The following is a 57,128-nucleotide window of genomic DNA, read 5'->3' on the forward strand; positions in this document are numbered from 1 at the left end:
ATCACGCGCGGGTCGCGCTCACCGTCGGGGTTCTTGGTGACCAGGGTGTACATGCCGTCCTGCGCGGTGAGGGCATCGCGCATGCGGGCGTCCCCCGGCAGCAGGCCGACGCCGCAGATCGCCCAGTCGCGGTCGCGCCCGGCATTCATCAGACGGTCCAGGAACATGGCCTGGTGGGCGCGGTGGAAGCCTCCGACGCCGAAGTGGACGATGCCGATGGCGCGCTGGTCGAGCGGGTACTGAGGTACCGCCACCTCGCCTCGCGCAGAGATGTCGGGGAGGGCGGAAGCGTTCAGGGCGGTCATGGCTCATCCTTCGTCGGCGAGTTCTGCTGAGGCCGACGATACACACCTCCTCGCCAGATGAGCAGGGGTTCGCGCTCACGTGATCAGGGCTGGCAGGCGCGAGCGGGCAACGATCCGGCGCGGGAACACAGGATGCGCCCTGCCTCCTCGACACCCCGCCCCCTCACTCCAGCAGCGCGGCGACCTGGTCGGCGAGCTCCGGAGCGAGCACGATGTCGTCGACCAGTCCGGAGCGGGCGGCGGCGATGACCGCCTCGGGTCGTCCGACGGCCGGGGCCGCGGCGATCACCCGTGCCCGTCGCAGCTGGTCCGCCCGCACTCCGATCACACGATCCTCGAGCGCCGAATGCCAGACCGCGCCCGTGCCGCCCAGCATGATGCCGCAGATCTCGGCGACGATCCCGGCCTCCTGGGCACGACGCTGCTCGTCGGCCCCCAGGCGGGCCCACAGGGTCGAGGCGCCGGCGGACCAGGCCCCGAGGGAGACCACGGCGACATCGAGGGCGTCGGCCGCGTCGAGCGTCGTGCGCACCTCCTCCATCGACCGCAGCGAGGCGGCGACCTGCGGCGAGTCGACCACGAGCGGGGTGGGCAGCGCCCAGACCCGGCCGCCGGACCGAGCGCCGAGGGTATGGACCAGGGCCGAGGACTCGGCCGTCGAGTAGCCGGCGGCGCTCAGGGGGCCGACGAGCTGGACGATGTCGACCGCAGGAAGGACCTCGAGGGTGTCCGGCAGGTGCATGAGGGTGCGGGACCAGGCGACGCCGAGCCGCCCGCCCTCACGCAGCCGCGTCGTCAGCAGGTGGGCGGCCTGGCGGGCGATGGCCGCGCGCATCGATTCGCCCGGCCGCGCGGCGGCGACCGTGACCGAGGAGATGCCGAGCTGCTGCGCGAGGGTGGCGTAGTCGCGGCCGGCGGCGCTGGGGTCGACGATCTGGATGCGCACGATGCCCTCGTCGCGCGCCTCGTCGAGCAGGCGGGCGACCTGGAAGCGGGACAGGGCGTGACGGCGACCGATCTCGACCTTGGAGAGCCCGTCGAGGAAGTACTCGCTCGCAAGGGTCGCCTTGAGCGAGCCGTCGCCGGAACCAGCGACCCCTCCCGAGGGCGCCCCATCCGATCGGCCCGCACCACCCGTCGACCCCGCGCCACCCGACGGAATCGCACCGCCCGACGGCCCCGCGCCGCCCGACGGATCCTCGCCGACGGCGCCCTCAGATGCGCTCGCACCCCCCTCGTCCGACCCTGGTTGACCCGAGAGCGCGCTCGCCGAGCTCGCGCGCCCGCGCGCGCCGTCCGCGTCGAGCGAGGTCGATCCGACCTGCCCATCGGGCCGGTCCTCGCGGCCGGGCATCGTGCCGTTGCGCGCCATGGTCGTCCCTCCCCATCTCGTGCGCATCGCGAACATCTGCGACTCGCCTATTGCTCAACTGAGAGTATATGACTACGCTCACTCACAGGTGAGCACAAGCACTCATCACATGAGCGGGCTGCGATGTCGCCGCCCACCTCCCCCAGCGGGACCACCGTCAGCACCTGCGGCGGACCCGCCGGCATCCCGTCACCAGCGGCCACGACACCGGACCACCCCGAGATCCGTCGGACCCCCGCCGATCCCCACTGCGGCGCCGCGGTCCATCTCCGGATCACGAGAGGGTCCCCGGACGTCGGGCTTCGAGCCGTTCAGAGGAGAACAGCGCATGGGACACCCCAGACCACATCCGAGGCGGGCCTCGGGACCGGCCGACCCGGGCGCGGCCGCGCCGAATCCGTCGACCTCGAGCGCAGCCGCTCCCCCACCGTCCTCCTCGGTCCCGGCGACCCCCGACACGACTGCGCCCCCACCGGCGCGCCCACCCCGTTCCCTGCTGCGACCCCGTCGCCGCAGCGTGCTGGGCGCCGGACTGACCGCCGGGCTCGGGGCCACCGCCCTGGCCGGCTGCGGCTCCGGGGGAAGTGCCCGCGAATCGATCGTCGTCGCGATCGTGTCGAACCCGCAGATGCAGGACGCGATCAGCCTGATCGACGACTTCTCGCAGAATCACCCCGACATCGACGTGCAGTTCGTGTCGTTGCCGGAGAACGAGGCGCGCGCGAAAATCACCGCGTCGGTCGCCACCGGTGGCGGCGAGTTCGACGTCGTGATGATCTCCAACTACGAGACCCCGCTGTGGGCGCCCAACGGCTGGCTCACCGACCTCGAGCCCTACATCGCGAAGACCGACGGCTACGAGCCGGAGGACTTCGTGCCGACGATCAAGGACGCCCTGACCGTGGACGGCTCGATGTACTCGGTCCCCTTCTACGGCGAGAGCGCGTTCCTGGTCTACCGCCAGGACCTGTTCGACGAGGCCGGACTCGAGATGCCGAAGCGCCCCAGCTGGGAGGACCTGCGCTCCTTCGCCTCCACCCTGCACGACCCCGACAGCGGGATGAGCGGCATCGCCCTGCGCGGGCTGGCCGGCTGGGGCGAGAACATCGCGCCGATGAGCACCGTCCTGAACACCTACGGCGGCTGCTGGTTCGACATGGAATGGGCGCCGCAGCTGACGTCCCCCGAGGTGCGGGAGGCGATCTCGATGTACGTCGACACGCTGCGCTCCTATGGGCAGCCCGGCGCCGCGACCTCCGGCTTCGGCGAATGCCTGACCCACTTCAGCCAGGGCAACGCCGCCATGTGGTTCGACGCGTCCTCGATGGTCTCCGGGGTCGAGAACCCCGACTCCTCCACCGTGGTCGGCAAGACCGGCTACGCGCTGGGGCCGACGCAGCTGACCGAGTACGCCGGCTGGCTGTACTCCTGGGCCCTGGCCATTCCGCAGACCAGCGAGAAGAAGGACGCGGCCTGGGAGTTCATCGCCTGGATGACCCATCCGGACTACTTCCAGCTGGTGGGCGAGGAGATCGGCTGGGAGGCGCTGCCGCCCGGCTCGCGGCTGTCGACCTACGAGATCCCCGAGTACGCCGAACTCTCCAAGAACTACGCCGAGCCGACGTTGGACTCGATGGAGAACTCCACCCAGGAGAACTCGATGACCGTCGAGGTCCCCTACGACGGTCTGCAGAACGTGGTGATCCCCGAGTTCCAGGACCTCGGCACCCGCGTCGGCCAGCAGTTCTCCGCCGCGATCGCCGGACAGAAGAGCGTCGACGAGGCGCTGGAGCAGTCGCAGGGCTTCGCCGAATCGGTCGCCCGCACCTACGGATGGGAGGGCTGAGCGATGAGCATGTCCGCTCGAGGAACCGCGAGGAACGAGGGGGAGGGGACGGACCGATGAGCACAGCCACTGACACGCCCGTCGGCCGCGGACCGGATGCGCCGCGCACCCCGTCGGCCGACGCATCCCGCCGACGCGCCCCGCACGACGGGGAGTACTCGAAGGCCGAGGCCTGGCGGCGCCGGCTGCCCCTGATGCCCGCGTTCCTCTTCGTGGTCATCTGCACCCAGATCCCCTTCCTGCTGACGATCTGGTACTCGCTGCGCTCCTGGAACCTGCTGCGCCCCGAGGGCGAGAAGTTCGTGGGCCTGCGCAACTACCTCGACATCTTCGTCGACTCCACGTTCCGCACCGCGGCCCTGAACTCGATCCTCATCACCCTGGGCTGCGTGCTGGTCTCGCTGGTGTTCGGGCTCGTGCTGGCACTGCTGCTGGACCGGAAGTTCTTCGGCCGCGGATTCATCCGCACGCTGCTGATCACGCCGTTCCTCATCATGCCGGTGGCCGGGGCGATGCTCTGGTCGATCTCGATGTTCAACCCCTCCTACGGCCTGGTGAACTGGCTGATCTCGATCGTGGGCATCTCCCCGGTGGACTGGACCAGCCAGCTGCCGATGCTCTCGATCATCATCGCGCTGGTGTGGCAGTGGACGCCGTTCATGATGCTGCTGCTGTTGGCGGGGCTGCAGTCCCAGACCGGGGACGTGCTCGAGGCCGCCTCGATGGACGGGGCCGGGCCCTGGACCACCTTCGTGTACATCACCCTGCCCCACCTGCGGTTCTACCTCGAGCTGTCGGTGCTGCTGGGCGCGATCTACGTCGTCAACACCTTCGACCAGATCTACCTGATGACCGCAGGGGGCCCGGGCACCGCCAGTGCCAACCTGCCGTTCTACATCTATCAGCGCGCGTTCCTCGGCTTCGACATCGGGCAGTCCTCGGCGATGGGCGTGATCACCGTGATCGCCACGATCATCGTCGCCATGTTCGCGCTGCGGCTGATCTTCACGAGCATCAACAGCAAGGAGCAGTCATGAGCGCCCTTCGTCGACGACCCGTGAGGAACGACCAGAAGGAGATGGAGTCATGAGCACCCTGTGTCGACGAGCTGTGCGGAACCAGCGGAAGGAGACGGAGTCATGAGCATCCTTTGTCGACGAGCTGTGAGGAACGAACGGAAGGAGACGGAGTCATGAGCACAGTGACCGCCGACGCCCCGCGGACCTCCCCCACGGCGCCGCCCGCGATCCGGCGGCGTCGCCCCAAGGGACGCACCAGCGGACACGTGCTGACCGTCGTCGCCTGGGCCGCCGGCCTGCTGTTCTTCGCCCCGGTGGCGTGGATGGTGCTGACCAGCTTCAAGCAGGAGTCCCAGGCGGCCTCGAACCCGCCGACGTTCTTCTTCACCCCGACGCTGGAGCAGTACGCCTCGGTGATCGGTACCGCGGGCGCCGGGTCCTACCTGCTGAACTCGGTGATCGCCACCGCCTGCTCGACGCTGCTGGTGCTGGTGCTCGCCGTGCCCGCCGCCTACGCGGTGAGCATCCGACCGGTGAAGAGGACCCAGGACTTCCTGTTCTTCTTCATCTCCACCAAGATGCTGCCGATCGTCGCGGTGATCATGCCGATCTACGTGATCGCCGGGCAGATCCAGCTGCTCGACAACATCCTCACGCTGATCATCCTGTACACGGCGATGAACCTGCCCATCGCGGTGTGGATGATGCGCTCGTTCTTCCTCGAGGTGCCCGGCGAGGTGCTCGAGGCCGCGTCGATCGACGGTGCCTCGCTGCTGCGCACCATGCGCACTGTGCTGCTGCCGATGGTGGCCCCGGGTGTCGCGGCGACCGCGCTGATCTGCGTGATCTTCGCGTGGAACGAGTTCTTCTTCGCCCTGAACCTCACGGCCGCGAACGCAGCGACGGTGCCGATCTTCCTGATGTCGACCATGACCTCGGAGGGGCTGTTCCTGGCGCGGCTGTCCGCCGCCTCGGTGCTGGCCTCGCTGCCCGTGGTCCTCGCCGGCTGGATCGCGCAGAAGCAGCTGGTGCGCGGCCTGTCCATGGGTGCGGTGAAGTAGGCCGACGGGCCGGGGCGGGCGGCCGGGCTGGCCGGGGCGGGCGGCCAGGCTGGCTGGCTGGGCGGCCGGAGCGGGCGGCCGGGCTGGCTGGCTGGGCGGCCGGGCTGGCCGGGGCGGGAGGCCGGCCGGCCGGGCGGCTGCCCCACCCCGCCTCTGCCGCCGAGCTCTACGTTGTCGTTGCCAAGATCGCTGGTGGCAACAGCTACGCAGAGCTCGGCTCCAGGTAGGGACAGCAACGCAGAGCTCGGCGGTGGGTAGCGCCCGCAACGCAGAACTCGGCACGAGGAAGGGGCATCCGCCAGGGGCGCTCCGATCAGCCCGAGGCTCACCCGCTCAACCCCCGGGGCACCTCCCCCACTAGGCCCCGGGCACCTCACCCACTCAACACCCGGGGCACCTCGCACCTCAGTCCCGGGCACCTCACCTGCTCAGTCCCCGGGCACCTCGCGCTCGATCTCGGCCAGCCAGGCCCGGGAGGTGACGTCCGAGGGCATCCGCCAGTCCCCGCGCGGGGACAGGGAGCCGCCGGCCAGCACCTTCGGCGCGTTCGGCACGGCGGAGCGCTTGAACTGGTTGGAGAAGAACCGCCGGGTGAACACGGTCAGCCAGTCGCGGATCTCGGCGCGGGTGTAGGCGCGCTTGTCCCCGTCGGCGTATCCCGCGGGCCACTGACCCGCTTCGAGATCACCCCAGGCCTGGTGGGCGAGGTAGGCGATCTTCGCCGGACCGTACCCGCGGCGCAGCACGTGGTAGAGCGTGAAGTCGTGCAGCGCGTACGGGCCGATGGAGTCCTCGGTCGACTGCGCCTTCTCCCCCGGCCTGGTGGGGATCAGCTCCGGGGAGATCTCGGTGTCCAGCACTGCCTGCAGCAGCTGGCCGGTCGCCGCGTCGAACAGCCCCTCGGCGATCACCCAGCGGATCAGGTGCTGGATGAGCGTCTTGGGCACACCGGCGTTGACGCCGTAGTGGGACATCTGGTCGCCCACCCCGTAGGTGCACCAGCCCAGCGCCAGCTCGGAGAGGTCGCCGGTGCCGACCACGATGCCGCCGTGGTGGTTCGCCAGGCGGAACAGGTAGTCGTAGCGCATGCCGGCCTGCACGTTCTCGAAGGTCACGTCGTAGACCTCCTCGCCGCGGCCGACGGGGTGGCCCATGTCGGCGAGCATCTGGGTGGAGGCAGGACGGATGTCGATCGTTGCGAAGCTCGCGCCGATCGCCTCCGAGAGCAGCTCGGCGTTCGAGCGGGTGTGCTCGGTGGTCGCGAAGCCGGGCATCGTGTAGGCGAGGATCTCGGAGCGGTCGCGACCCAGCAGGTCCATCGCCCGCGCGCACACGATCAGCGCGTGCGTCGAGTCCAGACCGCCGGAGACCCCGATGACGGGTCGCGCACCGCCGGGCTCGTCGCCGCCGATCGCCGAGAGCCGACGCACCAGCCCCGCGACCTGGATGGAGAACGCCTCGTAGCTGTCCTGCGCGAGGCGCGACGGGTCGTCGGGCACGAAGGGGAAGCGGTGCAGGGGCCGACGCAGCGGGCCGGTCGCGGGGCGGGGCGCTCCGCCCTCGGCGCCGTGGGCCGTCCCCGTGCCGTCGGCCGACGAACTCCCGCGGCCGACCGGTGCGCGTCCGTCGGCCCCGCTGCCATCGGGAGCAAGCCCGTCAGGCGCGAACAGCGAGGTCTCGACCCCGGCCTCGAAGCCCTCGAGCGCCGTGGCGTGGGTGCGGCGGTTGTCGTCCATGGTGCTCTGGCGGCGGCGCTCGGCGATGATGCGGTCCAGGTCGACGTCGACGACGGTGGCGCGCGGGCCCTGCGGGAAGCGCTCGGACTCCCCCAGCAGATCACCGCATTCGTACACGAAGGTCTGCCCGTCCCAGGCCAGGTCGGTGGTCGATTCGCCCTCGCCGGCGGCCGCGTAGACATAGGCGCTCTGGCAGCGGGCGGAGGCGGAGCGGGCCATGAGCTTGCGGTCCTCCGCGCGGCCGACGGTGATCGGGGAGCCCGACAGGTTCGCGACCACGGTCGCCCCGGCGAGCACGGCCTGGGCCGACGGCGGCACCGGCACCCACATGTCCTCGCAGATCTCGACGAACAGACGCAGCCCCGGCACGTCGGGCACCGTGATGATGCCGTGCGGGGTCAGCCGGTGGTCCTGCCCGGCGATGCACACCAGAACGCCGTCGGCGTCGTCGCCCGGGGCATACCAGCGGCGCTCGTAGAACTCGCGGTAGGTGGGCAGGTTCTGCTTGGGGGCGATGCCCAGCACCTCGCCGCGGTGGATGATCACGGCGCAGTTGAACAGCCGGGCGCGATCGCGGGAGCGCAGCGGGGCGCCGACCACGATGATCGGCAACAGGTCGCGGCTGGCCTCGATCAGGGTGGCCAGCGCGGCCTCGGCGGCATCCAGCAGCGGCTCCTGCAGCACCAGGTCGTCCAGCGAATAGCCGGTCAGCGACAGCTCGGGGAACACGGCCAGGCCCACCTGCTGCTCCTCCAGCGCCTGCAGCTGCTCGAGGTGGCGCTGGACGTTGGTGGCCGGATCGGCGAGCGCGACCGGCAATGTCACCGCCGCCACCCGCACGAAGCCGTGGTCATAGATCGAGGCGTGGGGGTCGGCTGGCGACGTCGCGGCGTTCATGCTCCCGAGCGTAATCGAGGCGGCGGCCACCGAGCCGCCGCTGGGCCGCCGAGCCGCCGTCGGGCCTGCGAGGCCGGCTGTCGCGCCCGGCTCTCCGCGGGCACCCCGCCCCTCCGCCGTCACCGCCGGGCAGACGGCCCGGCGCCTCCCCCGTCTGCTATACCGTGACCCGGTGGAACAGAGCAGGACGCGATGTGCGAGGGGGAGGGCATGAACGCCCGTCGGCCCCTGCTGGGATGGCTGCTGATCGCCCCCAGCCTGATCGGGGTCAGCGCCTTCCTGATCCTGCCGGTGCTGCTGGCCTTCATCGTCTCCCTGTTCCACTGGGACCTGCTGGGCACTCGCGACTTCATCGGGCTGGACAATTACGCTTCTCTGCTGGCCGACGGGGCGCTCGCGAACTCCTTGCTGGTCACGGCCCTGTTCACCCTGATCTCGGTGCCCGTCTCCCTCGCGCTGGGCCTGGCCCTGGCCTCCCAGCTGGTCCGGGCGGTGCCCGGTTCGGCGGTGGTGCGGGTGATCGTGGTGGTCCCCTGGGTGTGCGCTCCGCTCGCGCTCGGCGTGGTGTGGAAGTGGATCTTCCAGCCGTCGGTCGGCGCGCTGAACCAGATCCTCGGGGTGCGGATCGAATGGCTGACCGACCCGAGCCTGGCCCTGCCCGCGGTGGCCTTCGTGGCGATCTGGCAGAACGTCGGCTACATCTCGCTGTTCTTCCAGGCCGGCCTGTCGCGCATCCCCGGCTCGATCTACGAGGCGGCGCGGCTGGATGGCGCCGGACCCTGGCGCTCGATGTGGCACATGACGATCCCGCTGCTGCGCCCGACGACGTTCTTCCTGGCCGTCACCCAGGTGGTGGCGAGCTTCCAGGTGTTCGACATGGTCTACGCCCTCACCGGCGGCGGCCCCCAGCACCGCACCGAGGTCATCGCCTCCCTGATCTACCAGGAGGCCTTCACCTCCTCGAGCCTGGGACGCGCGAGCGCCGTCGCCGTGATCCTGTTCGTGCTGCTGGTGATCATCACCCTGATCCAGCAGCGCTACTTCGCCCGCCGCATCACCTACGACATGAGCTGAGAGGAGGCCGACGATGCACCCCACCGGAGACACCGCGCCGCCCCCACCCTCGGGCGATGCCGACGCCGCCATCGCGGCCACCTCGACCGATCCGACCTCCTCGCGCCGCGGCCCCGCACCCCGCGACCCGCGCGACGACCCCGCACCCCGCGGTCGCCGCTCCGGCCCCGCGCCCCGCGGCCGCCGCAGCGGGCCCGGCTCGATGCACCTGCGCGGCCTGCTCGGCTACACGGCCACCTACGCGGTGCTCGCGGTCGCGGCCGTGCTCACCCTGGGCCCGTTCCTGTTCTCGGTGATGACCGCCTTCACCTCGACGCGGCAGTTTGCCCAGGAGGGCCCGCTGTCGATCCCCGCGCCGCCGGTGCTCGAGAGTTTCATGGCCCTCTTCGCTCCGTCCGCTGGGGCGGACGGGTTCGTGACCCCCGTGGTGGTGACCGTGCAGATGGTCGCCGTGGTCCTGGTGGGGCAGATGGTGTTCTCGGTGCTGGCCGCCTATGCGTTCGCCCAGCTGCGCTTCCCCGGTCGTGACCTGCTGTTCTGGGTGTACGTGGCGACGCTGATGGTGCCGCAGGTGGTCGTGGTGGTGCCGCTGTACCTGATGATGAGCGAAGCAGGCCTGCGCAACACCTTCTGGGCGCTGGTGCTGCCCTTCGTGCTGGGCTCGCCGTACGCGATCTTCCTGCTGCGGGAGAACTTCCGCGGCGTGCCCAGCGAGCTGATGGATGCGATGCGGATCGACGGGGCGGGCACGCTGCGCCTGCTGTGGCACCTGGTGGTGCCGCTGAACCGCCCGATCATCGTGACCCTGGTGCTGATCACGGTGGTCACGCACTGGAACAACTTCATGTGGCCGATGGTGATCACCTCCGGGCCCGAGTGGCGCACGATCACGGTGGCCACCTCCGCGCTGCAGTCGCAGTACGACAACAACTGGACGCTGGTGATGGCCGGGACCACCCTGGCGATGCTGCCGCTGGTGATCCTGATGATCGTCTTCCAGAAGCAGATCACCCGCTCGGTCGGCGACGCGACGCTGCGCTGAGCCGGGCCACGGACCCGGGCGCCGCAGCGCACCAGCGCCGAGACCAGCGCCGACGCACGACAGCACCGCCAGGGCCACCCCGACCCCAGGTCTCGATTCGACGTCCTCGGCGTCGGTGATCACGCGGGCGCGGCACAATGGCCTCACCACCTGTACCGCTCTCGCGGACCTCGGAAGGACCCCCATGCTCAAGCGCCGCACCCTGCTCTCCTCCTTCGCCGCCGCCGGTCTGCTGACCACCGCGGCCGCGTGCTCCCCCTCCAGCGACGACGGCGGGGGCTCCGGCGAGGACGGCAAGGCCACGTTGACCTTCCGGCTCTGGGACGAGAACGCCGTGGCGGCCTACGAGGAGTCCTTCAAGGCCTTCACCGCAGACAGCGGCTGGCAGGTCGAGATCGACGTGGTCCCGTGGGGCGACTACTGGACCCGCCTGCCGCTCGATGTGGCCAGCGGCGATGCGGCCGACGTGTACTGGATGAACTCCGCCAACTATGTCCTGTACAAGGACTCCGAGGACCTGCTGGACATCCACGAGGTGATCCCCGACGGCGCCTCCCAGTGGGAGCAGAGCGTCGTGGACCTCTACACCCGCGACGGCGGCCTGTGGGGCGTGCCCCAGATCTGGGACTCGATCGCCCTGTTCTACAACAAGGCGCTGGTCGAGGAGGCGGGTGTGGACCCGTCGGCCCTCGCCTTCGATCCCACCGCCGAGACCGACGAGCTGCGCGACGCCGCGACGGCCCTGACGATGGACGGCGAGGGGCGGCATCCGGGCGAGGAGGACTTCGACGTCGACGCCCGCGAGCAGTTCGGCTTCAACTCACAGGCGGACCGCCAGGCGATCATCGGCCCGATGCTGGCGTCGAACGGCGCGACCTGGCAGGAGGACGACAAGTACACCTTCGCCTCCCCCGAGGGCATCGAGGCGTTCCAGTACATGGCCGACCTGATCAACGTCGAGCACGTGGCCCCCAGCGCGGCCGACACCAACGAGAACGGCGACTTCACCCGCGACCTGTTCACCCAGGGCAAGCTCGGACTCTTCCAGTCCGGGCCCTACAGCCTGACCGCCGTCTCCGAGGGCGTGGCCGACTCCTTCGAGTGGGCGCTGGCGGCGCCCGTCGCCGGCCCCGAGGGGGCGAAGTCGCTGGTGCACGGCGTGGTCGCGGTCGGCAATGCGAAGGCCGACGAGGACAAGCAGGAGGGCATCGCCGCGCTGCTGACCTGGCTGGGCAGCGTGGACGGGCAGCTGCCGCTGGCCGAGAAGGGCGTCTCCTTCCCCGCCCACGTCGATGCCCAGCAGGCCTTCCTCGACTTCTGGGAAGACAAGGGCATCGACGTCAGCGTGTTCGTCGATGCCGCCAAGGACGCCGCGGAGGCCGACACCGGGGCCCGCGCCAACGCTGGGCTGGAGGCCGTGATGCCGATCTTCCAGGAGGTGTTCATCGGCCGCCTGACGGCGGAGGAAGGTATTCCCCAGGCGCAGGAGGAAGGCAACGCCGCGATGGCGGGGTGACGCCGGCCGGACGAGGGGCGCGGTCCGATGAGGCAGGGGATCAGACACGACTGTCCCCTGCCTCAAGCGTCGGAGCCCGTCCCCAGACTCTCGGTGACTTCCGACCGAGAGTCTGGAGACGGGCTCCGAGAAAGGCGTAACCCCGGCGACATGGCCTTGGCCAGGGATCGTTCCGGGGTCTTCGCCTCTCAGGCTGCAGCGTCGAGGGGACACGTCAACGCAAGGCAGTGGCGCCGCGAACCGGTGGACGTACGAGGCCATCCATGGCAAGGTCATCGCCGAACTCACCGTGGGGTTCTGGCGTTATCTCGTCGAGTCCCGTTACCTGACCTCGCTCTGGGTGCCTTCCGCCCATAGGTCCTTCCCGGGAGGAAATGTCCTCACCGGGACCCTCGCGGAACGACCACGAGCTTCTTGAGGCGACTCTTCACCACTCCCCCACGATTCGTCTCCGCAACGTGCGCACAGGTTCCCTCGAGGTGCTGGTCAGGGCATGGCACGCTGGACGCATGACGGAGAGCACATCCCCGGTCGAGGGTGCGGCCCGGGATCCACAGGGGAAATCGAGCACAGGCGGCTACGCCTATGACTCGCCGCAGCATGCGTCGTACGGCTCGGGGGAGCCGACGGCGGGAGAGGACGTCGCCGGCCCCACCGTCGGACCGCCGCCCGGCGGCCCCACGAGCGGCCCCGCGAATGGCCCCGGCATCCTGTGCGAGCACGTCTACCGCTCCTTCGGTGCCGTGCACGCGGTACGGGACCTGTCCTTCACCGCCCCGCGCGGGAAGGTCACCGCACTGGTGGGTCCCAACGGCTCCGGCAAGTCCACGCTCATGCTCATGCTCGCCTCGCTGCTCGCCCCCGACCGCGGCCGGGTGCTGCTGCACGGCATGGACCCCTCGCAGGACTCGGCGGGGGTGCGCGCGACGGTGGGCTGGATGCCCGACCAGTTCGGCGCCTGGGACTCGCTGCGGGTGGCCGAGGTGCTCGAGGTGATGGGCCGGGCCTACTTCCTGCCCGGTGCCCAGATCCGCTCCCGGGTCGACGAGCTGCTGATGCTGATGGACCTGGTGCCGCTGGCCCAGCAGAGCGCGCACGTGCTCTCGCGCGGGCAGAAGCAGCGTCTGGGCCTGGCCCGGGCGCTCGTGCACGGTCCCGAGATCCTGATCCTCGACGAGCCCGCCTCCGGCCTGGATCCCGCCTCGCGGCGCCGACTGCTGAAGGTGGTGCGGCAGGTCGCCGAGCACGGCGCGACGGTGCTGGTCTCCAGCCACATCCTCACCGAGCTCGAGGAGATGGCCGACCACGTCGTGTTCCTCGACGCCGGGCACGTGGTCGACTCCTCCAGCGTGCGCGATCTCGCCGCGCGACCCCGGCCCTGGCGGATCGAGTCGCTGGAGGTCTCCTCCCTCTCCCGCGCCCTGGGCGACCTCGGGGTGCGCCATCACGGGGTCCTCGATCCCTCGCACACCGCCTCCGGGCACGCCGAAGCGGTGGTGGATCTGCCCGACGAGGCGACTGCCGCCCGCCTGCTGCGGGATCTGACCGGCAAGGACGCGGCCGTGGTCGCCTTCGGGCCCGCCACCGGCCGCCTGGAGGCCGCCTATCTGGCCTCCGAGGCCGCCGGCCGGGAAGGAGCGCTGTGATGGCTCTGATGAACGGCACCCTCTCCCTGCGTCCGCGCGGGCTGTGGCTGGTGACCTCCCTCGAGCTGCGCCAGCGCGTCCGCTCCGTGCGCTGGTACGTCGCCCTCGGGATCTGGACGCTGGTGCTGCTGGGGATCGGGGTGATGGCCCTGGCCCCCGTGCTGTACACCTCGGGATGGGGCGCGGTCGCGCCCGTCGCCCGCGTCATGTTCAGCCTGCACATGCTGCTGGTCCTGTTCGCGATGCTGCTGGTCACGCCCGCACTGTCGGCCGGGTCGATCAACGGCGACCGCAGCGCCGGTACCCTGGCCACGTTGCAGGCCAGCCTGCTCAGCCCGCTCGAGATCGTCCTCGGCAAGCTGTTGGCGGGACTGGCCACCGGTCTCGCGTTCCTGGTGCTGGCGATGCCCTCGGCCCTGCCGCTGGCGGTGCTGGGCGACGTCGGCATCCTCTACTTCGCCCGGGTGGTGGCGATGATCTGCTTCCTGACGGTCTGCGTGGCCGCGATCGGGCTGGGGCTCTCAGCGATCACGCAGCGTCAGCTGGGCTCGGTGGTGCTGGCGTACGTGCTGGTGTTCGGAGTCACCGTGGTGGGGCCGATCCTGTGGGGCACCTCCCTGACGGTCCTTCAGCAGGAGCGCGAGGTCACCACTTACAGCATCGACTACAGCAATTACGACACCAATACGCACGGTGTCTGCATCACCGAGACCGACACCGTGAACGTGCTGCGGATGGACCTCGCCCAACCCGTGCTGTGGCCGAACCCCGTGATCATGCTGGCCGAGACCGCGCCCACGCAGGAGCTCGAGACCCTCTGGCAGGACACGGACGCCTCGGGGTTCGACGTCCTCACACTGCTGAAGATCGGGATGCGTGAGGTCTCGAGCCCGCCCCATCCCTCGGACCACGTCTCCTGCCCGCCCGACGCCCAGGACTACCCGGAGGATCTCGGCACGCCGATGCAGATCCCGATGTGGCCGATGGGCGTGGCGATCTGGGCGATCGCGGCACTCGGGTCGCTGCTGCTGGCCGTGTTCCGGCTCGCCGTGCCGATCAAGCGCCTGGGCAAGGGCACGCGGATCGCCTGACACCACGGCCGACGGACGGGGTGGCCGACGGGCGATCCGTCCCCACGGCCGACGGGCGCGCAGCGTCTCCGCTGCCCCCGCCGGCCACCTCAGCGCTTGCGCAGGCCCGTGACCGAGTCGGGGATCTCGTGGCGTCCCGGCGGCTCCTCGCGCGGGTACCCGCCCTCGGGCCCGTCCCCGCCGGTCAGCGCCGACCCCTCGCCGCCGAAATCGGGGAGCCTGCCCTGGGCGAGGTCAGCCGCGCGCACCGCGGTATCCCGCGCCCCGGGCTCGTCGTCGTCGACCCAGAGCCGCTCCCCCGCGGCGTCGAGGTCGAAGATCGCCAGCGTGTGGTCACCGCCCTCGACCTGCAGACGCTGACGCAGCGCGGCCCGCACGGCAGGATCCTTCGCCCGCTGCGCGCGGGTGCCGAGGTCGGGCGCGACCAGCGCGTACGGGGTCTCGCGGCGCATGAAGTTCCCGGCCGAGCCGTAGAGGACGTCCCGCAGCCCGCTCTTCATCGCCGCGGAGGCACCTGCCCCCAGCAACGGCGTCAGCACCACGGCGCCGGCGACGATCCCCACCCAGGCCACGGGGGTGGCCGCCCCCAGCAGCGCCAGCAGCACGGCGGTGACGGCGAGGCCGAGCAGGGCCAGGACGGCGCTGAACCAGCCGGTCAGCGAGACCACCCGGGCCTCCCAGGGGTTCACCCGGGCGCGATGCGCCCAGGAGGTGTAGGTGCGCTCGTCGATGACGAGTCCGCGCTGGTTCTGCGCGGCCAGGACCGCCAGGCCGGGTGCGAGGGAGACGCCGAGTGCGACCAGGCCGGCCACCGGGGCGCCGATCGCGACGAGCTGCCAGTGCAGCGGGGAGCTGACCTGCGTGAGGTCACTCTGGGTGATGCCGCTGAAGGTGGTCACGAGATCGGCGATGCCGAAGACGAGCCATCCGAGCCCGGCGGCAGCCGGCGCCACCCAGGTCAGGCTCGCCCGAGCGATGAGGCCCAGGGCGAGCAGCGCCCCACGGGGCGTCAGGGCCGCGGACGAGGCAGGGGTGCCGAGGTTCGGCGGCAGGTGCCGACGGTCCTGGGCGCGGGCTCGCCGCGCGGCGGCGCTGCGCACCTCGAGGTCCCGGTCCAGGCGGCCGGTGGTGTCGAGGGTCGTGGCCGATTCGACGCCGAGCACCCGCGGGGCGCTGACCGTGCGGCGCACCAGCACCCAGCCCAGCAGGATCGCCCCGAGGCCGAGGGACAGCGCCATCAGCGGGCCGGCGCCCAGTCCGCTCCAGGGCTGCGGCACCCCGAGGGCGACGCTCAGCGGCAGCGCCGTCACCACCAGCACCGGGGGGAGCATCAGGATCGCCGTGAGGCGCGTGGAGACCGCGGCCTGGAACCCGGCTTCGCTGAGGAACCGGCGGGGGTCCATGCCGGCGATCGCGCTGGGCGCGAGCGGGACCAGGGCGAGGCTCAGCGCGGTCGCGGCCACCGGGAGCAGCCCGAACGCGGTCCACAGTCCGCTGCTGCTGAACCCGAGAGAGGAGATGGCGGAGCGCAGGAACATCGGATCCCCGAGCGCGGCCAGCCCCGAGAGGAACCAGAAGGTCGGCGAGGCGCCGGTGACATACAGGATCAGCAGCACGTACCACAGGCCCAGGAGCACCAGTCCCGGGGCCCAGAAGATCCGCAGCAGGCGGCCGGTCAGGGCACGCTTGGACTCGGCGATGATCTCGGGGGGAGGGACCAGGTGGGTCTCCTCCCGGGGAAGCTCGCGCGGCGGCGGCAGGTCCGTCAGCGGCGGCAGCGGGCGCGAGGGCGGGGAGGTCATCGGGGTTCCGGGGTCGGCTCTCAGATGGTGCGACGGCCCAGGAAGGCCCGGCCGAGCGTCATCTCGTCGGCGTAGTCGAGGTCGCCGCCGACGGGCAGGCCGGAGGCGAGGCGGGTCACGGTCAGCTCGAGCGGGCCCAGCAGACGCGAGAGGTAGGCGGCGGTGGCCTCCCCCTCGATGTTCGGATCCAGCGCCAGGATCACCTCGGTGGTCTCGCCGGAGCCGAGGCGGCTCATCAGCTGGGTGATGCGCAGATCGTTGGGGCCGACGCCGCCGATCGGGTCGATCGCCCCGCCGAGCACGTGATAGCGGCCCTTGAACTCGCGGATCTTCTCGATCGCGACGATGTCCTTGGACTCCTCGACCACGCAGATGACCTCGTCGCTGCGGCGGGTGTCGGTGCAGATGCGGCACTTCTCGTCGGCCGAGACATTGCCGCAGACCTCGCAGAAGCGCACCGTGTCCTTGACGGTGACCAGCACGTCGGCGAGCCGGCGCACAGAGGATTCGTCGGCGTCCAGCAGATGGAATGCGATCCGCTGCGCCGACTTGGGGCCGATGCCCGGCAGCTTGCCGAGCTCGTCGATGAGGTCCTGGACGATGCCTTCGTACACGGGGACAACTGTAGTTCCCGCGTCCGACGGGGGACGCCGGATCCGACGTGCCTCCGCGCACGTCACCGGTTCGGACTCTCCCGCTCCGCCGCTGCGGCGCCCCCTGCGACGGCGTCCGTCTCAGCCCTGAATAATATGTCCATCGTCGTGACGAACCCGGCTACCCTGAAGGAAGCACAGCCCGACCTCGACGAGGAGACCCATGGTCCAGCTGCCTGACACCCTGCTCGACGCCGTGCACGAGCGGGTGCTCAGCGGCATCGGCGACGCCCCTCAGCGCGAGGAGGTCGCCCGCCGCGTGGTCTCCTACCTGCGCAACACCGCGGAGACCACCGTCAGCGCCGAGGCGGACGGGTCCACCTTCGTGATCACCGGGGACATCCCCGCCATGTGGCTGCGGGACTCCGCCGCCCAGCTGACACCGCTGCTGCGCCTGGTGATCGCCGAGGTGGGGACCGAGGAGGACCGCGCGGTCCTGGTGGACCTGCTGGCCGGCCTGCTGCGTCGGCACTGGCAGTACCTCGTCATCGATCCGTACGCCAACGCGTTCAACCGCACCCCGGATGCCTCCCATTGGGACAGCGACGACACGGATCTCGATGATCCCTGGGCGTGGGAGCGCAAGTTCGAGCTGGATTCGCTCTCCTACGGCCCGGACCTGGCCTGGCGGCTCTGGCAAGCGACCGGGGACACCTCCTGGGCCGACGGGCAGTTCCTTCCCGCGGCCCGCGCGATCCTCGCCACGGTGGCCACCGAGCAGCATCACGAGGAGCGCTCGGGCTACTTCTTCCGCCGCACGGACTGCCCCGCCCAGGACACCCTGGTCCGGGACGGAAAGGGCTCGCTGACCGCGCCGAACGGCCTGGTCTGGTCCGGGTTCCGCCCCAGCGACGACGCCTGCGAGCTGGGGTACAACATCCCCGGCAATCATTTCCTGGCGCTGGCGCTGGACCGTCTGGGCGACCTGCTCGAGCACGTGGCGGGGGCGGGGGACGACGCCGACGACGCCCCGCAGCTCGCCGCCGAGGCGCGCCGGCTCGCCGCCGAGATCCGCGCGGCGCTGGAGCAGCACGGGCTGGTCGACGGGCCGGGCGGCGAACGGATCTGGGCGTACGAGGTGGACGGGCTGGGCGGGCACGTCTTCCTCGACGACGCCAACGTGCCGAGCCTGCTGGGCCTGCCGTACCTGGAGTGCGTCGCCGCCGATGATCCGACCTATCTCGCCACCCGCGCCGCGGTGCTGTCGCCCCAGAACCCGTACTACTACGCGGGCTCGCAGCTGGCGGGGGTCGGCTCGCCACACACGCCGACGGACCACGTGTGGCCGATCGCGAAGAACGTCGAGGGGCTCACCAGCGATGACGCGGCGGAGAAGCGGGCCATCCTCGAGCAGCTGATCCGCACCGACGGCGGCACCGGGATGATGCACGAGGGCGTCCACGTCGACGACCCGTCGGTCTTCACCCGCGCCTGGTTCTCCTGGTCCAACTCGATGTTCTGCGAGCTGGCCCTGGACCTGGCCGGGGTGCATCGCGAGGCCGCCGCGCGGGTCTGAGGGTCCGCCGCAGTGGTCCGCGGCGCGGGCGGGCGTCCGCCGCGGTGGTCCCCGGCGCGGGCGGGCGTCCGCCGTGCGGGCCGGAGCGGGCCCCGACGGAGCGTCGAGTCCCCGCGGTGGCCTGGTCTGCCTCGGGCGCGGCGATCAGCCCGGCAGCAGGGCGCGCAGCTCCTCGGCGCCGGGATTGCGCAGCACCCGCTCCCCCACCAGCACGGTCGGGGTGAGCTCATTGCCGTCGTTGAGCTCGCGCACCGCGGCATTCGCCGCTTCATCCCGGTGCACATCGACCCAGGTGATCGCCGGATGGTCCCGCAGCTCCTCGAGCAGCGCGAGGGAAAATTCGCAATCGGTCTTCCACAGCACGACGGCGTGGTCGTCGGCGATCAGGGACCGGGCGACGTCCCATGTCGTGTGCGGGGTGTCCTGGGCGTCCGAAGCAGTCATGGCTCCATGCTACGCAGGCAGGGTCGCGGCGTGTTTCCCGACCATCCGGTTCCCGGCGTGGCTCCCGGTGAGTCGCTCCCCACCGTCGGGCCGACGTAGCCGCTCCGCGACCTGCGCCGCTCCACGGAGACGGACGCGGTCGTGATCGACGCTCCCAGCACCCAGCCGCTACGGTGCAGGGAGGAGCCCGGAGCGCGCTGCCCGTCGGCCCATCACGACTCGCGCAGTCGTCGGCATCGGGCGCGCAGGCCCGCCCGCCCCAGCAGGACCCCAGACACCGCCCAAGAGGGCCCGCCACAGCCTGAGAGGACATTCCATGAGCAGCATCGAGATCACTGTGATCGACCGCGAGGGCAACCGCGCCGAGGGCGTGCCGTGGGAGGACGACGAATCGCTGATGGAGTGCCTCGTCGCGAACAGCTACCCGATCCTGGCCACCTGCGGCGGCAACGCGTCCTGCTCCACCTGCCACTCCTTCCTCGACCGGGCCACCTTCGAGAAGGCGGGCGAGATCCAGGAGGACGAGGAGGACGTGCTGGACACGATCGAGGACGAGCGGGAGCCCACCTCCCGGCTGACGTGCCAGGTGGAATGGGACGAGGATCTGGCCGGCGCCGAGGTCACCATCGGGCCGATGTAGGCTCACGGCCCGAGAGCCTGCTGGTCGGCCACTCGCCGGACGGGTACCGTCGGGCCGGGCCGTCCGCCATGCACGGCCCTTTCGCGACCCCGAACAGGAACCAGCACGATGTCGTCGATGCCCCCTCCCTATGACACCGCGGAACCGGCCACCGCCTGCACCGTGACCGAGGCCCCCGAGGTCCCCACCGCGGTGGTGACCCGGCGCGACTTCCCGATGTACGACATGTCGACCCTGATGGACGGGACCTTCTCGCACCTCGTCTCCGCGCTGGAGGAGGTGGGCATCCGCCCGATCGGTCCGGCATTCGCCCTCCATCACCGTGCGCCGGTCTCGACCGCGGACGTCGAGGTGGGCTTCCCCGTGGACACCCCGCTGACCGAGCCGATCACCCTGCCCAGCGGGTACGACGTGACCGCGTCGGTCCTGCCGGCCGGCCGGGTGGCCTGGATCAGCCACGTCGGCGGCTACGGCGGGCTGGCGGAGAGCTGGGGTGCGTTCACCGAGGACGTCGGGGAGTCCGAGGAGCAGATGACCTACCCGTTCTGGGAGTTCTACGTGACCCCGCCGTCCCCGGACACGAATCCCGCGTCGCTGCGCACCGACCTGTTCAGCCTGCTCGAGCCGCGGGGGGACTGACCCCTCGGGGGCGCCGAACGCCTCAGGGGCGCCGGACCCCCGGGAACCCGGTCCACTGCAGCTCCCGCGGCAGGTGGGACATGTCGTTGACCAGGACGATCGCCGGGTCACGGCCCTCGCGATGCTCGATCATGGTCAGCGCGGCATTGGCGCTGTTCAATCCGAGCCAGCGCGCCGGGGGCGCCGCGAGGGCGTCCCGGATCAGCCAGGCGATCTGGAACGCGTGGGTGATCAGCACCTCATGGGTGTCGCGGGCGCCGACCTCCGCGCCGCGCCGGGCAAGGGATCGCGCGCCGAAGCGTTCGCTCAGGCGGCCGGCGAGGTCGTGCCCCGTGGCAGCCTCCTCGGCGTCGCAGCCGTCGAAGAGCGGGGCCCAGGAGGCGGAGAGCTCTTCGGCGGGCGGGACGTAGGGGACGTGGTCGATGAGCTCCTCGGCCTCGTCCACGAGCACCGTCGCGGGCAGCTCCTGGGAGATCACCCGGGCGCTGTCGACCGCGCGCTTCAGGGGCGAGTGCCACACGACGTCGATGGGCAGCTGGGCGAGGCGGCGCCCCAGCAGGGAGGCCTGCGACCGACCGGTGTCGGTGAGCTGCCCGAACGCGTCGGCGTCACCGTGCCGCGCGAGATAGAGATACCTGGTCATCGTGCGGATCCTCCCGGATCGAGGTCGAGGGTTCCGGTGGCGCCGTCGATCGTGATCGACTGCCCGTCGCGGAGCATCGACGTCGCGCCGGTGACCCCGAGGACGGCGGGGATGCGCTGCTCCCGCGCGATGATGGCGGCGTGCGACAGCGCCCCGCCGACCTCGGTCACGATACCGGCGGCCAGGCGCAGCAGCGGGGTCCAGGCCGGATCGGTCCAGGGGCAGATGAGCACGTCCCCGGCGCGCACCCGGGAGAAGTCCTCCGGACCCCGGACGATGCGCGCCGGGCCCGTGATGCACCCTGCGCTGCCCGGGGTGCCCTGCAGGCCGTGCTCACCGTGCAGTTCCGACCCGCCCCGCAGTCCCCGCTCGCCGGACGGCCCGCGCTCGCCCGAGGGTCCGTGCTCGCCGGACGATCCGTGCTCGCCCGACGGTCCGTGCTCGTCGGACGGTCCGTGCTCATCCGGCAGCCCGCGCATCCCGGATGACGCAGGGCCTGCCGCCGCCGGAGGCAGCTCCGCGGTGATCGGACGGGCCTGGAGGATCTGGTATCCGTCGCCCGACAGAGCCCATTCGATGTCCTGGGGGCCGCCGAGAAGGGCGGCGACCTCCTGACCCAGCCGCGCGAGCTCGACCGCGCCCTCCGGCTCCAGAGAGGGCGCCGTCCGCTGGGCGGCGGGGACCTCGCGCGCGATGGTGTGCTCCCCGACGCGGTCGATGCGGCGTCGCTTGTCGGCGATCCGGGCGGTCACCGTCTCCGCGGAGGCGACCTCGTAGACGTCGGGGGTGACCTCGCCGCCGACGACGGCAGCTCCCAGCCCCCAGGACGCCTCGATCCGCGTGGTGCCGTCGGGTCGGGACGGCGTGAACAGGACCCCGGCGACCTCGGCGTCGACCAGGGGCTGGATGATCACGGCCATCGACGGGGACGCGGCGTCCGCGTCGGGCACGGCCGGGGCCGAGGGGTCCAGGGCCCGGGCGGAGGTCAGCGAGGCCCAGCAGCGACGGATCGCGTCGGCGATCGCATCCGCTCCCTGCACGCCGAGAACGGTGTCGTAGCGGCCGGCGGCGGAGGAGGCCACCGAGTCCTCCCCGCTCGCGGAGGAGCGCACGGCGACCGGGACGTCCGCGAGTGCGCCCAGGTCCTCGACCACCATCGCGCGCAGGTCCGCACGAGGCCCATCGCGCACCGGCCGCTCTCCGGCCGACTGCCCCCGCGAGCCCGGGACCGCGCCGACCGGGAACCTCGCGCCCTCGCGCCGCTGCATCACGAAGGGGACGACGCCCCCGTCGGGCACCGGCAGGCCCGCGCGCAGCAGGGCGCCGAGGGTCGCAGCCTTCGCCCCGCAGCTGCCCGGGGCGGCCTCCCGCAGAGGAACGAGCATCACGCAGCCTCAACTATTTGTTGACAATGTTTCGTTGAGTATGCAGGATCGGGCCATGCCCCGCAAGAACGACGACGCTTCGCACCAGGATGATCCGGCCGGCGCACCGCCCCCGATTCCCGGCGACCATCCCCAGGCGCGCCGAGAGCAGGCGGCGCGCGAGCCCCTGCTGCGACTCGGCGGGGAGGACCTGCCCGCTCCCCCGTGGCGCCCAGATCGTGCGGCGGCCTCGGCGGTGGATCTCGCCCACCTCGCGCTGTGGAGGTCGCAGGAGGCCGCCCCGGAGGACCTGCTCAGCGCGCTGGCGCTGATGCCGTCGGCCCGTGCGGAGGTGGATGGGCTGGAGTCCGGCCTGCTGTTCACGGCGCGCGCCGCCGGTCTCACCTGGGCTCAGATCGCCGCCGCCATGGGGTTCAACTCGCCGCAGGCCTGCCAGCAGCACTTCACGCGCCTGGCCGCCCGCCGGGAGACCGGATGATGAGCGCCGCCTCCTGCCCCGAGCTGCTCGTGCTGCACGGTGTGCGCCTGCGCGGTTTCGCGGACACGCTCGAGGTGGCGGAGCGTTTCGGCCTGGATCCGTTCCGGACGGCGGATCGTCTCAGCGGCTACGAGCAGCGGGGGGCGGTCAGCTTCGCGCGGTTCGCCGACCTCGGAGGATGGTCGCTGACGGCGGCGGGACGCACGGAGAACGAACGGCTGCTCACCGTCGAGCTCGAGACCGTCGGCGGCAGGCAGGTGCTCCAGGAGGTGCACCACGAGTTCCTGCCGTGGAATGCGCGCCTGGTGGAGGCGTGCACCGCGTGGCAGCTGCGGCCGACCGACCAGGACCCGTTCGCGCAGAACGACCATGTAGATGCGGCATGGGACGAGCGGATCCTGGACGAGCTGACGAGCATCGAACGCGCCCTGGGTCCGATCGCGGCCCGGCTGGGCGGCCTCCTCGAGCGCTTCGAGGGATACGACGTGAGGTTCTCGACGGCCCTGGAGCGGGCGCGGGAGGGTCAGCCGAGCTGGGTCGACGGCAGCGCGGTGGAATCCTGCCATCGGGTGTGGTTCGAGCTGCACGAGGACCTGGTGGCGACGCTCGGCATCGACCGATCCGCCGGCTGAGCTCGGTCACCGCGCGGTTCAGTACCTCTCGGTCTCGTCGATGACTTCGAGGACCTTGCCGCCGAGCACCGCCTCGATGATCTCGCGACCGTTGCGCTGTGCGACCACGGCGTCGTCGTCATCGCGGGTCGCGCCGCCGGTGTGGTCCGCCTCCGGCGCCTCCTGATCCGCCGCGCTCTGGGCGCTGCGCGAGCGCAGACCGGCGGTGCGCGAGGCCTGCGCCGCCTCTCGCACGAGGGCTGCTCCGCTGCGTGCCGGAGCGGTGGTCGAGACGGTCTCCGCGGTGGGCGCCGAGGTGTCCTCCGGGGCCGGTGCCGAGGCGACCGCGGCCGTTCCCCAGGAGGCCGCCGCCCGGGCGCTGGCGGACTCTGCGACGTTCCCGGACCCCGAGAACGCCGAGGCGGGTGCCGGGTGGGCACCGGGCTCCTCGGCGGGATCCTGCCGAGCAGCGGCGGTGGCGGCGCCCCAGGAGGACCCGGAATCCTCGGTCGCCGCGGGAGCGGCCGACGGCGCCGTCGGAGCCGGGGAGGCAGCAGCACCAGGCGCCGCCGACGCGGTGGGTGCTGCCGGGGACGGCGAGGGGGCCATTCCCGGGGAGGCGGCGGAGACGGCAGACCCCAGCCCGGAGGGTTCCGGGGCCGAGGCGACGACGGCGCCACCGGTCGCACCGGTCGCCGCCTGGGCGGTGGTGTTCTGTGCGGGACGGGAGCGGACCACTCGACCCTCGGCGATCGCTCGCTTCAGCGCCGCCTGCCCGTAGGTGCGCGGCTCCTCCGGCGGCAGGGCGTCGCGTCCCTCGTCGTCGACGACGGGTGGTTCCCCGGTCGAAGCGCCGGTGGTGGCGGGCGGGGCGGCCGCCGGCGCGGCGTCGGCGGGGGCTGCGCCGGTGGCGGACCCTGCCGATGCCGGTCGATCGGCCCGGCCCGGAGCCGCGGCGGGCGCTCCGGCATCCGGCGCGAGCGCATCGGACCAGCGCCCGGTGCCGCCGGGGCCGTGCTGCGCCGGGCCCGTCCTGCGCTCCTGCGGTGCCTCCTGGGCGCTGCCCGGACGCGGAGCCGCCGCGGAGGGCTCGCTGCTGCGGGGCTCGGGCTCGAAGGATTCCCGGGGATCGGGCGGGAAGGGATCATCCGGTTCCGGCGGGAAGTCCTCGACCCGGTCCGGGCCGGGGTCCGCAGGACCACGATTCTGCTGGGACGCGCGGGCGGCGGCGCGCATCGCGCGCTCCGAGGCGCGCTGCCCCGCGGAGGGCGGCTGCTCCTCCTGTGGCGTTGCCGGGGGCTGCGAGGACGGCGCCATCTGGGAGACGGCATCGCCCCAGGGTGCCGGCGTCGTGGCCGGGGCGGCCGGTGCGGGCTCTTCCCCCGGGCTCTGCGAGTCGTCGCCCTGCGGTCCGCCGGTGCGACGGTCGGCAGTCGACGGGCCGGCCGAGGGGCCGCCGTCCGGTGGGCCGCCGCCCTGCGGGCCGGCACCCTGCTGGCCAGCGCCCTGTTGGCCGGCGCCCTGCTGACCGGGGCTCCGCTGATCAGCACTCTGCGGCCCACCGCCCTGCTGGCCGACGCCGGGCGAGCCAGTGTCCTGAGGATGTCCGGGGCCGCTCGGGCCGGATCCTCCGCTGCCGCCGCCACCGCCCGGCCCGGGGTCCTCCCCCACGACGGCCTCGACGGTGATGTCCGTGTGCATGATGCGGCGCACCGCGTCGGCGAGGTTCTCCGCACCCGTGCCGCGGTGGAAGGCGGACAGCAGACCCTCGGTGCGGAACCCGATCACCAGGGTCGAGCCGTGCGCGCCATGGACGTGGCCGTTCTGGGAGATCAGCGCCCAGCTGGGCCGACGGATCTGGGAGAGCTCGTCGAGGATCGCGGACCAGTGCGAGCGCACCTCGTCGGGATCCAACCCGCCGGCTCCGCCGCTGGGCCCGGCTGTGCCGGGAGCCTCCTGCGGTGCCTGAGCCTGCGGTTCCTGGGGCTGCGGCGCCTGAGCCTGCGGCGCCTGGGGCTGCGGCGCCTGAGCCTGCGGTTCCTGGGGCTGCGGCGCCTGAGGCTGGGGCGCTTGGGGGTGCGATGGCTGCTGCGGCGGGGACGCCTCCGGAGCAGCAGCATCGGCCTGCTGACCAGCAGCGGCACCGGCGGCGATGCCCGCACCGGCGGCACCCGCCGCCGGCACCGGTGCCGGGTCCTGCGGGGCCTCGCCCGCGTCCGGCGCGCGACCGGAGCGTGCCTGGCGGGACGACTCGGCCTTCTCCTGCGCGATGCGGCGGGCCTCCTCGCGCCCGCCGGCACCGCCGGGCGCCGACGGAGGAGCACCCTGGGCCGGGCCACCACGGCCCGTCGGCGCCGCAGCGCCCTCGCGTCCGCCCTGGGCGGGAGCCGGTCGAGAACCGCCGCCGTCGGTCGGGGCGGCGAGAGCGGCCCGCTCATCGCGCAGCACCAGCCGAGCGGCGAGCAGCTCGAGATGCAGGCGCGGCGAGGTCGCCCCGCTCATCGTCGACAGCGTCTCGTGGACCAGGTCGCCGCACTGCGAGAGATCAGCGGGGGCGAACATCGTCGCCTGGCCGCGCATGCGCTCGAGCTCGTCGGCCGGGACCTGCGGCAGCAGATCCGCACCGCGGTCCGGCACGGCGGCCAGCACGATCAGGTCCCGCATCCGCTCCAGCAGGTCCTCGACGAAGCGGCGCGGCTCGTGCCCGGTGGCCAGCACGTGCTCGACCGCCCCGTACAGAGAGGCGGCATCCCGCTCGGCGATGGCGGTGATGGCGCTGTCCAGCAGCGCGGTGTCGGTGAAACCGAGCAGGGCGATGGCGGTCTGGAAATCCAGGCCGTCCTCCCCCGCTCCGGCCATGAGCTGGTCCAGCACCGACATGGAGTCACGGGCCGATCCGCCGCCGGCACGCACCACCAGCGGCATCACGCCCTCTCCGACGTCCACGCCCTCGGCCGCGCAGACCTCGTCGAGGTAGGGGGCGAGCACCTGCGGCGGGATCAGCCGGAAGGGGTAGTGGTGGGTGCGCGAGCGGATGGTGCCGATGACCTTGTCCGGCTCGGTGGTCGCGAAGACGAACTTCACGTGCTCCGGCGGCTCTTCGACGAGCTTGAGCAGCGCATTGAAGCCAGCCGAGGTGACCATGTGGGCCTCGTCGATGATGAACACCTTGTAGCGGTCCCGCACCGGCGCGAAGGAGGCGCGCTCGCGCAGCTCGCGGGCGTCGTCCACACCGCCGTGGCTGGCCGCGTCGATCTCGACCACATCGAGGCTGCCGGATCCGCCGCGCGCCAGGTCACGGCAGGAATCGCACTGACCGCACGGGACATCCGTCGGCCCCTGCTCGCAGTTCAGACAGCGCGCGAGGATCCTGGCCGAGGTGGTCTTGCCGCAGCCGCGCGGGCCCGAGAACAGATATGCGTGGCCGACCCGTCCCGCGCGCAGCGCACGCCGCAGCGGCGTGGTGACATGGTCCTGGCCGATCACCTCGGCGAAGGACTCGGGACGGTAACGACGGTACAGAGCGATGGCCACCCGTACAGGCTAATCGAGGCGCCCGACGATCCCCGCCGTGGGGGACGGAGAGATCCTGTGGAGGAAGGATCCCGTCGACGCCCGGCAGCCCTGTGCGCTGAGCGTGACGCGACCTGGAACCGCCTGACCTCCGTCGGCACCGTGCGCACCCTGGGCGTCACGCTGCTGCGCGCCGGGGACGACGGGATCCGCAGCAGCGCCCTGCCGCATTTCCGCTACCTCGTCCGGCGCGGCGTCCCGCTCAAGGTCGATCTGCTGTCCGTGGAGGCGGACACCCGGTCCTCGTCGACCGACGCGCGCTCTTCGGCGTCCGACGCGGGCTTTTCGGCGTCCGACGCAGGCTTTTCGGCGTCCGACTCCTGCTCGTCATCACCGGACCCTGGATCCACATCGGTGGCCTGACGCGTCGCCTCGAGCTTGTCGTGGCGATGGCGCAGGCTGCTGAAGGTCACGGCGAACACGACCAGCACCACGAGCGCCGGCACCGCCACGTCGACCACCCACTGGGGAATGTCGACGGGCAGCGAGAGGTCCGGGATCCAGCCGAACAGCAGATCGGTCAGCCAGTTCCACGCCTGCGCGAACGGGCTCCAGATCGCGGCGAGGAAATCCTGCACCGGCGCGAACAGAGCGTCGAGGAACTCCCCGATCGGGCGCAGCGCCCCCGCGATCCACTCCCGGACCGGGTCGAAGAACTCCGTGATCGCTTCGATGATCGGCCGGATCCGCGCCCCGACCCACTCCTTCACGGGGTCCAGCAGGCCGCTGAACAAGGCCCCGAAACCCAGCAGCGGCAGCAGGAGACCGGCCGCCCGGGTCAGCGCGGCGAGCAGGGCGTAGCGGGTCGGGTGCGCCGTGCGCTTCCGATCACGAACGGCCGACGGACTGTCGTCGGCCGGGACCAGCAGCGTGCGCTCGAGGCCGTGGCGCACGTCCACCTCCCCCGCGCCGCCCAGGCCCGTCGTGCGCACCGAGAGGACCTCCGCATCGGCGAGCTTCCCCTCCGCATCGGGGCGCCGGACGGTGCAGCGCACGACGGTGAAGCTCTCCTCGAGCCGGAACCGCAGGCCGTCGTCGGCAGCGGCGGAGTCGGTCGAATCGCTGTCGGTCGCGGCGGAGTCGGCGCGGTCACCGTCAGCACGCTCCTCGATCGCGGCGTTCTCCGCCTGCTGCGCTGCCTCCTTCGCCCCATCGTTCTCTTCCCCGGCTCTGCGGACCGCCTTCTCCTCCGCCTTGGGATCGTGCTCGACCCCGTCCAGGGCCACGGTGAACGTGCTGTCCAGGAACCGGTGCCACACCCGGACCAGGTAGTCGTGTCCCTGCGCCCGACCGCGGTACTCGACGTCGGCGGCGAAGCGCGTGGGTTCCCGATCGCCGAAGGCGATCGTTTCCTCGGCCTGGTCACCGGCCGGATCTCCGCTGCGGCCGTCGATCGAGCCCTCGGACGGCTCGACGGCATCCTCGACGTGGTCATCGAGCACGGGGTCGGTATCGAGCGGGGCGGGGCGATCGGGCATGAGACCACGGTGTCATCGGCGCCCGTCCCGCACATCGGACGCACGGCGGAGATCCTCGCGCCGGCATCGGCCGATCGGCCGATGCCGGAGCCTCCGGCCCGGCCCGTGAGCTCCGACCGCCGGGCCAGGACCAAACAGCCCCGGCGGCCCGGGCAGCCCCGACAGCCCCGACAGCCCCGACAGCCCCGACAGCCCCGACAGCCCCGACAGCCCCGACAGCCCCGACAGAATTATCCGTTGACCCGTGATGCCCCGGCGCGAAGACTGTCCCGATGAGCGTCTTCGTCTCCCACACCAGCATCGACTGCCACGACGCCTACGCCCTCAGCGAGTGGTGGCGCGAGGTCCTCGCCTACGAGATGGATGCGGAGGAGCCGAACCTGCCCGGCGACGACGAGTGCGCTATCCACGATCCCGACACCGGGCACGCGCTCCTCTTCCTCGAGGTCCCCGACCAGGAGCTGCCGGCCAAGCGGATCCACCTCGACGTCCGCCCCCGCGAGCGCCCGCAGGCAGAGGAGATCGCCTGGCTGCTCGGCCGAGGTGCGACGGAGGTGGCCGATCATCGCGGGCTCTTCGGCCCCGGCTCCGGCTGGATGACCCTGGCGGACCCGGAGGGGAACCAATTCTGCGTGCTGCTCTCGGAGCCCGAGCGCGCAGCCTGGAGAGCGCCGGGCGAGTGACCCCGCCCCAACCTCACCTGCGGACACATCCCACAACCCCCAAGCTGGACTTATGTGACCCTGAATCCGCGCCATTGATGTCGCCCTGACAACGGCGTAGCGTTCCTCTCCGTGAGCACACCAACCACCGCCCCCGCCCAGAACGGCACGGCGCGCCGGCGCAACCCGTTGCGCGCGATCGTCCGCATCCCCTTCGGCTGGCAGGTCCTGATCGGCCTCGTCCTCGGCGTGGCCCTCGGCCTCGTCGCCGCCCAGATCGGCCCGGTCCCCGGCGCCGGCGAGGACGGCGCAGAGGGCCCCAACTGGCTGACCACCACCTTGGACACCGTCGGCACGATCTTCGTGACGCTGCTGAAGGCCCTGGTCCCGCCGCTGATCTTCCTCGCGATCGTCACCTCGATCGCCAACCTGCGCAACGTCACCAACGCGGCCCGCCTGGCCTGGAAGACCCTGCTGTGGTTCGCGATCACCTCCTTCATCGCGGTGTCGATCGGCCTCGTCCTGGGCACCCTGACCGATCCCGGCGTCGGCTCCGGCGTCTCGCAGGATGCCGCCGAGGCCTCCGACACCCAGGGCAGCTGGCTGGACTTCCTCACCGGCCTGGTCCCCTCGAACTTCCTGGGCATCGAGGGCGGCGTGGGCGACGACGGCTCGGTGTCCCTGAGCTTCAACGTGCTGCAGATCCTGGTCATCTCGATCGCCGTCGGCATCGCCGTGCTCTCCGTCGGCTCCAAGGCCGAACCCTTCCTGCGCTTCACCGGCTCCGCCCTGGAGATCGTCCAGAAGCTGCTGTGGTGGGTCATCCGCCTGGCACCCATCGGCACCGCCGGCCTGCTCGGCAACGCGGTGGCCAGCTACGGCTGGGACGCCATCGGTCAGCTCGGCGTGTTCGTGGCCGACGTCTACATCGGCATGCTCATCGTCCTGCTGATCGTCTACCCGATCCTGCTGAAGACCAACGGGCTGTCCATCGGCTCCTTCTTCCGCGGCGTGTGGCCGGCGACCTCGCTCGGCTTCGTCTCCCGCTCCTCGCTCGGCACCATGCCGATGACCAAGACGGTCACCGAGCGCATGGGCGTGCCGAGCCACTACGCCTCCTTCGCGGTCCCGCTGGGCGCGACCACCAAGATGGACGGCTGCGCGGCGATCTACCCCGCGCTGGCCGCGATCTTCGTCGCGAACTTCTACGGGGTGCCGCTGGGCATCACCGACTACCTGCTCATCGTGCTGGTCTCGGTGCTGGGTTCGGCCGCGACCGCCGGCATGACCGGCGCGGTCGTCATGCTCACCCTGACGCTGTCCACCCTGGGCCTGCCGCTCGAGGGCGTCGGCCTGCTGCTGGCCGTCGACCCGATCCTCGACATGGGCCGCACGGCTCTGAACGTCACCGGTCAGGCCCTGGTGCCCACGATCGTCGCCAAGCGCGAGAAGATCCTGGACCAGAAGGCCTACGACGCCGCCCGCCGCACGTCCTTCCAGGCGATCCAGGCCGAGCAGGCCGAGCAGGCCCAGGATGCCGATGCGGATTCCGCCTCGCCGGACGATCCCGCCCCGGCCGACGGCAACGCGGACGACGGGGAGCGCGACAAGCAGACCGCCTCCGTGTGACCGGCGCCCCCGGACCGACCTCGACCGCCAGTCCGGAATCGGCACCGCTCGCTGCACGATGCCCTGGGCCTTCGACGACGTCGTCGTCGAGGGCCCAGGGCGTTCTCGCTGCCGGACGACGCCGCCGTCCTAGGGGGACTCGTGGTGATCCGGTGAGACCGGGGAGGCGATCCGTCGTGCCGCGTCGACGACGAACCGGCGGCGACGAGCGCGCTCCTGCTGATCGTCCGGCGCACCTCCGGTGATCATCTCGGCCAGCTGCGGCACGGTCTGCCACCAGGCGGCAAGGGCGATCAGTGCGAAGACGAGATGCGCGGGATCGAGGGAGCGATCGAGGACGCCCTCCCGCTGGGCAGCCGCGAACCGCTCCACCTTCTCGCGGTAGTGCGCGGTGCGTCGCGCGACGTCGGCGGGCTCGCCGTCCTGCAACCCCTCCCACTGCAGGAGCCGCCCGAGCTCCGGCCGGGCCGCGTGATAGTCGAAGGTCGCCCCGGCGAACTCCCCGATGTCCTCCAGGCCCACGTCGGACAGCTCGACGGCCGCGGCGAGCCGTTCCAGCTCCGTCGCCAGCACGAGCTCCCACAGCGCCCTCTTGTCCCCGAAGTAGCTGTAGAGACGCTCCTTGTTCACCCCGGCCCGGGCCGCGATGGCCGCCACCGTGGTGCCGTCGAAGCCGCGAGCCGCGAACTCGACCAGGGCCGCATCGCGGAGCCGTCGCCGCGTCCTCTCCGTATCCCACGCCATGCCGCCAGGTTACCAACCGAAGGGTTGGAATTCGCGGAGCCGAGGCGTAACATCTCCAACCACATCGTTGGAGTTGGAGGTTTCTCATGGATCGGATCGATCGTCTCCCCGAGGGGACCGTCCCACCCGGGGCGGATGTGACAGCACTGGTGACAGGCGGCAACAGCGGCATCGGATTCGAGGTCGCCCGACAGCTGACCGACCGCGGCATCTCCGTCTGGATCAGCGCGCGCGATCTCGCCAGGGGGCACCGAGCGGCGCGAGAGCTGGGTCCGGTCGCGGGCGTCGTCGAACTGGACGTCACCGATCCGGCATCGGTGAGCGCGGCCGTGGAGCAGATCGGCGACCTCGACATCCTCGTCAACAACGCGGGGGTGAATCCCGGCGGCGACGACATCACCGGCACGGACCTCGAGCAGCTGCGAGTCGCCTACGAGACCAATGTCTTCGGCCTCATCACCGTCACGCAGAGCGCGCTCCCCGCGCTCCACCGGTCGGCGCACCCCCGCATCGTCAACATCTCCAGCGGAACGGGCTCACTGACCTGGAACAGCAGCCCGAACCCCCAGTTCGACTGGGCACAGGTCGCTGGCGGAGGCCTTGCCTACCGAAGCTCCAAGACCGCGGTCAACGCCGTCACGCTCCTCACCGCACAGGCCCTGGGCGATGGCGTCAAGGTCAACGCGCTCGCACCGGGTCGGCGCCGGACGAACCTGGTCGCCGGCGCCACCGGCGGGGGCGATCCTGCCGAAGCGGCCGCAGGGGCCGTCCGTCTCGCGCTCCTTCCCGATGACGGCCCGACCGGAGCTCTCTGGTCCTGGGACGGGACGCGGGTCCCTTGGTAACCCCGCCCCGAGGTCACACCGGACACCGCACATGCTGCATGGAATGTGCCCCGTGCCCGCTGCCTGGGGAGGCACGCCGGGCGCCGCGCAGGCGAGATGAAGGGGCCTGGTGAATCCGCGCACCACCGGCCCGGGATCCCTGGCCGAGCCCGCGGACCGACCCTAGAGTGACCCTGTCAGATCGGCCCGGATCCCCGGGCCTCCGCAGTGCATCTACCTCGGGTCCACGGTGTGGACCGTCCAAGGCGGCACCCACCGTCCGGAGTCTCGATGTCCACGCAGCAGACGACAGCCCCCGCCCCGCAGCAGTCCTCCCCGACCCTGCGTCGCGCCGCGGGCACCGCCTATTTCCCGATCGCCTTCATCGCGCGGTTCCCCTTCGCCATGATGGTCGTCGGCACTCTCACCCTCGTCGTCGCCGCCCGCGACTCGATCGCTCTGGGCGGCATGAACGCCGCGGCCGTCGGCCTCGGTGCGGCGATCGTCGGCCCCCTGCTCGGCGCCGCCGCCGACCGCATCGGCCAGCGCACCGTGATCCTGGCCGCCGGGATCGCGAACTCCCTGGCGCTGCTCGCGATCGCGGCGGTCGCCTTCAGCTCCCTGCCCGATGCCTTCGTCCTGCTCACCGGCTTCCTCGTCGGGGCCACCTCTCCGCAGATCGGGCCCTTCTCCCGCAGCCGCCTGGTGCAGCTGATCCTCACCCGCCTGCCCGCAGGGCGCCGTGCCCGCAGCCTCAACGCCACCATGGGCTACGAGTCTGCGGCCGACGAGACCGCCTTCGTGTTCGGTCCCATCGTGGTGGGCCTGCTCGCGACCACCATGAGCCCGGCCGCCCCCATGATCGGCGCCGCGGTGCTCACGCTGCTGTTCGTCACCGCCTTCGCCCTGCACCCCACCGCCCGGATCAGCGTCCCCAGCGCCGACGAGCCGGTCGCCCAGGCGCCGGCACGGGAGCTGGCCACCCTCGGCGTGCTGGTGGTCGTCGCGGGCGCCCTCGGCGTGGGGCTCTTCTTCGGCACCGTCCTCACCTCGCTGACGGCCTTCCTGTCCGATTCCGGGCGCGGCGATTCCGCGGGTCTGGTCTACGGGGTGATGGGCGTGGGCTCGACGATCCTCGCCCTCAGCATCTCGCTGTTCCCCGAGCGGTTCCGCCTGCGGGCCCGTTGGCTGGTGTTCTCCGCGCTGATGCTCGCCTCGATGATCGCCTTCAGTCTCGCCGGCGGACTCGGCGGCGTCATCGCGGCGATGGCCGTCGCCGGCATCGGGATCGGACCCACCATCGTGACCCTGTACAGCCTCGCGGCGGAGCGCAGCCCGCAGGGACGGTCGGCGACGGTGATGTCGATGCTGGGCTCGGCCACGATCGTCGGCCAGTCCGCCGCCTCCGCCCTGACCGGAGCGGTCGCCGAGCAGGACGGCTCGCAGGCGTCCATGTGGATGCCGGTCGGAGCCGCCGGTCTCGTGGTCCTCGCGGCACTGGTCAACGCGGTGGGCTGCCGGGACGGGGCGACGCCCTCCGCCGCCGGGGACGACCTCCCGCAGGGCACACCGTTGCTCGCGGAGCAGGCCGACCCGAGGTGAAAGGGTTTGCAGTCGGGATCACATCACGGCTACGCTCCCTGGCGGACCCAGTCACCTGATCCCCTCCCGGCGAGTCGCCGCGGAGCGAGCGAAGGAGCTCGACGTGCCCGTGCTGTCCCGATCCGTGCCCACCCTGTCCCGATCCGTCCTCGCCCTGTCCACGGTCGCCCTGGCCTCCGCGGGTTTCGCCCTCGGCGCCGGCCCCGCCTCGGCGGCGCTGACCACCTACTGCAGCGGAGAGGCCGCTGACGTGACCGTGCCCGGGGATCTCGTGGTCGCCGAGGGCACCTCGTGCGTCCTCGACGGCGTGACGGTCGACGGCACCACCCGCGTCGAGTCCGACGCCGACCTCGTGGTCGACGACACCACCTTCCACGGCGACGTCGACGTCGCGCCCGACGGCTACGTCGATGCCACCGCAACCGCTGTCGACGGAACGCTGACCAGCACATCCGGGTACGGCATCTACCTCGAGGACTCCGTGGTCAGCGGTACCCTCCGGTCAGAGGGCCCCGCGGAGGCCGAGCCGTTCCTGTACTCCTACGACACCACGTTCTCCGACGCCGTGGACGTCGCGCACGGAGTGGTGCACCTGGAGACCGCGGAGATCGCCGGGGACCTGACCACGGACGGCACGGTCTACACCGACATCGTCGACGCGACCCTCGCCGGCGACCTCAGCATCACAGGCAGCCTGGAGGGCACCGCGATCTGCGAGAGCGAGGTCGACGGGGACGCCGGCTTCCACGGGAACCAGAGGGTCCAGATCGGCACCGGCATGGATCTGCTCGACTGCTCGGGCATGAACTACTTCGGCGCGGACGTGCTGATCGAGAACAGCACCGGGGCGGTGGACGTCACCGGGAACATCATCCGCGGGGAACTCCGCGGCGAGGGCAACGACGCCGCACCGACCGGCGCCGGGAACCGTGTGCGCGGCGGGACCGGCGGCCAGTTCACCGGTCTGGCGCCGGCGGCACGGACGCTGTCCGCGCCGGCGGCGCCGTCCGACCACGCCGACGAGCTCCGGGACCGGCGCTCGGAGCGTCGCTCCGCCGCCGAAGCGGACGCGGAGCTGGCCGGTCCGGCTCAGCTGGGCTGATCCCACCCGGACGGCACGGCGCGGGATCACCAGGCGCAGCGCCGTTCAACGACGCACACCGACACGATGGAGTTGCACATGGATCGTCGAAGTTTCCTCCGGGCCTCCGGCGTCGCCGCAGGAGTCGGCGTCGCGGGCAGCCTTGCACCGGGCGCGGCACAGGCCGCACCGCAGCCGTCGCACGGGGACCCGATCCTGGTGGACCCGCCCGAGGGCACCGTCGAGATCACCGACGGCGAGCTGCGCGTCCGTCTGCACCCGGATTTTCCCCAGGTCGTGGACTACGCCGTGGGCGGGTCGACGCTCGCCGGTCGGTTCGGCGGGGCGCACACCACGGTCATGATCGATGACGTCGAGCGTGCCGTCGACGTGGAGCAGCCGCAGCTCGCCGAGGACGCCTCCAGCGCGACGTACCGCCTGGCCGTGCCGGATCTTCCCGGCGTCACCTTCGACGCCGTGCTCTCGGTCGGAGGCGGCGTGTTCACGTGGTGCCTGACGAACATCGTCGATCCCGGCCGTGCAGTCCATCGCGTCTCGGTGCCGCGCCTGGACCTGGTCTCCGCCGACGGCACCGATGTGAGCGCACGGGTGATCACCGCCGATCTGTCCGTGGATCGCGCCACGAGCGGCGACCGTTTCTACGACCTGGCATCCCAGGAGGCGGGCACCGCCGTCTCCGATCCCACTCACGTCGCACTGCTGCACGGGTCCGAGCTCGCCGCGGGCTTCGAGACCAACGCGGTCGAGGACAACACCGCCGGGGGCGCGACGGCCGACCGCGTGCAGACCGACAACTCGCGCTATGTCGCCACGCTCGCGCAGGGAGACGGCGCCGTCTACGGCACCGTCTCCCCCGGCACCTTCGTGGTGCGCGGCTCCACCGCAGATCACGGTCTGGGGGCGGATGCGGATCCCTTCGTGCGGGTGCGGGTGGTGGGCGACGCGAACGGCGACGGCGTCGTCGACTGGCAGGACGCCGCGATCGCCGCGCGCGACGTCGCCGAGCCGATCGCCGGCTCCGAAGCGGTGCCCGCGCAGGTGATCAAGCGCATCCCCTTCAACATCGTCTCCCAGGCCACACACCCGTTCCTGCGCACCCTCGACGACACCAAGCGCATCTGCCTGGCGACCGACGGGCTCGGCCAATCCGTCATGCTCAAGGGGTATCAGGCCGAGGGGCACGACTCCGCACATCCGGACTACGCGGGACACTGCAACACGCGCGCCGGCGGGAAGAAGGATCTCGACACCCTGGTCACCGAGGGCTCGGCGTGGAACGCCACCTTCGGTGTGCATGTCAACGCCACCGAGGCCTACTCCGAGGCGCACGCCTTCAGCGAGGACCTGCTGCGCGACCCGATCGAGCCCGGCTGGGGCTGGATGAACCAGTCCTACAAGATCGACGGCCCGAAGGACCTCGGGACCACCGCGGTGCTGCAGCGCTTCCAGAAGCTGCGCGACGACGTCCCGGACAATCTGTCGTTCCTGTACATGGACGTGTACTACCCCAGCGGCTGGGAGGGGCAGCGGCTGTCCCAGGAGCTGCAGCAGCAGGACTGGGTGATCTCCACCGAGTGGGCGAACAAGATGCCGCGGGAATCGATCTGGTCGCACTGGGCCAATGACGAGAACTACGGCGGCACCAGCAACAAGGGCCTGAACTCGCAGGTGCTCCGATTCCTCGACAACGCCCGAAAAGACGTGTGGAACCCGGACCCGCTGCTGTGCAACGCCAACGTCCAGGAGTTCGAGGGCTGGACCGGACACCAGGACGCGAACGCCTTCTTCGCCGCGATCTGGGAACGGAACCTGCCCACCAAGTTCCTGCAGCGCTCCGAGATCGTCTCCTGGGCCACCCCGACGAAGGACGCCCCGGGCCGGATCGTTCTGGCCGACGGCACCGAGGTGACCTCGTCGGTCGAGTCGGTCTCCGGCACCGAGATCCCCACCGACCGCCTCATCACCAGCGACGGCGCGACCGTCTACGAGGACGGGAGATACCTGCTCCCCTGGTCCGACGGCGACGAGAGGCTGTACCACTGGAACCCCGACGGCGGCACCTCCACCTGGACGCTGACGGACAGCTGGTCCGGGCCGAGCTCGCTGGTCATGTACCGACTGACCGATTCGGGGCGCACCGACGAGGTGACCGTGCCCGTCCAGGACGGCCAGGTCACGCTCGATGCCGAGGCAGACACCGCCTATGTCCTCCACCCGGGCGACCAGCTTCCCGAGCCGCTCGATCCCCGATGGGGCTTCGGCACGCCGGTGGCGGACCCCGGATTCTTCTCGGGCACGCTGGACGCGTGGCGCGTGGAGGGCGATGTCTCCATCGAGACGGACGACTTCCGCAACCGCCAGGCTCTGTTCGCGTCGGGGGCGGGGGCATCGATCGCGCAGCACCTGCACGACCCTGCGCGCCCGGCCCGGCACTTGCCGGCGGGCACCTGGTCCGCCTGGGCGTGGATCGAGGTCGACCCCACCGGCACCCGGCAGGTGACGGTCTCCGCCACCGGTGCGAGGGTGGAGCCGACCGCGCACCAGAGGACTCGGGGCCGCGGGGTGGCGAGCACCATCACCGCCTCGACCGTCGTCAACGCCACCGCCTCGGACTCGAAGCACGGCCGGCACTTCCAGCGGGTGCGCGTGACCTTCACGTCCGACGGCTCCCCGGTGGTCTTCACGGTCTCCGCCGCCGAGGGGGACGTCGACGTGCGCGTCGACGACGTCCGCGTGGTGCCCTTCACCGCGCCGCAGGACCCCGCGCCGACGGACGAGACGGTCCTGTTCGAGGACTTCGAGAACGTCGACACCGGGTACTGGCCGTTCGTGACCGGCGCCGACAACATCGGCGGCGACGCCCGCACGCAGCTCGCGGAGCGGCACGAGCCGTATTCGCAGGCCGGCTGGTACGGCCTGGACCAGGACGGCGACGCCGTCGAGGGCGGCAAGCTCACCGACAACGTGCTGCGCGGGACGTGGTCGCTGATGGCCAACGAGGAGAACGAGGGATTGATCCTGAGCACCACCCAGGCGTCCCTGCCCCTGACTCCGGGGCATCGCTACCGGGTCTCCTTCGACCATCAGACCGCCTTCGCCGACACCTACCGGATCGTGGTGGGCGAGGACACGGTCGGGGACAGCGTCGTCTCGGAGCAGGTGACCCGCGTGCCCCTGCCGCAGGCCCGGGAGACGGAACGGGTGAGCGTCGAGTTCGCCGCCTCGACGGACGCAGACACCACATGGGTCGGCATCGAGAAGCTCGGCGGCGGTCGCCAGGCGAACCTGACGATCGACGACCTGCGCGTCGAGGACCTCGGCCGGGCCGACTGAGAGGATCGCGCCCCGCGGCCCCGCCGTCGCGATCGACGGCGTGCGGTCGCGGGGCCCGCCTCATGATCCCCGGATGGGTCGCCGCCGGGCGTCGCCAGGGCTACCGCCGCAGCACGTGGCGCAGCGCCGTCTCCAGCGTGCGGTGGGTCGCCTCGTAGCCGCTCGCCTCGAGCCGGGCGTCGGAGACGTTCTGGTCGGTGCGCACCAGCTCGTCGGCCGCGTCGGACCCGAGCAGCAGCCGCGGGCCGAATCCGGGCACCGGCACGAGAGCGGGACGGTGCAGCACCGCGCCGAGGGTCCGGGCGAACTCCCGGGCGCTGACCGGCTGGGGGCCGACGGCGTTGATCGGCCCGTCCACATCGGCGTTCAGCGCGGCGTGGGCGAAGGCTCGCACCACGTCGTCCAGCGTGATCCAGGAGGTCATGGCCTCGGGATCGGTCAACCGCCCGCCGAGGCCCGCGAGGAACAGCGGCAGCTGGGGCTGCAGCGGCCCTCCACCGTCGGACAGCGCCAGACCGGTGCGCAGGGAGACGGTGCGGATCCCGGCCTCGCGCGCCGCATGGGCGGCGCGCTCCCAGTCCCGCACGAGGTCGGCGAGGACCCCCTCCCCTCCCGGGTCGGCCTCGGTGAGCAGCTCACCGGGGCGCCGCGGGCCGTAGAAGCCGATGGCGCTGGCCTGCACGAGCGCCGTCGGGCCATCGGACATCCCGGCCAGGGTGCGGGCGATCAGCGCCGTGCCGTGGATGCGGGAGGAGCGGATCTCGTGGCGCACCCCATCGGTCCAGCGGGTGGCGATGGAGCGCCCGGCGAGGTTGACCACGACGTCGACGCCCTCGAGGTCGGCAGGGTCCAGCGCCCCCGCCTGCGGGTCCCAGGCGATCTCGTCGGGGCGCACGCTCGCCTCCCGGACCACCCGGCGCACCGTGTGCCCGCCGGTCTCGAGCAGCGCGGCGAGCTGGGTGCCGATCAGCCCGGAGGAGCCGGTGATGGCGATGGTGCGCCGCGGGGTGTCGGCGTAGCGGACGTGGAAGTGCAGGTCCTCGCGCAGCTGGCGGTCGCGGAAGGCGAGCAGGCGGCGCACCTGCGACCGAACCGGGCCGGCGATGCTCTCGAGACGACGCGGCAGCTCGAGGTCGACGGCATCGCGGACGAGGGTGCCGTGGTCATCGGCGGCGAAGTGGTGCTCGTGCCGCCAGTCGCGCCAGGGGCCGTGGATCTGCTGGTCGACGAACCGGCCGGCGTCGGCCTCGACCTCGTGCTCGCGATGGCGCAGCACCCAGCGCGGTCGCACCGGATTCGGGAGTATCGAGGGGCCGAGGCGGGCGCTGACCACCCGGCCGACGCGCAGCCCGCCCGCCGCGGGGTCCTCGACACCGCCGAGCCCCGGCGGCGTCAGGCGCACGACCGCGCCGGGCCGATCGTGCCAGGCCAGGACGTCGGCCAGCGGGAAGGGCACGCGATGGGTGGTCTCGATCCTCACGGGAGCTCCCTGCCTCGACGATGGTGTCCCGCCACGCTACGCATCGCGGCGACGTCGGGGTAGCCCCGGCGCCGCCCTTTCGGTCCCGACGCCGGGCGCGAGACCTCCGGCGACGCGCAGCACCATCCAGGCCACGGCGATCCACAGCGCCCAGGAGGACACGTCGAGCGCCCAGGCCATGCCCGGGTCGACGGGGCCCAGCAGATTCTGCGCGATGGCGACGCGGAGGCTGGAGAACAGCCCGTGCCCGATGACGGCGGCCCAGGCCGTGCCGGAGATCTCGCGCAGCACCGACAGCAGCGGGGCGACGGCGACGATGGTGCCCAGATAGCCGACGGCCTCGCGCGGGGAGAGCCCGAGGGCGAGCACGATCGGCAGGTGCCACAACGCCCACATCGCCCCGATGCCCAGGGCGGACGGCCAGAATCCGAGGGGCGCGAGCTCGCGGTGCAACCAGCCCCGCCAGCCCGCTTCCTCCCCGATGGCGAACGCGGCCTGGAGGGCGAACACCAGGGGCACCGTCGTCGCGAGCGCGAGCACCGGAGCAGCGTCCGTGGCCAGCGGGGCACCGGCTCCGAGGCCGATGAGCACCCGCCCGAGCGGCACCAGGGCGAAGGCGGCGACCGCGCCGAGAGCGGCGATCAGCAGCAGCGACCAGGACGGCACGCCGAGGGAGAGCGCGCGCCACCAGGGTTCGTCCCGACGGCGCACGAGGAGAGCGGCGAGCAGCGGGGACAGCTGCGCGAGGGGCACCACGACGCCGACGGCCGCGGGCGGCAGCGCTCCGAGCGCGAAGGGTGCCGACAGGGCGACGGTGACAGCGATCGCCAGGACCAGGAACAGCGCCACCCGGCGCAGGTCCGGGGCGATCGTCGGGCGCGACGGGACGGCGTCGGCGGGCGGGGTCTGCGGGGCGGGCGAAGTCTGTGGGGCCGACGAGGCCTGCCGGGGCGGCGGGGCCGGCCGGGGCGGCGGGGCCTGCCGGGGCGGCGGGGCCTGCCGGGGCGGCGGGGCGTCGACCTCGTGCAGGGTCGCGGCGGGATCGGGCCCGTCCGGCACGAGGGGCGAGGAGTGCGGGGCGAGGGACGGCGACATCGAGCGCTCCTGGGATCCGTCGGGGAGCGCCGAGTGCTGCTCCACCTCGTCATCCACCGTAGGAACGCCCTCCGGAGGGCGGAACGGGGATGTCCGCCGCGCCGGGGTGGGGAAAACCCCCGGGGCATGAAGCGACCCCTCGTGCACCTGCCAGAGCTCACCTGCCCTTGCTGCCGTCAAGCCCTGGGGGAGTTCAGCAAGATGACACCGCACGAGGGGTCGCTGCCCAGTGTAGAGGCGGGAGGACCTCGGTTCCAACCGGGAGGGCGCAGATCACGACGACGGTGCCGCGGTGCGGTGCCGCGGCCGGCCGGCCCGTCGGATCCCGGAGTCCGATCCGGCGAACCGTGTGCTGGGGGCCCGCCGCCGGCGAGGGCTCCCGGGCACATCACGAGTTCGTCACGAGAGCTTCAGAGTGTGCATCACACTCTCTGACCGATTACAGTGCCGTCAGCACGTGTCCGTGACCGCCCTCACAAGCCGCCCGCTGGCAAGGACGCCATCAGAGCGGTTCATGGACGCGGATGCCCCGGTCACCACCGGGATGCGAATCTCAGTTTCCCCATCCAGGAGCTCCTATGACCGCCTATCTCATCGAGGGCGCGAACAACCTGATCTGGTCGATCCCGCTCATCGCCGGTCTTCTTGTCGTCGGCCTGTACTTCACCATCCGCACCGGCCTGCTCCAGATCCGCAACCTCCCCGACATGATCGACCAGCTCAAGAAGGGCGAGATCTCCCCGGACGGCACCTCCTCCTTCCAGTCGCTGATGATGTCGCTGGCCGGTCGCGTCGGCATGGGCAACATCGGCGGCGTCGCCACCGCGATCGCCTTCGGCGGCCCCGGCGCCGTGTTCTGGATGTGGGTCTCCGGCTTCCTCGGCGCCTCCACCTCGTTCATCGAGTGCATCCTCGGCCAGATCTACAAGGAGAAGGACCCGGACACCGGCGAGTACCGCGGCGGCCCCGCCTTCTACTTCGAGAAGGCCTACAAGCACAAGGCACCCCGCCTGTCGCTGTTCTACGGGATCCTCTTCTCGATCGTCACCATCCTGGCCATGAGCTTCTTCCTGCCGGGCGTGCAGGCCAACGGCATGGCCTCCGCGATCGACAACGCCTGGGGCATCCCCACCTGGGTCACCGCCATCGGCCTGGTGATCCTGCTGGGCATCATCATCATCGGCGGCGTCAAGCGCATCGCGCACTTCGCGATGATCGCGGTGCCGGTGATGGCGATCGCGTACATCCTCGTCGCGATCATCGTGTTCTTCATGAACTTCGAGGAGATCCCGCGCGTGTTCGCGCTGATCTTCGGCAGCGCCTTCGGCGTCCAGCCGGTCTTCGGCGCGATCATCGGCACGGCCGTCAAGTGGGGTGTGCAGCGTGGCATCTACTCCAACGAGGCCGGTCAGGGCACAGGCCCGCACGCGGCCGCGGCCGCCGAGGTCTCCCACCCGGCCAAGCAGGGCTTCGCCCAGTCGTTCTCCGTCTACGTCGACACCCTGCTGGTGTGCACCGCCACCGCGTTCATCATCATCTCGACCGGAATGTTCAACACCTTCACCAACGAGGACTACCCGGGCGCGGACGCCGTCAGCGAGGGCGACGTCGTCGGCAGCGGCATCGGGGATCTCAGCCTGCAGGTCGAGCCCGGTCCGGGCTACGTCCAGCAGGGCCTGGACGCGGCCTTCCCCGGATTGGGCCCGACGTTCATCGCCATCACGCTCGCGTTCTTCGTGTTCACCACGATCGTGGCGTACTACTACATGGCAGAGGTCAACCTGACCTACCTCACCCGCAAGATGAAGAACCGCACGCTCGCCCGCGCGCTGTTCCGCATCCTGCAGGCCCTGGTGCTGATCTCGGTGTTCTACGGCGCGGTGACCACCGCCGGCGCCGCCTGGGGACTCGGCGACATCGGCGTGGGTTCGATGGCCTGGTTGAACGTCATCGGCATCCTGTTCCTGCAGGTGCCCGCCCTGAAGGCGCTGAAGGACTACCGCCGGCAGAAGAAGCAGGGCCTGGACCCGCAGTTCGATCCCCGAGAGCTGGGCATCGAGAACGCGGAGTTCTGGGAGATGCGGGCCGACGGCCGTGCTCTCCAGGGTCGCTCCGGCGGCGAGCTGGAGGACGAAGGCGCTGCGAAGTGAGCCTCTGACGTCCGGATGGCCGACCTCCTGACAGGCCGACCGGATCCCGACCGCACAGCACGGCGCCCGGTGCCGCGTGGAGATCTCCACGGGACACCGGGCGCCGTGCTGTGGTGTGCCGGGCGGCCTCGGGTGCCGGGCGACCTGGGGTGCCGGGCGGCCTGGGGTGCCGGGCGGCCCTGCTGACTTTCGTCGCTCACCGTGACCTCACGGCCACACAGGCGTTGAGCTCACGCCTGGAGACGAAAGTCAGCAGGCTCACCGTGGTCCAGCAGGCTCACCGTGGTCCAGCAGGCTCACCGTGGTCCAGCAGGCCCGCCCACCGTGGTCCAGCAGGCCCGCTGGTCAGGCCAGGCGCTGCGCCGGGGAGACGGTCTTGGCGGGATCGATCTCGGGGATGTCGCCGAGCACCTCGTCGATGCGCGCCTTCACGTCGCCGTCGAGCGTGACGCCCGCGGCCTTCACGTTCTCGGTGATCTGCTCGGGGCGGGAGGCGCCGATGATCGCGCCGGCGACGTTGTCGTTGGACAGCACCCAGGCCACGGCGAGCTGAGCCATGGACAGCCCGAGCTCCTCGGCGATCGGGGCGAGACCCTGGACGGCCTCGAGCACCGGGTCGTCCAGGAAGCGCTTGATCATGTCGGCGCCGCCCTTCTCGTCCCGGGCGCGCGAGCCCTCCGGCGCCGGGGTGCCCGGCGCGTACTTGCCGGTGAGGATGCCCTGGGCGACCGGGGACCACACGACCTGGGAGACGCCGAGCTCGCGCGAGGTGGGCACCACGCGCTCCTCGATCACGCGCCACAGCATCGAGTACTGCGGCTGGTTGGAGACCAGCTGGATGCCGAGCTCGCGGGCCAGCTGGTGGCCGGCGCGGATCTGGTCCGCGTTCCACTCGGAGACCCCGATGTACAGGGCCTTGCCGGAGTGGACGACGTCGGCGAACGCCTGCATCGTCTCCTCGAGCGGGGTCGCATAGTCGTAGCGGTGGGCCTGGTAGAGGTCCACGTAGTCGGTCTGCAGCCGGGTCAGCGAGGCGTCGATCGACTCGCGGATGTGCTTGCGGGACAGGCCGGTGTCGTTGTGCCCCTGGGGGCCGGTGGGGAAGTAGACCTTGGTGAAGATCTCCAGCGACTCGCGCCGCTCGCCCTTCAGGGCCTCGCCGAGGACGACCTCGGCGGCGGTGTTGGCATAGGTGTCGGCGGTGTCGAAGGTGGAGATGCCGGCGTCGAGCGCGGCGCGCACGCAGGCGCGGGCCCGCTCGTCCTCCACCTGAGAGGCGTGGGTGAGCCAGTTGCCGTAGATGAGCTCGCTGATCTTCAGGCCGCTGCGGCCGAGGTGACGATGTTCCATACCGAGAACCTTATGACCGCACCCCCGGGGTCGCGCACCCATGCCCGCGACCGAGGGCCTATCCTGGTGATCCACGTCATAGCGCGGCAGACCCCCGATCCGAGCGATGGCCGGGGCCCGCGCTCCCGACTCGACGACGAGCACCGAGGAGAGCACATGAGCATCTACGCACGACCCGGGACCGAGGGCGCGAAGGTCTCCTTCAAGCCCCGCTACGAGAACTACATCGGCGGCGGATGGGTCGCCCCCGTCAAGGGCGAGTACTTCGAGAACCCCACGCCGGTGACCGGCCAGATCTTCACCGAGGTGGCGCGCTCCACGGCGGAGGACATCGAGCTGGCCCTGGACGCCGCCCATGCCGCCGCCCCCGTCTGGGGGACGACCGCGGTCGCCGAGCGAGCCGTGATCCTGAACAAGATCGCCGACCGCATCGAGGAGAACCTCGAGATGCTGGCCGTCGCCGAGACCTGGGACAACGGCAAGCCCGTCCGCGAGTGCCTGAACGCGGACATGCCGCTGGTGGTGGACCACTTCCGCTACTTCGCCGGGGCGATCCGGGCGCAGGAGGGCTCGCTCTCGCAGATCGACGAGGACACCGTCGCCTATCACTTCCACGAGCCGCTCGGCGTGGTCGGGCAGATCATCCCCTGGAACTTCCCGATCCTCATGGCCACCTGGAAGCTCGCCCCGGCGCTGGCGGCCGGCAACGCCGTGGTGCTCAAGCCCGCCGAGCAGACCCCGGCCTCGATCCTGGTGCTCGCCGAGCTCATCGGGGACCTGCTGCCGGACGGCGTGCTGAACATCGTCAACGGTTTCGGCGCAGAGGCCGGCAAGCCGCTGGCCACGAACAAGCGGATCAAGAAGATCGCCTTCACCGGCGAGACCACCACCGGGCGCCTGATCATGCAGTACGCCTCGCAGAACCTGATCCCGGTGACCCTGGAGCTGGGCGGCAAGAGCCCGAACCTGTTCTTCGAGGACGTCGCCTCCGCGAACGACGACTACTACGACAAGGCCCTCGAGGGCTTCGCGATGTTCTCGTTGAATCAGGGCGAGGTGTGCACCTGTCCCTCCCGGGCGCTGGTGCAGGGCTCGATCTACGACTCCTTCGTGGCCGACGGGATCGCCCGGGTGGAGGCCACGAAGCAGGGCGATCCGCTGGACACGGACACCATGATCGGCGCCCAGGCCAGCAACGATCAGCTCGAGAAGATCCTGTCCTATCTCGACATCGGCAAGCAGGAGGGCGCGAAGCTGCTCACCGGCGGCGATCGAGCCGACCTGGGCGGGGACCTCTCCGGCGGCTACTACGTCACCCCGACGATCTTCGAGGGCGACAACTCGATGCGGATCTTCCAGGAGGAGATCTTCGGACCGGTGCTCGCGCTGACCCGCTTCGACGGGTATGACGACGCCATCTCGATCGCGAACGACACCCTCTACGGTCTCGGCGCGGGCGTGTGGAGCCGTCAGCAGAACACCATCTACCGCGCCGGCCGCGCCATCCAGGCCGGTCGCGTGTGGGTGAACAACTACCACTCCTACCCGGCGCACGCCGCGTTCGGCGGGTACAAGTCCTCGGGCTTCGGGCGGGAGAACCACCTGATGATGCTCGACCACTACCAGCAGACGAAGAACATGCTGGTCAGCTACTCGGAGAAGAAGCTCGGCTTCTTCTGATCGGGACCGCCGACGGACGGGCGGCGCAGCTCCGGCTCGGTGCTCGCCCGACGGGCGGGTCGCGGGGTTCCGGCTCCGCGGCCCGTCCCGTCGGCCCCACCCAGAACTCCCCCATCGGCCGCTCACGGAAGGAACGACCATGACCGATCCCTCCACCGCTGACGACGCGACGATCCCGCCGCCCAGCGAGCCACCCATGTCCCCTCCGGGGCGGCCGCCCGTCGAACCGCCCACGGCGCCGCCGACCGATCCTCCGGGTGCGCCGCCCACCGGACCGCCCGGGCCGGCCCCGGAACCGGCCCCGATCCCGGGCCAGCCGCCCGAGCCGCTCCCCGAGCCGCCGGAACCGGAGCCGGAGCCCGAGCAGCCGCCGCCGGACCAGCCGCCGCCCGGGGCTCCCCCGCGGACGGCACGGCTGTACGACGCGCAGCTGTCGGTCCCGGGCTCCTCTCCTGCTGTCGGCGTCCCCGCCTCGCAGCCGGGGCAGCCGCCCGCCCCGGATCTGCCGGAGCCGACAGCGGCCGACGACGTGCTCGAGGCGGACCCCACCATCGAGGGCGAGGACTTCTCGCGCGTCGCGTTCACCCCCGCCGCGGTCACCCAGCTGCAGCGCCTGGTCGATCGCAACGGCCCGCTGATGTTCCACCAGTCCGGCGGCTGCTGCGACGGCTCCTCCCCCATGTGCTTCCCCGAGGGGGACTTCATCACCGGTGACGCCGACGTGAGGATGGGCCACGTCGAGGTGCCGCTGCCGGACGGGACCACCTCGCCGCTGGACTTCTGGATGAGCCAGGAGCAGTTCGCCTATTGGCGCCACACGCACCTGACGATCGATCTGGTCGACGGGCGCGGCGGCGGCTTCAGCCTCGAATCGCCCGACGGCAAGAGGTTCCTGACCAGGTCACGCCTGCTCGCCTGACACCCGGCGGCTTCCGTTCCGCTCTTCGTGCGAGCGCCGGTGGGAGCTTCCCCGTCAGAGCGTGGGCCGCGTCGAACTCGGTCGGCCTGACGCGGGGCGAGGTCGCGATGATCGGCAGGATCACGTCGGATGCCGTCTGCTGTCGTCGCTCGGTACGTCGTGATGCTCACCGTGAGAGGTCCCGTCGCAGGATCCCGAACAGGCCGGTCGCGGTGGTCACGACTGCGACCAGCACCAGGACGAGCCAGGAGTGCGCCGTGGAGTAGTAGGGGCTCACGTGGGCGATCGGCGACAGCGCCAGGTAGACCAGGTCGGGAAGTCCCGCCTTGACCAGGAGTTCACCGGCGATGCCCACGCCCAGAGCGCACCAGGCGACCGCGGCCGCGGCCCGCGGTATGAACCCCAGGCACAGCATGGCGATCCCGATCAGCACCCAGACCGCGGAAACCAGCGACAGGGTGAGCGGGAGCAGCCCCTCGACATCCTGGGCGGTCAGCATCAGGGCCACGCCCAGGACCGTCAACAACCCGCCGGAGCCGAGGAAGGCCACCAGCGCGGTCGCCATCGCCCATCGCATCCGGCCGACCGGTGCGGAGGCCGCACCATTGCGCACTGCAGATGTTAGTCACTAACATCGAGCAGGTGAGTACCACCCGCGATCGCCTCGTCGCCATCGCCCTCGATCTGTTCGAGCGCGATGGCTTCGCGGCTACGCCCGTCTCACACATCGCGGCTCGAGCCGGGGTGACGGAGATGACGTTCTTCCGTCTCTGCGGCTCGAAGGCCGCGGCCGTGGTCGAGGACCCCTTCGACCCAGTGATCGCAGCAGCCGTCGCCGCTCGACCACCGACCGAAGCCCCGCTCGCGCGTGTCGCCGCCGGTCTGCGCGACGCCTGGGCGGGTCAGGACAGCAGCATCGATGCCAGTACCGCACGCCGAGTTCGGATCATCGCCCGATCACCCGAGCTGAGTCAGGCGAGCTGGCGAGCCACCGAGGGCACGCGCGATGCGATCGTTGCGACCCTGGTGACCGGCGGTGTCCCCGACTCCAGTGCGCGCGTCGCGACCGTCGCGTGCCTCGCCGCCCTGCACACGGCCCTCCTCGATGCAGTGGCCGAGGACGCCGCCCGGCCGATCCGGGGGATGGCCGGGGTCGATGCTCCCGCCAGTGTGGACGAGCGACTCCGCGCCGCCCTGTCGGTCCTGATCGGAGACGACTCGTGAACTCCCGCGATGTCCTGCTGGCCTTCGACGGGGTGGCCAAGCGCTATCCGTCCGGGGACGGTCTGCGGGGAATGGACCTCGAGGTCCGCGCCGGCCAGGTCCATGCGATCGTGGGGATGAACGGTGCGGGCAAGTCCACGCTGATGCGCATCGCACTCGGTATGACTGCCCGCGACAGTGGAGAGGTGACGGTCCTCGGCCTCTCGATCGACAAGATCGACACCGCCCGCTGGCGTCGGGCCGGGCAGGCCGTCGACGGGGTCGAGAGCTACCCCGAACTCACGGTCGCGGAGAATCTGACGCTCGCAGCTCGGATGCACGGCCTCGTGCGCACGGAGGCCGTTCGGGCGACGGACCGCAGCCTCGCCGACCTCGACCTGAGCCCACTGCGCGGCCGACGCGCACGAGACCTGTCGGCCGGAAACCGGCTGCGGGCACGGATCGCCGCAGCAGTTGTCCATGACCCTGACCTGATCGTGCTCGACGAGCCCACCGCGAGCCTCGACCCCGCCGGCGTGCTGCTGGTGCGCGGCCTCCTGACCGAGCGTGCCGTTCGCGGCGCCGGGGTGCTGGTCTCGAGCCATCATCTCGACGAGGTCGCCCGAGTGGCCGACGTCATCACGGTCGTGAGCAGAGGCCGTGCCATCGGACGACTCGACCCGAGGGGTGCGGACCTCGAACGCGCGTTCTTTCACCTCGTGCACGCCGACACCGCAACGTGCCAGGGTGGCGACGGCGGCACGCCCGCACCCTTCGCACCAGGGGCGGATCCGCCCGTGATCCCCGGCGCTGCTCCCGTCGACCCCGGCAGCTCGAGGGAACGCGAGTCATGAGGACGGCGCTGTGGGCCGAGGTGCTCAAGACCCGTCGCGCGCTGGTGCCGCGGATCGTGGTCGCGGCGCTGGTGCTCGGACCCCTCACGCTGGCCGCCGGTCTGCTGGCCGGCAAGGACGACCCGGCGATCGCTGCACAGCTCGCACCCTTCGCGACCGGTGACCCCTGGCGGGATCTCTCCACCCTGGTGGCGATCGTGACAGCCGCCGGCGGCCTGCTCGGTTTCGGCATACTGCTCGCCTGGTTCTTCGGTCGCGAGTTCATCGACCGCACCATCGGCGGGCTCTTCGCGGCGCCGGTGGGACCGCGTGCGGTCGCCACGGCGAAGCTGCTCGTCTTCGCGGCAATCATCGCCACCGTGGCGATCCTGCTCGGGGTGGGAGTGCTCGGGACCGGTTTCGCGCTCGGCCTGCCCACGCCCCACCCGGCGGACCTGGGGCATGTCGGACGGGTCGTCGCCGTCACCGCCCTGACGGGCCTCGGCGCGATTCCGTGCGCATGGGCCGCGACGCTCTCCCGTGGCCTGCTGGCTCCGATCGGAACCGCCGTGGCGCTGTTGGTCAGCGCACAGATCGCGATGCTGTCGGAGATCGGCGCCTGGTATCCCTTCGCCGCGCCCGGGGCCTGGGCGGGATCGGCCGGCGTCCCGGACGAGCTGAACGTCTCGCCGATCCAGCTGACGCTGGTCGTGGCAACTGCCGCGCTGTTCGCGGCGTTGACGTTGCGCTCCTGGGGGCGGCTCCGGCTCTGAGACGTCTCCTGGAGGACAGCGAGGCACCATGATGCTGCGGAGTCCGCCCACCGCCATGAACCGACGGGCTCGACACCATGCCGAGAAACCGCGAGCGCGTCCGGCGTGCCGAACGGCGGATCGTGGTGCTTCACCGATGGCTGGCAGAGCACGGAGCGACGCCTGCAGCCTTCCCGGCCTGCCGCACGGACACGTGCCGCTGGGCGAGCAGGCGCAGCGCGGACAGCACCGGCTCCATCATGATCGTGCCGATGACGACGCGGCGCACCGCGTCGTCTGCCCCCTGGGGCACGGCCGCGACGTCCACCCGGGCCACCTGCTCGATCGCATCGGCGTAATCCGCCATCATCGCGTCGTCGACGTGGATCCCAGCCGCCTCGCACGCGGCCCACGCCTTCTCCAGCTGCTCGAGGACCGGGTCTCCCGGCCCCGTCGGCCAGCCGCGTGCGGCGACCCAGGCGTGCACGGGGCCGACGGGCCGCGCCTCGGGCGCCCGACTCGTCTCCGCACCGCCCGCCTCCTCGGCGCCCTTCCCGCCGGTCAGGGCGTCCTGCGCCGTGGAGAGCACGTCGAGCCGCTGCGGATCGGGGTCATCGATCACCGCGAGCACCCGGCGGACGGCGGCGATGCCCAGCCCGCCGGTCCGCACCAGAGCACGGATCAGGCGCAGACGCTCCACATGATCGTCGTCGTAGTCGGCGGTGGTGCGCGAGCTGCGATGCCCCGCGGGCAGCAGACCTTCGCGCAGGTAGTACTTGATGGTGCCGATCGGCACGTCGGTCGTCGCCGACAGCTCCGAGATCCTCATGCCGCCCTCTCCCGCCGTGCGGAACCTTCTCGCCCTCGTCCTCGGCCCTCCGGATATCCCTTGACAGCGGACCTCCGCGAGCACACCCTTAGAAAGTATCACTTTCTAGACATGGAGGGCCAGTCATGGATCCCGACCCGCACCCCGCACCGCCCCCGCATCCCGGCGGGACGCGGCCCGCGAAGATCCGCCCACCCAGCCTCACCCACGCTCCGGTCGACGGCATCGTCGTCTTCCACATCGGCATGACGGTCCACCGGCCGCTCCGTCCCGACCTGTGGGGGCCCGTCTTCGCCGCGATGCCGCGCATGCTCGCCGAGCTCTACCGGGCCAAGGCGGCGCACGAGCGCGGCGAGGGCGAGGACCTCGGCTTCCTCGAGGCGCACTCGATGTTCGGCGGCACCGGACCCTGGGTCGTGCAGTACTGGAAGAGCGTCGAGCACCTGTACGCCTACGCCCGGATGGGCGAGAAGGCGCATCTGCCCGCCTGGCAGAGGTTCAACCGGCTCGCTCGGCAGCACCCGGGCGCGGTCGGGATCTGGCACGAGACCTACGACGTCCCCTCCTCCGGCATCGAGACGCTCTACGGCAACGGGGCGGCGGTGGGCCTGGCGAAGGCCGTCGGCACCGTGCCGCTGACCGCCCGCGGAAAAGCAGCGCGCCAGCGGCTGGACACCCGCCTGCCCGGCGAGCAGTCGGCGTCGGCCGGCGCGCGCGGCTGACGCTCCCCCGCGCAGGGAACTCAGCGCCGCCGTGATAGCGCCGCCGTGATCGCGACGGGCCCGTCGCGGCGCCGATGTCACAGGCGAGCGCCGACCGGTGTCCTCCTCCTGACGGGCTCTTCCGACGGGTCCGCGGAGAGAAGGGGATGTCATGTCCGCCATCACGCCATTGCACAGCCTGAGCCCCTCGCGCCCGGCGCCGCGGGTGCCCCTGGGCCGCGACGGACGGTTCGAGAAGGTCGCGCGCTGGGTGGTCCGTCGCGTGTACGGGAAGGTCCTGGATCCGCTGGAGGCCTCGTTCCATCACCGCCCGGCGCTCGCATCGATGCTGGCCCTCGAGGCCACCGCCTCGTTCTGGAAGAAGCTCCCACCCACGCTCCACGCGCTGGCCGTGATGGCCCCGGCACGCGAGATCGGCTGCTCCTGGTGCATGGACTTCGGGTACTGGGAGTACCACCACCGAGGGGTGGATCCCCGCAAGCTCCGCGACATCGGCGCATGGCGCACCAGCTCGGTCTACTCCCCGCTGGAGCGGGCTGTGCTGGAGTACGCGGTGGCCGCCACGGCGACCCCGTCGGCCGTGACCGACGAGATGGTGGCCGCGCTCCGCGCGGATCTCAGCGACGGCCAGGTGGTCGAGCTGGCCGCGCTGGTCTCGTTGGAGAACTACCGCTCGCGCACCAACGCGGGACTGGGCCTGACCAGCCAGGGGTTCGCGGACGACTGCGAGGTACCCTCGAGCACGGCGCACTGACCACGGGAGCCCCATGACCACGACCCACGAGGCAGCATTCGAATCCCACCGCAGGGCCCTCCTCGGGGCCGCGTACCGGGTGCTGGGCACGGTCCAGGACAGCGAGGACGCCGTCCAGGAGACGTGGTTGCGCTGGCAGGACGTGGACCTGGCGTCCGTGCGCGAGCCCCGCGCCTTCCTGCTCACGGCCGTCACCCGCACGGCGCTGAACACGGTGCGCACGCGCAGCCGACTGCGGGAGGAGTACGTCGGCCCGTGGCTGCCCGAGCCGGTCTCGACGGATGCCGACGCGGATCCGGGGCGTGCCGCGGAGATCGCCGATGACGTGTCCTTGGCCCTGCTGGTCGTGCTCGAATCGCTCTCCCCGCTCGAACGCGCGGCCTTCGTGCTCCACGAGGTGTTCGCCGCCCCGTACGCCGAGATCGCCGAGACCCTCGAGCGCTCCGAGGCCGCCGTGCGGCAGCTGGTCCGTCGCGCCCGTGCGCACGTCCGCGAGCGCACCCCGCGTCATCCGGTCGACGAGAGCACCCATCGCGCCCTGACCGAGGCATTCCTCGAGGCGGTGCGCGGCACGGCGGCGCTCGAGGACATGATCTCGGTGCTGTCCCCCGATGTCGTCCTGACCACGGACGGCGGCGGGCACGCCAAGGCTGCCCGCCGACCCGTCCGCGGCACGGACAACGTGCTGCGTTTCGCCGCCGGGGTGCTGGCCAAGCCCGAGATCGTGATCCTGTCGTGGCAGGTCGCCGACATCAACGGACGACCGGCGCTGGTCGGACACGACGGTCCGCGGGTGGACTGCGTGGTCTGGGTCGAGGGCGAGACAGCAGGCGCCGAGACGATGGTGACCCGGATCGACATGATCCGCAATCCCGGAAAGCTCCGCGCCGTGCGGGTCTGAGAAGAGCTCGGCGCCCCTCGCATCCGGCCGATCCGCGCCGTGCGCGCGGCGGTGGCCGACGTACCCCCAGACCGCGAGCGCGAGCGCAGGCCCCCAGAACCAGCACGGGAAGGCGATCGCGAAGGATACGAAGGTGGTCGGGCCCAGCAGCGCGGCGCTGTGCAGCACGGGCACCGCCGCGAAGCACAGCAGGGCGGCGGCCGTCCCGCCGGGCACCGCCGCGACCGCGACCGGCACCGGACGTCCCGCCACGAGGGGCACCCAGCGGGGGAACACCTCTGCCCACGGGCGGATCAGTCCGAGGGTCAGCACGATGCCCAGCCAGCACCCGGTGGACAGGATCAGTCCCCAGACACGGACGGTCAGGGTCATCTCGACCGGCCCCGAGAACAGGCGGCAGCGATCGTGCTGGTGGCCGCCACCGGTCGCGCTGGAGCGTCCGTCCCCCGCATAGTGGGTCAGGGCGGTCCCGTCGGCCGCCCGAGGCCCGCCACACTCGGACGGATAAAGGAGAGACCATGCGTGACCTGGTGTACTACGTGGCCGTGAGCCTGGACGGCTACATCTCCGGTCCTCAGGACCAATTCGAGACCTTCCTCGTCGACGGCGATCACATGGCCGGCATCACCGAGGATTTCCCCGACGCGATCCCCACCGACATCGCCGCCCGGCTCGGCATCGACCAGAGCGGCGGCCGCTTCAGCTCCGTGGTGATGGGGGCGAGAACCCACTCCATGGGCCTGCCGGACATGCCCAGTCCCTACCGTCACCTGGAGCAAGTCGTGTTCACCCATCGCGACCTCGAGCCCGAGGAGAACCTCACCGTCACCGATGCGGACCCCGTCGAGGTGGTGCGGGAGATGAAACGTCACGACGGGGGCGACATCTGGCTGTGCGGCGGCGCGAACCTCGCCGCTCAGCTGCGCGGGGAGATCGACCGGCTCGTGCTCAAGCGCCAGCCGCTGCTGTTCGGCAGCGGCATCCCGCTGTTCGCGCCGAGCGACTACGACCCGGTGAGATTCGATCGGGTCAGCGCACAGGACTACGATTCTGGGGTCTCGATCACGCACTACGTGCCCCGAGGCTGAGTACTCGACTGTGCCGCGGATGTCCGTCCTGCGAACATCCGCGTCCGGGTGTGGCCTGGTCGGCTCGACGCACCCTTCATAGGCTCGAGGAGCACACCCCGTTGAACGCTCCACCCCCACAGGAAGAGTCGATGATGACCACTCTCTCCACCGCCCCCGCGAACCTCGACGCCCTGGCCGATACCTACGACGAGCAGGGTTACGTCCTGGTCAAAGGCCTGCTCAGCAAGGAGGAAGCGGCCGAGTACCGCACTCGCAGCCACGAGCTGATCGCCGCCCTGAATCGTGGCGACGACCCCACCTGGGACGCCGCGTCCGACGTCGCCATGGGACAGAAGACCAGCCTGCAGCATCTGCACGACGCCCAGTTCTACGACGCCGCGTACACCCGGTTGCTCACCGACCCGCGCTTCACGTCGGTCGCCGCGGCCGTTCTGCGCACCCCGAACGTGCAGCTGCACCACACCAAGATGTTCATCAAGCCGCCGGAGAACGGCTCCCCGTTCCCTCCCCACCAGGACTACCCCTTCTTCCCGCACACGAACCACAAGGTGGCTGCGGCGATCTTCCACTTCGATGACGCCCCGGACGCCAAAGGCTGCGTGCGCGTCGCCCCGGGAAGCCACAGGGAAGGACCACGCGAGCACGATCCGCAGGGCAGCTTCCACCTGCCCGACTTCCCCACCGACCGGCTCGTCCCGATGGAGGCCGAGGCGGGGGACGTCCTGTTCTTCACCTACTTCACGGTGCACAGCTCCGGCATCAACGTCAGCGACGAGGCCCGCACCACCTGGTTGGTCCAGTTCCGCGACCCGGCCGATCCGCCGCTGACCGACCAGCACGACCACTCCCTCGGCCAGGGCCTCATCCTCGCCGGCAGCGACCCCACCGGGCGTGCAGGCCAGGCATGATGCTGGGGTGAGCCTCGACCAGGTCGCCGGAGCGACCGCCTTCGTCGACCTCGCCGGTCTGCTCGTGACCGGCGAGGTCGACGAGTTCACGGTCGATTACCTCAGCTGGGGCTTCTACGAGCCGTCCATCTGGCGCAATCACCCCCACACGCACTCGTTCTACGAGGTGTGCCTGGCCTACTCCGGGTCGGGCACCTTCACCGTCGAGGAGGCGGAGCATCGGGTGCAGACCGGTGACGTGTTCATCGCGCGCCCGGGCGAGGTGCACGAGATCATCGCCGACCCCGCTGAGGGACTCGGGATCGCGTTCTGGGGCTTCACCCTGCAGCCGACCGACGCGATGCCCTCCTCCCTGCCCGGCTGGTGGAACGGCCTGGTCCGCGTCGACCGTCCGCTGGTCTCCCCCGCGCTCGGCTCCCTGCCGATGCTGATCTGCGCCCTCGCCGCGGAGGCCGCCACACCCCGTTCCGGGGTCTCCGGGCAGGTCAGGGCGCTCGGCGCCGCCCTCGTCATCGAGACCGCGCGCGCCTTCGCCACCGCCGATGATCTGACGGTCACGCTCGATCCGACGGCACGCACCACCTCGGCGGTCTCTGCCATGGAGCGCTACCTGTCCGACAACCTCACCCGCACGATCCACGTGCGCGACGTCGCCGCGAACGGGCACCTCTCGTCCCGTCACGCGGCACGGCTGTTCTCCCGAGAGACGGGATCCTCCCTGATGGAGACGCTGCGACGGCTCCGGCTGGAACGCGGTGTGCAGCTGCTGCTGGAGTCCGACGAGCCGATAGCGCAGGTGGCCCGGGCCTGCGGCTACCCCGAAGCGCGGGCGTTCATCACCGCATTCCGGCGCCACTACGGCCAGCCACCCGGCGCCTTTCGTCGCCACGGAGGCACGCTGCATCTGTGAGCACGGGCGCGTCGGCCCTCCGCTGGTGAGGTCGGCCCTGCGACGGTGAACATCGGGCCCGTCGGCCCTGCGCCGGGGAATACCGCACGTCGGCCCCGCGCCGAGGAGCAGAGCGCGTCGGTGCCCCGCCTCAGGCCGCGATGAACTGGCGGGTGACCAGGTGGCTCACACCGGGCAGACCGATCGCGCGGCGCCCCAGCTGCTGGAGCCGCAGCTGGAACGTCGTGGCGGGGATGAAGGCGGAGGCGCTGAGTCGGCCCGAGCGACGCACCTTCTCCGCCGTCGGCCGCCAGCTGCGCTCGTACTCGGCAAGGCCCACCTCGACGTGCGGACCCGCGGCCCGCAGGCCCCTGGCCAGCGCCTCGGCGCCGGCGATCGCCAGGGAGGTGCCCTGCCCGGCGAGCAGCGACGGGGCGTGGGCGGCATCCCCGGCCAGCACCACACGGCCCCGGCTCCAGCGGGGCGCATAGCTCTGGGCGACGAGGTCGTCGTAGAAGGAATCCGGAGCATGGGTGAGCGCCTGGTCGATCTGCGGGTGAAGACCCGCGAACTCCCGCTGCAATCGCATCGGATCCGGAACGGGCCTGTCCGTGTCGGTGCGGTCCACGCGTTCGGAGAGCATCACCCCGACCCGTGCCGCGTCGGCCGCATACAACCAGCCCACACGCTGGATCGTGTCGGTCATGAGCAACCGCTCCCCCAGCTCGCTTGCCAGCTGCGGATCCTCGAAGAGATAGCTCGCCGCGCGATACCCCATCGGCAGGATCTCTCCATGACCGGGGGCGACGTGCTCGCGGATCGGGGACCTCACGCCGTCGCAGGCGATCACCAGGTCGGACTCGAGGACGTCGCCGTCGGCGGTCGAGACTGCGGCCCGCTCGGGACTGATGTCGCGCGTTCCCACGACGCGCACGTCGTAGCGGAGATCCACGGTCGACGGCAGCTGCGCGAGCAGGCCGAGCTCGACCTCGGGGCGCAGGATCGAGAAGTAGCGCCCACCGGCGGCCTCCACCAGCGGCGCGGCATCGATCGTCCCGCTCTGACTGCCATCGGGCAGGCCGTAGCGGACGCCGTCGAACACGTGGCCCCGGGACCGCAGCTCGTCGATCACGCCCATCCGTTCCGCGGCGACGAAGCCGGGGCCGAAGAAGTCGATCATGTAGCCGCCGCCGCGCGGGCCCGGGGACG

48 protein-coding genes and 1 other RNA gene (2 of these 49 running past the window's edge) are annotated in these 57,128 nt (G+C 71.4%); 31 read left to right on the forward strand and 18 right to left on the reverse strand.

The genetic code is table 11. The annotated features are described in order from the left end of the window. Together JOF44_RS10035 and JOF44_RS10040 are read right to left on the reverse strand one after the other, a co-directional pair. Positions 1-305 carry the 5' end (the start) of a mannitol dehydrogenase family protein gene (locus JOF44_RS10035; protein ID WP_209890497.1) on the reverse strand. It extends 1,282 nt beyond the left edge of the window, so the window shows 305 of its 1,587 coding nt (coding positions 1-305); its start codon is at positions 303-305; its stop codon lies beyond the left edge, outside the window. 163 nt (positions 306-468) lie between these two features. Beyond that, positions 469-1,677: a sugar-binding transcriptional regulator gene (locus JOF44_RS10040; RefSeq protein WP_245348912.1), complete on the reverse strand. Its 1,209-nt coding sequence runs from the start codon at positions 1,675-1,677 to the stop codon at positions 469-471. A 328-nt stretch (positions 1,678-2,005) separates the two neighbouring features. Between JOF44_RS10040 and JOF44_RS10045 the strand changes: the two genes are divergently transcribed. The 3 genes from JOF44_RS10045 (at position 2,006) to JOF44_RS10055 (ending at position 5,603) form a co-directional block, all read left to right on the forward strand. Further along, on the forward strand, positions 2,006-3,523 hold the full coding sequence (locus JOF44_RS10045) for an ABC transporter substrate-binding protein (protein ID WP_245348913.1): 1,518 nt from the start codon (positions 2,006-2,008) through the stop codon (positions 3,521-3,523). Positions 3,524-3,579: 56 nt separating this feature from the next. After that, a complete protein-coding gene (locus tag JOF44_RS10050) occupies positions 3,580-4,560 on the forward strand; it encodes a carbohydrate ABC transporter permease (protein ID WP_245348914.1) in 981 nt (326 codons plus the stop codon). A gap of 155 nt (positions 4,561-4,715) precedes the next feature. After that, positions 4,716-5,603 carry a carbohydrate ABC transporter permease gene (locus JOF44_RS10055; protein ID WP_209890500.1) on the forward strand — a complete coding sequence of 296 codons (888 nt, stop codon included), beginning with the start codon at positions 4,716-4,718 and terminating at the stop codon, positions 5,601-5,603. 428 nt (positions 5,604-6,031) lie between these two features. Here the strand turns inward: JOF44_RS10055 and JOF44_RS10060 are convergent, their stop codons facing one another. Next, positions 6,032-8,236 (reverse strand): NAD(+) synthase, encoded by a 2,205-nt coding sequence (locus JOF44_RS10060; protein WP_209890503.1) that lies wholly within the window; start codon positions 8,234-8,236, stop codon positions 6,032-6,034. Positions 8,237-8,446: 210 nt separating this feature from the next. Between JOF44_RS10060 and JOF44_RS10065 the strand changes: the two genes are divergently transcribed. The 5 genes from JOF44_RS10065 to JOF44_RS10085 all read left to right on the forward strand — a co-directional run bounded on the left by JOF44_RS10065 (position 8,447) and on the right by JOF44_RS10085 (position 14,605). Next, a complete protein-coding gene (locus tag JOF44_RS10065; RefSeq protein ID WP_209890506.1) occupies positions 8,447-9,310 on the forward strand; it encodes a carbohydrate ABC transporter permease in 864 nt (287 codons plus the stop codon). A gap of 202 nt (positions 9,311-9,512) precedes the next feature. Then, positions 9,513-10,352 (forward strand): carbohydrate ABC transporter permease, encoded by an 840-nt coding sequence (locus JOF44_RS10070; RefSeq protein ID WP_209895884.1) that lies wholly within the window; start codon positions 9,513-9,515, stop codon positions 10,350-10,352. Positions 10,353-10,536: 184 nt separating this feature from the next. Beyond that, a complete protein-coding gene (locus JOF44_RS10075) occupies positions 10,537-11,868 on the forward strand; it encodes an ABC transporter substrate-binding protein (protein WP_209890509.1) in 1,332 nt (443 codons plus the stop codon). Positions 11,869-12,377: 509 nt separating this feature from the next. Next, complete coding sequence (locus JOF44_RS10080) at positions 12,378-13,514, forward strand: ABC transporter ATP-binding protein (protein WP_209890512.1); 1,137 nt, start codon at positions 12,378-12,380, stop codon at positions 13,512-13,514. Next, positions 13,514-14,605 (forward strand): ABC transporter permease, encoded by a 1,092-nt coding sequence (locus tag JOF44_RS10085; protein ID WP_209890515.1) that lies wholly within the window; start codon positions 13,514-13,516, stop codon positions 14,603-14,605. The genes JOF44_RS10080 and JOF44_RS10085 overlap by 1 nt, the downstream gene beginning before the upstream one ends. An 89-nt stretch (positions 14,606-14,694) precedes the next feature. On the opposite strand, the gene JOF44_RS10090 is transcribed toward JOF44_RS10085, so the two are convergent. Then, a complete protein-coding gene (locus tag JOF44_RS10090; RefSeq protein WP_209890517.1) occupies positions 14,695-16,407 on the reverse strand; it encodes a hypothetical protein in 1,713 nt (570 codons plus the stop codon). 20 nt (positions 16,408-16,427) lie between these two features. Then, positions 16,428-17,021, reverse strand: coding sequence for a recombination mediator RecR (recR, locus tag JOF44_RS10095; protein WP_209890519.1), 594 nt, complete (start codon positions 17,019-17,021; stop codon positions 16,428-16,430). A gap of 202 nt (positions 17,022-17,223) precedes the next feature. On the opposite strand from recR, the gene JOF44_RS10100 reads away from it, so the two are divergent. Next, the gene (locus tag JOF44_RS10100) at positions 17,224-18,576 is read left to right on the forward strand and encodes a glycoside hydrolase family 125 protein (RefSeq protein WP_209890521.1); all 1,353 of its coding nucleotides are present in this window, start codon (positions 17,224-17,226) and stop codon (positions 18,574-18,576) included. Between the two features lie 144 nt (positions 18,577-18,720). Here JOF44_RS10100 and JOF44_RS10105 read toward each other — a convergent pair whose 3' ends face one another. Then, entirely contained in the window at positions 18,721-19,020 is a 300-nt protein-coding gene (locus tag JOF44_RS10105; protein WP_209890523.1) for a glutaredoxin family protein, read from the reverse strand. A gap of 316 nt (positions 19,021-19,336) precedes the next feature. Between JOF44_RS10105 and JOF44_RS10110 the strand changes: the two genes are divergently transcribed. Together JOF44_RS10110 and JOF44_RS10115 are read left to right on the forward strand one after the other, a co-directional pair. After that, on the forward strand, positions 19,337-19,660 hold the full coding sequence (locus JOF44_RS10110) for a 2Fe-2S iron-sulfur cluster-binding protein (protein WP_209890525.1): 324 nt from the start codon (positions 19,337-19,339) through the stop codon (positions 19,658-19,660). A gap of 117 nt (positions 19,661-19,777) precedes the next feature. Beyond that, complete coding sequence (locus tag JOF44_RS10115) at positions 19,778-20,299, forward strand: GyrI-like domain-containing protein (RefSeq protein WP_342591746.1); 522 nt, start codon at positions 19,778-19,780, stop codon at positions 20,297-20,299. A gap of 22 nt (positions 20,300-20,321) precedes the next feature. Here JOF44_RS10115 and JOF44_RS10120 read toward each other — a convergent pair whose 3' ends face one another. Both JOF44_RS10120 and JOF44_RS10125 read right to left on the reverse strand, forming a co-directional pair. Then, the gene (locus tag JOF44_RS10120) at positions 20,322-20,942 is read right to left on the reverse strand and encodes a histidine phosphatase family protein (protein ID WP_209890530.1); all 621 of its coding nucleotides are present in this window, start codon (positions 20,940-20,942) and stop codon (positions 20,322-20,324) included. Continuing rightward, positions 20,939-22,327 (reverse strand): PEP/pyruvate-binding domain-containing protein, encoded by a 1,389-nt coding sequence (locus JOF44_RS10125; RefSeq protein ID WP_209890531.1) that lies wholly within the window; start codon positions 22,325-22,327, stop codon positions 20,939-20,941. The genes JOF44_RS10120 and JOF44_RS10125 overlap by 4 nt, the downstream gene beginning before the upstream one ends. A 55-nt stretch (positions 22,328-22,382) precedes the next feature. Here JOF44_RS10125 and JOF44_RS10130 point away from each other — a divergent pair, with 55 nt between their 5' ends. Then, positions 22,383-22,805: a DNA-binding protein gene (locus JOF44_RS10130; protein WP_245348915.1), complete on the forward strand. Its 423-nt coding sequence runs from the start codon at positions 22,383-22,385 to the stop codon at positions 22,803-22,805. Next, complete coding sequence (locus JOF44_RS10135) at positions 22,805-23,437, forward strand: transcriptional regulator (RefSeq protein ID WP_209890533.1); 633 nt, start codon at positions 22,805-22,807, stop codon at positions 23,435-23,437. The genes JOF44_RS10130 and JOF44_RS10135 overlap by 1 nt, the downstream gene beginning before the upstream one ends. Before the next feature lie 18 nt (positions 23,438-23,455). On the opposite strand, the gene JOF44_RS10140 is transcribed toward JOF44_RS10135, so the two are convergent. Both JOF44_RS10140 and JOF44_RS10145 read right to left on the reverse strand, forming a co-directional pair. Next, positions 23,456-26,950, reverse strand: coding sequence for a DNA polymerase III subunit gamma and tau (locus JOF44_RS10140; RefSeq protein WP_209890535.1), 3,495 nt, complete (start codon positions 26,948-26,950; stop codon positions 23,456-23,458). A gap of 215 nt (positions 26,951-27,165) precedes the next feature. Then, entirely contained in the window at positions 27,166-28,467 is a 1,302-nt protein-coding gene (locus JOF44_RS10145; RefSeq protein WP_209890537.1) for a hypothetical protein, read from the reverse strand. Positions 28,468-28,739: 272 nt separating this feature from the next. On the opposite strand from JOF44_RS10145, the gene JOF44_RS10150 reads away from it, so the two are divergent. After that, the gene (locus JOF44_RS10150) at positions 28,740-29,150 is read left to right on the forward strand and encodes a VOC family protein (protein WP_209890539.1); all 411 of its coding nucleotides are present in this window, start codon (positions 28,740-28,742) and stop codon (positions 29,148-29,150) included. A 111-nt stretch (positions 29,151-29,261) separates the two neighbouring features. After that, positions 29,262-30,758, forward strand: coding sequence for a dicarboxylate/amino acid:cation symporter (locus tag JOF44_RS10155; protein WP_209890542.1), 1,497 nt, complete (start codon positions 29,262-29,264; stop codon positions 30,756-30,758). A gap of 129 nt (positions 30,759-30,887) precedes the next feature. Here JOF44_RS10155 and JOF44_RS10160 read toward each other — a convergent pair whose 3' ends face one another. After that, positions 30,888-31,502 carry a TetR/AcrR family transcriptional regulator gene (locus JOF44_RS10160; RefSeq protein WP_209890544.1) on the reverse strand — a complete coding sequence of 205 codons (615 nt, stop codon included), beginning with the start codon at positions 31,500-31,502 and terminating at the stop codon, positions 30,888-30,890. An 86-nt stretch (positions 31,503-31,588) separates the two neighbouring features. Here JOF44_RS10160 and JOF44_RS10165 point away from each other — a divergent pair, with 86 nt between their 5' ends. From JOF44_RS10165 to JOF44_RS10180, 4 genes are all read left to right on the forward strand, one after another. After that, positions 31,589-32,347 carry an SDR family NAD(P)-dependent oxidoreductase gene (locus JOF44_RS10165; RefSeq protein ID WP_209890547.1) on the forward strand — a complete coding sequence of 253 codons (759 nt, stop codon included), beginning with the start codon at positions 31,589-31,591 and terminating at the stop codon, positions 32,345-32,347. Positions 32,348-32,617: 270 nt separating this feature from the next. Continuing rightward, positions 32,618-33,928, forward strand: coding sequence for an MFS transporter (locus tag JOF44_RS10170; RefSeq protein WP_209890550.1), 1,311 nt, complete (start codon positions 32,618-32,620; stop codon positions 33,926-33,928). 103 nt (positions 33,929-34,031) lie between these two features. Beyond that, complete coding sequence (locus JOF44_RS20975; RefSeq protein ID WP_209890553.1) at positions 34,032-35,030, forward strand: hypothetical protein; 999 nt, start codon at positions 34,032-34,034, stop codon at positions 35,028-35,030. Positions 35,031-35,108: 78 nt separating this feature from the next. Then, complete coding sequence (locus JOF44_RS10180) at positions 35,109-38,363, forward strand: endo-alpha-N-acetylgalactosaminidase family protein (protein ID WP_209890556.1); 3,255 nt, start codon at positions 35,109-35,111, stop codon at positions 38,361-38,363. A 100-nt stretch (positions 38,364-38,463) separates the two neighbouring features. Here the strand turns inward: JOF44_RS10180 and JOF44_RS10185 are convergent, their stop codons facing one another. The 3 genes from JOF44_RS10185 to ffs form a co-directional block, all read right to left on the reverse strand. After that, a complete protein-coding gene (locus JOF44_RS10185) occupies positions 38,464-39,843 on the reverse strand; it encodes a TIGR01777 family oxidoreductase (protein ID WP_209890559.1) in 1,380 nt (459 codons plus the stop codon). 36 nt (positions 39,844-39,879) lie between these two features. Further along, a complete protein-coding gene (locus tag JOF44_RS10190) occupies positions 39,880-40,983 on the reverse strand; it encodes a CPBP family glutamic-type intramembrane protease (protein ID WP_342591747.1) in 1,104 nt (367 codons plus the stop codon). An 82-nt stretch (positions 40,984-41,065) separates the two neighbouring features. Further along, an RNA gene (ffs, locus tag JOF44_RS10195) (signal recognition particle sRNA small type) lies at positions 41,066-41,162 on the reverse strand. 354 nt (positions 41,163-41,516) lie between these two features. Between ffs and JOF44_RS10200 the strand changes: the two genes are divergently transcribed. Next, positions 41,517-43,088 carry an alanine/glycine:cation symporter family protein gene (locus tag JOF44_RS10200; protein WP_209890562.1) on the forward strand — a complete coding sequence of 524 codons (1,572 nt, stop codon included), beginning with the start codon at positions 41,517-41,519 and terminating at the stop codon, positions 43,086-43,088. A 345-nt stretch (positions 43,089-43,433) separates the two neighbouring features. On the opposite strand, the gene JOF44_RS10205 is transcribed toward JOF44_RS10200, so the two are convergent. Further along, complete coding sequence (locus JOF44_RS10205; protein ID WP_209890565.1) at positions 43,434-44,438, reverse strand: aldo/keto reductase family protein; 1,005 nt, start codon at positions 44,436-44,438, stop codon at positions 43,434-43,436. A gap of 156 nt (positions 44,439-44,594) precedes the next feature. On the opposite strand from JOF44_RS10205, the gene adh reads away from it, so the two are divergent. Together adh and JOF44_RS10215 are read left to right on the forward strand one after the other, a co-directional pair. Continuing rightward, complete coding sequence (gene adh, locus JOF44_RS10210) at positions 44,595-46,118, forward strand: aldehyde dehydrogenase (protein WP_209890568.1); 1,524 nt, start codon at positions 44,595-44,597, stop codon at positions 46,116-46,118. 502 nt (positions 46,119-46,620) lie between these two features. Next, positions 46,621-47,037: a DUF779 domain-containing protein gene (locus JOF44_RS10215; RefSeq protein ID WP_209895891.1), complete on the forward strand. Its 417-nt coding sequence runs from the start codon at positions 46,621-46,623 to the stop codon at positions 47,035-47,037. A 166-nt stretch (positions 47,038-47,203) separates the two neighbouring features. Here the strand turns inward: JOF44_RS10215 and JOF44_RS10220 are convergent, their stop codons facing one another. After that, the gene (locus JOF44_RS10220) at positions 47,204-47,602 is read right to left on the reverse strand and encodes a hypothetical protein (RefSeq protein WP_209890571.1); all 399 of its coding nucleotides are present in this window, start codon (positions 47,600-47,602) and stop codon (positions 47,204-47,206) included. Between the two features lie 77 nt (positions 47,603-47,679). Here JOF44_RS10220 and JOF44_RS10225 point away from each other — a divergent pair, with 77 nt between their 5' ends. The 3 genes from JOF44_RS10225 to JOF44_RS10235 are packed head-to-tail and all read left to right on the forward strand — an operon-like array spanning position 47,680 to position 49,846. Then, a complete protein-coding gene (locus tag JOF44_RS10225) occupies positions 47,680-48,261 on the forward strand; it encodes a TetR/AcrR family transcriptional regulator (RefSeq protein ID WP_342591748.1) in 582 nt (193 codons plus the stop codon). Next, positions 48,258-49,094: an ABC transporter ATP-binding protein gene (locus JOF44_RS10230; protein WP_342591749.1), complete on the forward strand. Its 837-nt coding sequence runs from the start codon at positions 48,258-48,260 to the stop codon at positions 49,092-49,094. Before JOF44_RS10225 ends, JOF44_RS10230 begins: the two co-directional genes overlap by 4 nt. After that, positions 49,091-49,846 (forward strand): ABC transporter permease, encoded by a 756-nt coding sequence (locus JOF44_RS10235; RefSeq protein WP_209890574.1) that lies wholly within the window; start codon positions 49,091-49,093, stop codon positions 49,844-49,846. Before JOF44_RS10230 ends, JOF44_RS10235 begins: the two co-directional genes overlap by 4 nt. A 130-nt stretch (positions 49,847-49,976) precedes the next feature. Here the strand turns inward: JOF44_RS10235 and JOF44_RS10240 are convergent, their stop codons facing one another. Then, complete coding sequence (locus JOF44_RS10240; protein WP_209890577.1) at positions 49,977-50,654, reverse strand: MerR family transcriptional regulator; 678 nt, start codon at positions 50,652-50,654, stop codon at positions 49,977-49,979. A gap of 125 nt (positions 50,655-50,779) precedes the next feature. Here JOF44_RS10240 and JOF44_RS10245 point away from each other — a divergent pair, with 125 nt between their 5' ends. The 6 genes from JOF44_RS10245 to JOF44_RS10270 all read left to right on the forward strand — a co-directional run bounded on the left by JOF44_RS10245 (position 50,780) and on the right by JOF44_RS10270 (position 55,940). Then, positions 50,780-51,376, forward strand: coding sequence for a DUF4188 domain-containing protein (locus JOF44_RS10245; protein WP_209890580.1), 597 nt, complete (start codon positions 50,780-50,782; stop codon positions 51,374-51,376). A gap of 151 nt (positions 51,377-51,527) precedes the next feature. Next, on the forward strand, positions 51,528-52,130 hold the full coding sequence (locus JOF44_RS10250; RefSeq protein WP_209890583.1) for a carboxymuconolactone decarboxylase family protein: 603 nt from the start codon (positions 51,528-51,530) through the stop codon (positions 52,128-52,130). A gap of 13 nt (positions 52,131-52,143) precedes the next feature. Continuing rightward, positions 52,144-53,031: an RNA polymerase sigma factor SigJ gene (gene sigJ / locus JOF44_RS10255; protein WP_209890586.1), complete on the forward strand. Its 888-nt coding sequence runs from the start codon at positions 52,144-52,146 to the stop codon at positions 53,029-53,031. Between the two features lie 518 nt (positions 53,032-53,549). Continuing rightward, positions 53,550-54,119 carry a dihydrofolate reductase family protein gene (locus JOF44_RS10260; protein ID WP_209890589.1) on the forward strand — a complete coding sequence of 190 codons (570 nt, stop codon included), beginning with the start codon at positions 53,550-53,552 and terminating at the stop codon, positions 54,117-54,119. Between the two features lie 131 nt (positions 54,120-54,250). Beyond that, positions 54,251-55,030 (forward strand): phytanoyl-CoA dioxygenase family protein, encoded by a 780-nt coding sequence (locus tag JOF44_RS10265; RefSeq protein ID WP_245348916.1) that lies wholly within the window; start codon positions 54,251-54,253, stop codon positions 55,028-55,030. Between the two features lie 7 nt (positions 55,031-55,037). Then, positions 55,038-55,940 (forward strand): helix-turn-helix domain-containing protein, encoded by a 903-nt coding sequence (locus JOF44_RS10270; protein WP_209890592.1) that lies wholly within the window; start codon positions 55,038-55,040, stop codon positions 55,938-55,940. A 130-nt stretch (positions 55,941-56,070) separates the two neighbouring features. Here JOF44_RS10270 and JOF44_RS10275 read toward each other — a convergent pair whose 3' ends face one another. Beyond that, a protein-coding gene (locus tag JOF44_RS10275; RefSeq protein ID WP_209890595.1) for an FAD-dependent oxidoreductase crosses the window boundary here: on the reverse strand, positions 56,071-57,128 show its 3' portion. 88 nt of this gene lie beyond the right edge of the window; only the last 1,058 of its 1,146 coding nucleotides appear in the window; the start codon falls outside the window, past its right edge; its stop codon occupies positions 56,071-56,073.

The sequence above is a fragment of the Brachybacterium fresconis genome, assembly GCF_017876515.1.
In the GTDB taxonomy this organism is placed as follows: domain Bacteria; phylum Actinomycetota; class Actinomycetes; order Actinomycetales; family Dermabacteraceae; genus Brachybacterium; species Brachybacterium fresconis.

Excerpts from the sequence above, each read along its gene's own strand:
- JOF44_RS10040 (WP_245348912.1), bottom strand. The coding sequence starts at position 1,677 with ATGGCGCGCAACGGCACGATGCCCGGCCGCGAGGACCGGCCCGATGGG.
- JOF44_RS10045 (WP_245348913.1), top strand. The coding sequence starts at position 2,006 with ATGGGACACCCCAGACCACATCCGAGGCGGGCCTCGGGACCGGCCGAC.
- JOF44_RS10050 (WP_245348914.1), top strand. The coding sequence starts at position 3,580 with ATGAGCACAGCCACTGACACGCCCGTCGGCCGCGGACCGGATGCGCCG.
- JOF44_RS10055 (WP_209890500.1), top strand. The coding sequence starts at position 4,716 with ATGAGCACAGTGACCGCCGACGCCCCGCGGACCTCCCCCACGGCGCCG.
- JOF44_RS10060 (WP_209890503.1), bottom strand. The coding sequence starts at position 8,236 with ATGAACGCCGCGACGTCGCCAGCCGACCCCCACGCCTCGATCTATGAC.
- JOF44_RS10065 (WP_209890506.1), top strand. The coding sequence starts at position 8,447 with ATGAACGCCCGTCGGCCCCTGCTGGGATGGCTGCTGATCGCCCCCAGC.
- JOF44_RS10070 (WP_209895884.1), top strand. The coding sequence starts at position 9,513 with ATGCACCTGCGCGGCCTGCTCGGCTACACGGCCACCTACGCGGTGCTC.
- JOF44_RS10075 (WP_209890509.1), top strand. The coding sequence starts at position 10,537 with ATGCTCAAGCGCCGCACCCTGCTCTCCTCCTTCGCCGCCGCCGGTCTG.
- JOF44_RS10080 (WP_209890512.1), top strand. The coding sequence starts at position 12,378 with ATGACGGAGAGCACATCCCCGGTCGAGGGTGCGGCCCGGGATCCACAG.
- JOF44_RS10085 (WP_209890515.1), top strand. The coding sequence starts at position 13,514 with ATGGCTCTGATGAACGGCACCCTCTCCCTGCGTCCGCGCGGGCTGTGG.
- JOF44_RS10090 (WP_209890517.1), bottom strand. The coding sequence starts at position 16,407 with ATGACCTCCCCGCCCTCGCGCCCGCTGCCGCCGCTGACGGACCTGCCG.
- JOF44_RS10100 (WP_209890521.1), top strand. The coding sequence starts at position 17,224 with ATGGTCCAGCTGCCTGACACCCTGCTCGACGCCGTGCACGAGCGGGTG.
- JOF44_RS10105 (WP_209890523.1), bottom strand. The coding sequence starts at position 19,020 with ATGACTGCTTCGGACGCCCAGGACACCCCGCACACGACATGGGACGTC.
- JOF44_RS10110 (WP_209890525.1), top strand. The coding sequence starts at position 19,337 with ATGAGCAGCATCGAGATCACTGTGATCGACCGCGAGGGCAACCGCGCC.
- JOF44_RS10115 (WP_342591746.1), top strand. The coding sequence starts at position 19,778 with ATGCCCCCTCCCTATGACACCGCGGAACCGGCCACCGCCTGCACCGTG.
- JOF44_RS10120 (WP_209890530.1), bottom strand. The coding sequence starts at position 20,942 with ATGACCAGGTATCTCTATCTCGCGCGGCACGGTGACGCCGACGCGTTC.
- JOF44_RS10125 (WP_209890531.1), bottom strand. The coding sequence starts at position 22,327 with ATGCTCGTTCCTCTGCGGGAGGCCGCCCCGGGCAGCTGCGGGGCGAAG.
- JOF44_RS10130 (WP_245348915.1), top strand. The coding sequence starts at position 22,383 with ATGCCCCGCAAGAACGACGACGCTTCGCACCAGGATGATCCGGCCGGC.
- JOF44_RS10135 (WP_209890533.1), top strand. The coding sequence starts at position 22,805 with ATGAGCGCCGCCTCCTGCCCCGAGCTGCTCGTGCTGCACGGTGTGCGC.
- JOF44_RS10145 (WP_209890537.1), bottom strand. The coding sequence starts at position 28,467 with ATGCCCGATCGCCCCGCCCCGCTCGATACCGACCCCGTGCTCGATGAC.
- JOF44_RS10150 (WP_209890539.1), top strand. The coding sequence starts at position 28,740 with ATGAGCGTCTTCGTCTCCCACACCAGCATCGACTGCCACGACGCCTAC.
- JOF44_RS10160 (WP_209890544.1), bottom strand. The coding sequence starts at position 31,502 with ATGGCGTGGGATACGGAGAGGACGCGGCGACGGCTCCGCGATGCGGCC.
- JOF44_RS10165 (WP_209890547.1), top strand. The coding sequence starts at position 31,589 with ATGGATCGGATCGATCGTCTCCCCGAGGGGACCGTCCCACCCGGGGCG.
- JOF44_RS10170 (WP_209890550.1), top strand. The coding sequence starts at position 32,618 with ATGTCCACGCAGCAGACGACAGCCCCCGCCCCGCAGCAGTCCTCCCCG.
- JOF44_RS10180 (WP_209890556.1), top strand. The coding sequence starts at position 35,109 with ATGGATCGTCGAAGTTTCCTCCGGGCCTCCGGCGTCGCCGCAGGAGTC.
- JOF44_RS10200 (WP_209890562.1), top strand. The coding sequence starts at position 41,517 with ATGACCGCCTATCTCATCGAGGGCGCGAACAACCTGATCTGGTCGATC.
- JOF44_RS10205 (WP_209890565.1), bottom strand. The coding sequence starts at position 44,438 with ATGGAACATCGTCACCTCGGCCGCAGCGGCCTGAAGATCAGCGAGCTC.
- adh (WP_209890568.1), top strand. The coding sequence starts at position 44,595 with ATGAGCATCTACGCACGACCCGGGACCGAGGGCGCGAAGGTCTCCTTC.
- JOF44_RS10220 (WP_209890571.1), bottom strand. The coding sequence starts at position 47,602 with ATGGCGACCGCGCTGGTGGCCTTCCTCGGCTCCGGCGGGTTGTTGACG.
- JOF44_RS10235 (WP_209890574.1), top strand. The coding sequence starts at position 49,091 with ATGAGGACGGCGCTGTGGGCCGAGGTGCTCAAGACCCGTCGCGCGCTG.
- JOF44_RS10240 (WP_209890577.1), bottom strand. The coding sequence starts at position 50,654 with ATGAGGATCTCGGAGCTGTCGGCGACGACCGACGTGCCGATCGGCACC.
- JOF44_RS10245 (WP_209890580.1), top strand. The coding sequence starts at position 50,780 with ATGGATCCCGACCCGCACCCCGCACCGCCCCCGCATCCCGGCGGGACG.
- JOF44_RS10250 (WP_209890583.1), top strand. The coding sequence starts at position 51,528 with ATGTCCGCCATCACGCCATTGCACAGCCTGAGCCCCTCGCGCCCGGCG.
- sigJ (WP_209890586.1), top strand. The coding sequence starts at position 52,144 with ATGACCACGACCCACGAGGCAGCATTCGAATCCCACCGCAGGGCCCTC.
- JOF44_RS10260 (WP_209890589.1), top strand. The coding sequence starts at position 53,550 with ATGCGTGACCTGGTGTACTACGTGGCCGTGAGCCTGGACGGCTACATC.
- JOF44_RS10265 (WP_245348916.1), top strand. The coding sequence starts at position 54,251 with ATGATGACCACTCTCTCCACCGCCCCCGCGAACCTCGACGCCCTGGCC.